This is a genomic window from Chryseobacterium sp. G0162 (assembly GCF_003815715.1).
Classification (GTDB): Bacteria; Bacteroidota; Bacteroidia; order Flavobacteriales; family Weeksellaceae; genus Chryseobacterium.
In genome coordinates this window covers 57,672-115,342 of sequence record NZ_CP033922.1, presented here as the reverse complement: position 1 = coordinate 115,342, position 57,671 = coordinate 57,672, and the positions used below count along the sequence as shown (strand labels likewise).

Annotated in this window: 52 protein-coding genes and 3 pseudogenes (2 of these 55 cut by a window edge); 40 read left to right on the top strand and 15 right to left on the bottom strand. The window is 35.3% G+C overall.

The window, feature by feature from the left end; translation table 11 throughout:
• The 8 genes from EG344_RS00530 to EG344_RS00500 form a co-directional block, all read left to right on the top strand.
• Nucleotides 1–381, top strand: the end of a protein-coding gene (locus tag EG344_RS00530) for a hypothetical protein (RefSeq protein WP_123907799.1). It extends 1,638 nt beyond the left edge of the window; 381 of the gene's 2,019 nt are visible here — the last part of the coding sequence; the start codon falls outside the window, past its left edge; the stop codon is at nt 379–381.
• A gap of 11 nt (nt 382–392) precedes the next feature.
• Complete coding sequence (locus tag EG344_RS00525; RefSeq protein WP_123907798.1) at nt 393–890, top strand: hypothetical protein; 498 nt, start codon at nt 393–395, stop codon at nt 888–890.
• Between the two features lie 2 nt (nt 891–892).
• Entirely contained in the window at nt 893–1,312 is a 420-nt protein-coding gene (locus EG344_RS00520) for a hypothetical protein (protein ID WP_123907797.1), read from the top strand.
• Complete coding sequence (locus tag EG344_RS00515; RefSeq protein ID WP_123907796.1) at nt 1,309–1,917, top strand: hypothetical protein; 609 nt, start codon at nt 1,309–1,311, stop codon at nt 1,915–1,917. The genes EG344_RS00520 and EG344_RS00515 overlap by 4 nt, the downstream gene beginning before the upstream one ends.
• Nucleotides 1,914–2,453 carry an N-acetylmuramoyl-L-alanine amidase gene (locus tag EG344_RS00510; RefSeq protein ID WP_123907795.1) on the top strand — a complete coding sequence of 180 codons (540 nt, stop codon included), beginning with the start codon at nt 1,914–1,916 and terminating at the stop codon, nt 2,451–2,453. The genes EG344_RS00515 and EG344_RS00510 overlap by 4 nt, the downstream gene beginning before the upstream one ends.
• A 289-nt stretch (nt 2,454–2,742) precedes the next feature.
• The gene (locus EG344_RS00505; protein ID WP_123907794.1) at nt 2,743–2,970 is read left to right on the top strand and encodes a hypothetical protein; all 228 of its coding nucleotides are present in this window, start codon (nt 2,743–2,745) and stop codon (nt 2,968–2,970) included.
• 321 nt (nt 2,971–3,291) lie between these two features.
• Complete coding sequence (locus EG344_RS23695; RefSeq protein WP_164464364.1) at nt 3,292–3,453, top strand: hypothetical protein; 162 nt, start codon at nt 3,292–3,294, stop codon at nt 3,451–3,453.
• Between the two features lie 160 nt (nt 3,454–3,613).
• On the top strand, nt 3,614–4,918 hold the full coding sequence (locus tag EG344_RS00500) for a T9SS type A sorting domain-containing protein (protein WP_123907793.1): 1,305 nt from the start codon (nt 3,614–3,616) through the stop codon (nt 4,916–4,918).
• A gap of 195 nt (nt 4,919–5,113) precedes the next feature.
• On the opposite strand, the gene EG344_RS00495 is transcribed toward EG344_RS00500, so the two are convergent.
• The gene (locus tag EG344_RS00495; protein ID WP_123907792.1) at nt 5,114–8,452 is read right to left on the bottom strand and encodes a DEAD/DEAH box helicase; all 3,339 of its coding nucleotides are present in this window, start codon (nt 8,450–8,452) and stop codon (nt 5,114–5,116) included.
• 212 nt (nt 8,453–8,664) lie between these two features.
• On the opposite strand from EG344_RS00495, the gene EG344_RS00490 reads away from it, so the two are divergent.
• The 3 genes from EG344_RS00490 (at nt 8,665) to EG344_RS00480 (ending at nt 11,593) form a co-directional block, all read left to right on the top strand.
• Complete coding sequence (locus tag EG344_RS00490) at nt 8,665–9,462, top strand: SDR family oxidoreductase (protein WP_123907791.1); 798 nt, start codon at nt 8,665–8,667, stop codon at nt 9,460–9,462.
• 51 nt (nt 9,463–9,513) lie between these two features.
• The gene (locus EG344_RS00485; protein ID WP_123907790.1) at nt 9,514–10,428 is read left to right on the top strand and encodes a helix-turn-helix domain-containing protein; all 915 of its coding nucleotides are present in this window, start codon (nt 9,514–9,516) and stop codon (nt 10,426–10,428) included.
• A 157-nt stretch (nt 10,429–10,585) separates the two neighbouring features.
• Complete coding sequence (locus EG344_RS00480; protein WP_123907789.1) at nt 10,586–11,593, top strand: T9SS type A sorting domain-containing protein; 1,008 nt, start codon at nt 10,586–10,588, stop codon at nt 11,591–11,593.
• A gap of 284 nt (nt 11,594–11,877) precedes the next feature.
• Here the strand turns inward: EG344_RS00480 and EG344_RS00475 are convergent, their stop codons facing one another.
• From EG344_RS00475 to EG344_RS00465, 3 genes are all read right to left on the bottom strand, one after another.
• On the bottom strand, nt 11,878–12,339 hold the full coding sequence (locus EG344_RS00475; RefSeq protein WP_123907788.1) for a hypothetical protein: 462 nt from the start codon (nt 12,337–12,339) through the stop codon (nt 11,878–11,880).
• A gap of 5 nt (nt 12,340–12,344) precedes the next feature.
• Nucleotides 12,345–12,692 (bottom strand): T6SS effector amidase Tae4 family protein, encoded by a 348-nt coding sequence (locus tag EG344_RS00470; protein ID WP_123907787.1) that lies wholly within the window; start codon nt 12,690–12,692, stop codon nt 12,345–12,347.
• A gap of 191 nt (nt 12,693–12,883) precedes the next feature.
• The gene (locus EG344_RS00465) at nt 12,884–13,729 is read right to left on the bottom strand and encodes a helix-turn-helix domain-containing protein (RefSeq protein ID WP_228412822.1); all 846 of its coding nucleotides are present in this window, start codon (nt 13,727–13,729) and stop codon (nt 12,884–12,886) included.
• Nucleotides 13,730–13,923: 194 nt separating this feature from the next.
• On the opposite strand from EG344_RS00465, the gene EG344_RS00460 reads away from it, so the two are divergent.
• The gene (locus EG344_RS00460; RefSeq protein WP_123907786.1) at nt 13,924–15,084 is read left to right on the top strand and encodes an MFS transporter; all 1,161 of its coding nucleotides are present in this window, start codon (nt 13,924–13,926) and stop codon (nt 15,082–15,084) included.
• Nucleotides 15,085–15,135: 51 nt separating this feature from the next.
• On the opposite strand, the gene EG344_RS00455 is transcribed toward EG344_RS00460, so the two are convergent.
• Together EG344_RS00455 and EG344_RS00450 are read right to left on the bottom strand one after the other, a co-directional pair.
• Complete coding sequence (locus tag EG344_RS00455) at nt 15,136–15,525, bottom strand: hypothetical protein (protein ID WP_123907785.1); 390 nt, start codon at nt 15,523–15,525, stop codon at nt 15,136–15,138.
• A 40-nt stretch (nt 15,526–15,565) separates the two neighbouring features.
• Nucleotides 15,566–16,945: an MFS transporter gene (locus tag EG344_RS00450; protein WP_123907784.1), complete on the bottom strand. Its 1,380-nt coding sequence runs from the start codon at nt 16,943–16,945 to the stop codon at nt 15,566–15,568.
• Nucleotides 16,946–17,019: 74 nt separating this feature from the next.
• Here EG344_RS00450 and EG344_RS00445 point away from each other — a divergent pair, with 74 nt between their 5' ends.
• The 4 genes from EG344_RS00445 (at nt 17,020) to EG344_RS00430 (ending at nt 20,390) form a co-directional block, all read left to right on the top strand.
• A complete protein-coding gene (locus tag EG344_RS00445) occupies nt 17,020–17,865 on the top strand; it encodes an AraC family transcriptional regulator (protein ID WP_123907783.1) in 846 nt (281 codons plus the stop codon).
• Nucleotides 17,866–18,000: 135 nt separating this feature from the next.
• Nucleotides 18,001–18,495: a MarR family winged helix-turn-helix transcriptional regulator gene (locus EG344_RS00440; RefSeq protein WP_123907782.1), complete on the top strand. Its 495-nt coding sequence runs from the start codon at nt 18,001–18,003 to the stop codon at nt 18,493–18,495.
• The gene (locus EG344_RS00435) at nt 18,492–19,256 is read left to right on the top strand and encodes a hypothetical protein (protein WP_123907781.1); all 765 of its coding nucleotides are present in this window, start codon (nt 18,492–18,494) and stop codon (nt 19,254–19,256) included. Before EG344_RS00440 ends, EG344_RS00435 begins: the two co-directional genes overlap by 4 nt.
• 177 nt (nt 19,257–19,433) lie before the next feature.
• Entirely contained in the window at nt 19,434–20,390 is a 957-nt protein-coding gene (locus EG344_RS00430) for a hypothetical protein (protein WP_123907780.1), read from the top strand.
• Between the two features lie 4 nt (nt 20,391–20,394).
• On the opposite strand, the gene EG344_RS00425 is transcribed toward EG344_RS00430, so the two are convergent.
• Nucleotides 20,395–20,976 carry an NAD(P)H-dependent oxidoreductase gene (locus EG344_RS00425; protein WP_123907779.1) on the bottom strand — a complete coding sequence of 194 codons (582 nt, stop codon included), beginning with the start codon at nt 20,974–20,976 and terminating at the stop codon, nt 20,395–20,397.
• Nucleotides 20,973–21,929, bottom strand: a complete 957-nt coding sequence (locus EG344_RS00420; protein WP_185145579.1) for an alpha/beta hydrolase — start codon at nt 21,927–21,929, stop codon at nt 20,973–20,975. The genes EG344_RS00425 and EG344_RS00420 overlap by 4 nt, the downstream gene beginning before the upstream one ends.
• Before the next feature lie 86 nt (nt 21,930–22,015).
• Here EG344_RS00420 and EG344_RS00415 point away from each other — a divergent pair, with 86 nt between their 5' ends.
• Nucleotides 22,016–22,846 carry an AraC family transcriptional regulator gene (locus EG344_RS00415; protein ID WP_185145578.1) on the top strand — a complete coding sequence of 277 codons (831 nt, stop codon included), beginning with the start codon at nt 22,016–22,018 and terminating at the stop codon, nt 22,844–22,846.
• 1 nt (nt 22,847) lies between these two features.
• On the opposite strand, the gene EG344_RS00410 is transcribed toward EG344_RS00415, so the two are convergent.
• Together EG344_RS00410 and EG344_RS00405 are read right to left on the bottom strand one after the other, a co-directional pair.
• Nucleotides 22,848–23,081: a hypothetical protein gene (locus tag EG344_RS00410; protein WP_123907777.1), complete on the bottom strand. Its 234-nt coding sequence runs from the start codon at nt 23,079–23,081 to the stop codon at nt 22,848–22,850.
• A gap of 162 nt (nt 23,082–23,243) precedes the next feature.
• Nucleotides 23,244–24,299: a hypothetical protein gene (locus EG344_RS00405; protein WP_123907776.1), complete on the bottom strand. Its 1,056-nt coding sequence runs from the start codon at nt 24,297–24,299 to the stop codon at nt 23,244–23,246.
• A 227-nt stretch (nt 24,300–24,526) separates the two neighbouring features.
• Between EG344_RS00405 and EG344_RS00400 the strand changes: the two genes are divergently transcribed.
• The 3 genes from EG344_RS00400 to EG344_RS00390 all read left to right on the top strand — a co-directional run bounded on the left by EG344_RS00400 (nt 24,527) and on the right by EG344_RS00390 (nt 27,602).
• Nucleotides 24,527–25,810 (top strand): cryptochrome/photolyase family protein, encoded by a 1,284-nt coding sequence (locus tag EG344_RS00400; protein ID WP_123907775.1) that lies wholly within the window; start codon nt 24,527–24,529, stop codon nt 25,808–25,810.
• Between the two features lie 18 nt (nt 25,811–25,828).
• Nucleotides 25,829–26,857, top strand: a complete 1,029-nt coding sequence (gene hemH / locus EG344_RS00395) for a ferrochelatase (protein WP_123907774.1) — start codon at nt 25,829–25,831, stop codon at nt 26,855–26,857.
• A 64-nt stretch (nt 26,858–26,921) separates the two neighbouring features.
• Nucleotides 26,922–27,602, top strand: coding sequence for a MarR family winged helix-turn-helix transcriptional regulator (locus EG344_RS00390; RefSeq protein ID WP_123907773.1), 681 nt, complete (start codon nt 26,922–26,924; stop codon nt 27,600–27,602).
• A 205-nt stretch (nt 27,603–27,807) separates the two neighbouring features.
• On the opposite strand, the gene EG344_RS00385 is transcribed toward EG344_RS00390, so the two are convergent.
• Both EG344_RS00385 and EG344_RS00380 read right to left on the bottom strand, forming a co-directional pair.
• Entirely contained in the window at nt 27,808–28,656 is an 849-nt protein-coding gene (locus tag EG344_RS00385) for a universal stress protein (RefSeq protein WP_123907772.1), read from the bottom strand.
• A 21-nt stretch (nt 28,657–28,677) separates the two neighbouring features.
• Nucleotides 28,678–29,127, bottom strand: coding sequence for a MarR family winged helix-turn-helix transcriptional regulator (locus EG344_RS00380; RefSeq protein ID WP_123907771.1), 450 nt, complete (start codon nt 29,125–29,127; stop codon nt 28,678–28,680).
• Nucleotides 29,128–31,261: 2,134 nt separating this feature from the next.
• On the opposite strand from EG344_RS00380, the gene EG344_RS00375 reads away from it, so the two are divergent.
• The 7 genes and pseudogenes from EG344_RS00375 (at nt 31,262) to EG344_RS00345 (ending at nt 42,508) form a co-directional block, all read left to right on the top strand.
• Entirely contained in the window at nt 31,262–32,803 is a 1,542-nt protein-coding gene (locus EG344_RS00375) for a T9SS type A sorting domain-containing protein (protein ID WP_123907770.1), read from the top strand.
• A gap of 10 nt (nt 32,804–32,813) precedes the next feature.
• Nucleotides 32,814–36,269: a hypothetical protein gene (locus EG344_RS00370; RefSeq protein ID WP_123907769.1), complete on the top strand. Its 3,456-nt coding sequence runs from the start codon at nt 32,814–32,816 to the stop codon at nt 36,267–36,269.
• 5 nt (nt 36,270–36,274) lie between these two features.
• The gene (locus tag EG344_RS00365; RefSeq protein WP_123907768.1) at nt 36,275–39,943 is read left to right on the top strand and encodes a DUF6443 domain-containing protein; all 3,669 of its coding nucleotides are present in this window, start codon (nt 36,275–36,277) and stop codon (nt 39,941–39,943) included.
• A gap of 1 nt (nt 39,944) precedes the next feature.
• Nucleotides 39,945–40,346 carry a hypothetical protein gene (locus tag EG344_RS00360; protein ID WP_123855690.1) on the top strand — a complete coding sequence of 134 codons (402 nt, stop codon included), beginning with the start codon at nt 39,945–39,947 and terminating at the stop codon, nt 40,344–40,346.
• Nucleotides 40,347–40,529: 183 nt separating this feature from the next.
• Nucleotides 40,530–40,898, top strand: coding sequence for a hypothetical protein (locus EG344_RS00355; RefSeq protein WP_123907767.1), 369 nt, complete (start codon nt 40,530–40,532; stop codon nt 40,896–40,898).
• A 192-nt stretch (nt 40,899–41,090) separates the two neighbouring features.
• Nucleotides 41,091–41,776 (top strand): annotated as a pseudogene (locus EG344_RS24460) (SDR family oxidoreductase).
• A 351-nt stretch (nt 41,777–42,127) separates the two neighbouring features.
• Nucleotides 42,128–42,508, top strand: coding sequence for a low affinity iron permease family protein (locus EG344_RS00345; protein WP_123907766.1), 381 nt, complete (start codon nt 42,128–42,130; stop codon nt 42,506–42,508).
• A 203-nt stretch (nt 42,509–42,711) separates the two neighbouring features.
• Here the strand turns inward: EG344_RS00345 and EG344_RS00340 are convergent, their stop codons facing one another.
• Nucleotides 42,712–43,308, bottom strand: a complete 597-nt coding sequence (locus EG344_RS00340; RefSeq protein ID WP_123907765.1) for a Crp/Fnr family transcriptional regulator — start codon at nt 43,306–43,308, stop codon at nt 42,712–42,714.
• Nucleotides 43,309–43,895: 587 nt separating this feature from the next.
• Nucleotides 43,896–44,492, bottom strand: a complete 597-nt coding sequence (locus EG344_RS00335; protein ID WP_123907764.1) for a Crp/Fnr family transcriptional regulator — start codon at nt 44,490–44,492, stop codon at nt 43,896–43,898.
• 371 nt (nt 44,493–44,863) lie between these two features.
• Here EG344_RS00335 and EG344_RS00330 point away from each other — a divergent pair, with 371 nt between their 5' ends.
• The 13 genes and pseudogenes from EG344_RS00330 (at nt 44,864) to EG344_RS00275 (ending at nt 56,708) form a co-directional block, all read left to right on the top strand.
• A complete protein-coding gene (locus EG344_RS00330) occupies nt 44,864–45,460 on the top strand; it encodes a Crp/Fnr family transcriptional regulator (RefSeq protein ID WP_123907763.1) in 597 nt (198 codons plus the stop codon).
• Between the two features lie 517 nt (nt 45,461–45,977).
• Nucleotides 45,978–48,122 (top strand): catalase, encoded by a 2,145-nt coding sequence (locus tag EG344_RS00325; protein ID WP_123907762.1) that lies wholly within the window; start codon nt 45,978–45,980, stop codon nt 48,120–48,122.
• Between the two features lie 54 nt (nt 48,123–48,176).
• A complete protein-coding gene (locus tag EG344_RS00320) occupies nt 48,177–48,788 on the top strand; it encodes a DUF4142 domain-containing protein (RefSeq protein ID WP_123907761.1) in 612 nt (203 codons plus the stop codon).
• A gap of 537 nt (nt 48,789–49,325) precedes the next feature.
• The gene (locus EG344_RS00315; RefSeq protein ID WP_228412821.1) at nt 49,326–50,540 is read left to right on the top strand and encodes an alcohol dehydrogenase catalytic domain-containing protein; all 1,215 of its coding nucleotides are present in this window, start codon (nt 49,326–49,328) and stop codon (nt 50,538–50,540) included.
• 56 nt (nt 50,541–50,596) lie between these two features.
• Nucleotides 50,597–51,097 carry a CinA family protein gene (locus EG344_RS00310; RefSeq protein WP_123907760.1) on the top strand — a complete coding sequence of 167 codons (501 nt, stop codon included), beginning with the start codon at nt 50,597–50,599 and terminating at the stop codon, nt 51,095–51,097.
• Nucleotides 51,098–51,102: 5 nt separating this feature from the next.
• On the top strand, nt 51,103–51,897 hold the full coding sequence (locus EG344_RS00305) for an SDR family NAD(P)-dependent oxidoreductase (protein ID WP_123907759.1): 795 nt from the start codon (nt 51,103–51,105) through the stop codon (nt 51,895–51,897).
• 11 nt (nt 51,898–51,908) lie between these two features.
• Entirely contained in the window at nt 51,909–52,643 is a 735-nt protein-coding gene (locus EG344_RS00300; RefSeq protein ID WP_123907758.1) for an SDR family oxidoreductase, read from the top strand.
• A 313-nt stretch (nt 52,644–52,956) separates the two neighbouring features.
• Nucleotides 52,957–53,226 (top strand): annotated as a pseudogene (locus EG344_RS24175) (DUF6766 family protein).
• A 94-nt stretch (nt 53,227–53,320) separates the two neighbouring features.
• A pseudogene (locus EG344_RS24415) lies at nt 53,321–53,614 on the top strand (DUF6766 family protein).
• The gene (locus EG344_RS00290; RefSeq protein WP_123907757.1) at nt 53,611–54,234 is read left to right on the top strand and encodes a hypothetical protein; all 624 of its coding nucleotides are present in this window, start codon (nt 53,611–53,613) and stop codon (nt 54,232–54,234) included. The pseudogene EG344_RS24415 and the gene EG344_RS00290 overlap by 4 nt, the downstream one beginning before the upstream one ends.
• A gap of 616 nt (nt 54,235–54,850) precedes the next feature.
• Nucleotides 54,851–55,618 (top strand): KGG domain-containing protein, encoded by a 768-nt coding sequence (locus tag EG344_RS00285; RefSeq protein ID WP_123907756.1) that lies wholly within the window; start codon nt 54,851–54,853, stop codon nt 55,616–55,618.
• 63 nt (nt 55,619–55,681) lie between these two features.
• Nucleotides 55,682–56,269 (top strand): ferritin-like domain-containing protein, encoded by a 588-nt coding sequence (locus tag EG344_RS00280; RefSeq protein WP_123907755.1) that lies wholly within the window; start codon nt 55,682–55,684, stop codon nt 56,267–56,269.
• A gap of 184 nt (nt 56,270–56,453) precedes the next feature.
• Nucleotides 56,454–56,708: a CinA family protein gene (locus EG344_RS00275; protein ID WP_123907754.1), complete on the top strand. Its 255-nt coding sequence runs from the start codon at nt 56,454–56,456 to the stop codon at nt 56,706–56,708.
• A gap of 565 nt (nt 56,709–57,273) precedes the next feature.
• On the opposite strand, the gene EG344_RS00270 is transcribed toward EG344_RS00275, so the two are convergent.
• Nucleotides 57,274–57,671, bottom strand: the 3' portion of a protein-coding gene (locus EG344_RS00270; protein ID WP_123907753.1) for a YihY/virulence factor BrkB family protein. 565 nt of this gene lie beyond the right edge of the window; only the last 398 of its 963 coding nucleotides appear in the window; its start codon lies beyond the right edge, outside the window — the gene reads right to left on this strand; it ends in the stop codon at nt 57,274–57,276.

The window sequence follows — 57,671 nt, the reverse complement described above, 5'->3', positions numbered from 1 at the left end:
AACGCAGCTTCTGATGTTAATGATTTCTATGGTTATTTAGGGCTTATTAACAACAGCTTACCTATTGCGCTGACTGATAATTCATTTTTAAGAGTTATTAATTCCAATTTCCGAAGTGGTGGTTATCAGGCCGTGATGGTTTACAATAATATCATTACCAATGCTAATAAAATAGAATTGGGCGGTACTTCCGTTCTCAATGCCAATATTATCATCATGAGGACAGGAAATATTTATACACAGTTTTTAACTGTTGGAAATACTATGATCGTACAATCAGCATCATCCACAACGGAAGCCGTTTCATTATCTCTTGCTGTGACCAATGGCACAACGAAGAAAACAATTAACGGTTCCATAGTACAAGCATTTACTTTCTAAATAATTTAATCATGAAAACAGAATTGATTTTAACCACAAATGATAAACAAATGATCGAAGCAATCAAAATGGTAAGTGATAATTGGCATGAATTGCCACTTCCTGACCATCCAGTTTTAACGCAATTTTCACGTAAACTTATAGTTTCGGGGTTCTCAAATCCTGATCTTGATCATCCGGAAGAGAGAATATATGTTTACGTTAAACAGGTTCTCACCCTTAAATCAACCAATGAGGTTTACAAAAGCATTGATATGAAGCCCTGGGAGATCTACGAATGGAACATGGAAGAGGTAATCAGGCCCGATGGTTCTGTAATGACCGGGATCCGGCAGACATTGGACGATGAAGGAAAAGTAATCGACGAAAAAGAAGAGATAGTAAAAGTACCATCAATTCAATACGTCCGTTTTCTGATCAAATCCAAAACGGTACATCTTACTGATGTTTTAGCACGTTTCATGGTTCAGTATCTTGAAAAATTTTCAAAAGAAATAAACGAGATCTAAACATGAAAACAGTATTAAAATTATTGCTTGAAATCCTTTTTATGATCATCGGAATACCGATTTTCTTAACACTTTTCATCGTGGGTATTTTTTACACTTTCGGAAAGCATGTAATAAAATGTGATTATTCTATTTCCAGGCAGTTCACGCCAATTTTAAGAAGCATCAATCTTGTTTTTGATGGCTTGGCTAATGCAGGAGCCGGCGAATTGTTGAACGATTCTTTTAAAATCAAAAACGATTTTGTCCGATATGGTAAATGGTATGAAACTATTTCCGCTATTACAGGCCTTGTAAAAATGTATGAGAAAGACACCTGGTTAAGGAGGTTTTTAAAGATTTTAGGTAAAAACCATTGTGAAGAATCTGTAACAGAAATGCAGGAATATTATTACAAGTATCTATTTACGAATAAGAAATGAAAAATTTATTAATACTTCTTTTACTCTTGCTGATCGGCGGCTGTACCGTTAGCAAGCATAAAACGAAAGATAAAAACGACACTTCAATCACTAATGAGGTTCAGAGTAACGAAAAAAGTTCCGTAAAGGAAAATTCAGTACAGCAGAATAATAAAAGCGATTCTACAGCATCAAATGCGAACTATAACATTGATAGAAGTAAAACCGCTACTCTTCAAAATTTCAGCCTTAAAAATAACGGTAAATGTGCAGATCCTGGTTCGACCAGGTATGTACAATTTACTGATGTTTTAGGTAATAAAACTTCTATACCGGTTAATGATAACTCAGATCTGAATTTCGGTAGTGAATCGGAAATAAAAAAGGAAGTCGAATCGCTGAAAACTGAAAATGTTAATCTAAAAAAAGAGATCGAAACACTGAAAAAGGATAAACAAGCCCTAACGGCAAAGCAAGCGGCCCAAAAATCCAATATCAGAGTAAAAGCAAGTAAAACGGACGTTGAAACGGAAAAGCATTCATTTTGGAGCTTTATTTTAGTTGGCGTTCTGTTTATTGTCGTATGGGAAACAATAAAAGGGATAATTAAAAAATATAGAAAATGATTTTTATTTCAGCAGGACATCACAACGCAGATCCGGGAGCCGTAGCAAACGGATTGCAAGAAAACAACCTAACTAAGGACGTGAGAAATCTAATTGTTCAGAATTTAGATCCTCAAAACACTAGTCAAGACAAAGATTTTGAAACCAATACCCAATACCAGCGTAGAATAAAGCCTGGCACTGGTTCTGTAGTATTCGACATCCATTTTAACGCTGGATCCGGCACTGCATCCGGGACCGAATGTTATGTAAATTCAGCAGATGCAAAAAATAAAGATTCTTTGTCATACAAGATGGCAGACGAAATATCTAAAACTGCATCCAAAATTTTAGGTATTCCGAATCGTGGGGTAAAAGCCGACAATCAAAGCCAACACAGCCGTATTGGCATTCTCAATCTTGGATCCGGGATATCTGTTTTATGGGAAGTTGCTTTTATCACTTCTACCAACGATATCCAGCAATTCAGCCAAAAGAAGGCAGTTTTAACGAAAGAAGTAGCAAGTATCTTGAAAAAGTACGATGCTTCGAAGTAAGCCGTTAAATCAGCTTTAAAAGCTAATTAAAACCAATTTAAAAGCCTTTCGATATGAAAGGCTTTTTGTGTGTTCGCGTGTTTTTTTTCTTTACATTTCGATTTCCGAAAATTTACGATTAGATTTGCCGATTATACAATAAAAATCGGTTAAAGGGTTTTTTAAAATATTATTTACATCATCAGGAAATATTAAGTATGAAACAGGAAAATGAAGGATTATAGGAAAAATAGATCATTATTGGAAAATAATTCCAACCCATCATACAACGTCTTATTCTGTTGATAAAATGATTTCTGATCATAAAACGGTTAAAGTTGTAACGGTAAGTAAGCATCATGAAAACTGGGAACAGATTTTTGAATGTCCTAACCTTGAAGAAATAAACCTGGATAATCCCAGCCAGGCACAGGTTCAAGCAATGAATGAATTTGGAGGCCTTAAAAGAGTAAGAATAAAACATTTTCGAGCTATCTCCGCTACAAAATATTCCTCAACTGAAAGCGCTGCATCTTGAGAAAATCTCCAGAAGGTTTCCAACTTTGAAGGATTACAAGGAATTAAAACTCTGAGATACCTTCACATTAGCGGAACTTTAGACTGGAAACAACCCATTGAAAATTTCACATTTTTAGAAGCACTTCCAGCACTTGAAATACTCAGTCTTATGTTTTTTCTTCTTAAGACTCCGTTCCCTGCTTTTAAACCTCTTGTAAGGCTGCAAAAGCTTTTGGAGATAAGAATACCCAGAGAAACATTAGATACAGCAGAATATGTCTTTTTAGAGATTGCTAAACCAATCGCAATAAAAGGGTTCGAAAATTAAACCTCATGGCCTTTGTATATTAATTATACTGATCAGGAATATGTAAGTTTATTGGGACAAGGAGAGGGAAGAATAAAGCTTAACCATCCTGAAATTCATGAGAAATTAGAGGCTTACCTGAAAAAATATGAAGACCATAAGGAAAATGCCAGAGAAATCATTCGGAATCTATAATGATTCAAAAGCATTGATAATTATATAATTAACTTTTATTTTATTGTTTATTTATCAATGTTTTTCTATTAAATATCTTTAAACTGATAAATATCATTACATTCTTATTTTTATTGATTCTAAATAAATATAAATTTGTCTCATAAAAATTAAGAATTCTATGAAAAAAATAACTACTCTTTCTGCTGTCGTTTTATTTGGGCTCGTAAGTGCTCAGTATTGCACTCCTACTTTTCAGTATGGTGCAGGAAGTAATATGATAAGCAATGTTACCTTTGGGAGTATCAACAATAATTCATCTACCAATTCATCCACAACACAAGAATATGAAGATTTTACTTCTTTTTCAACTGATCTGGTAGCTGGGAATGCATATCCGATATCAATAAAAGGTCCGTCAAGTACTTTTCCCAGTGATGTAATGGTTTATATTGATTTTAACGGAAATGGTAGCTTTGATGATGCGGGAGAGAGCTTTTATATTGGCAGACTGGAGGCAGCCAATCCGGCCAATGCTTTTACTATTGATAATACCATTACGATTCCGTCTACTGTGTCAGGGGGAAGTAAAAGAATGAGAGTGCTTAAAAATACAAATGTAATGGCGTATTCAGATCCGGGTGCTCAAAACTCTATCTCTTCTGCATGTGACTCCGGATTAAGAGCAGGCCAGACTGAAGATTATACAGTAAATATTCAGGGAAATAGCAACAGTTTTCCATTTCCATATTGTGGATCTGAAGGCATAACAAGCCTTACCGTAAGTGAAATAGGTAAGGTAGAATTTGCAGGAGTAGAAAATGAGAGCCCCGTTGATGGAAACTCAACCGTTATAGAAGATTTTACGGGAACCATTTTTAATGTCAGCCGTGGAAATGGATATCCCATAACCGTGACAGGAGGAACTCATGGACAAACAACAGTTTCTGCCTATGCTTATATCGATTTTAATCATAATAATCAATTTGATGCCGATGAAAAGTTTAATCTTGGATATCTGGACAATTCAAATCCAATTTCCGGTCATGAATCAGGAGTGACTTCAGAAACAATTACCATTCCAGCTAATGCGTTATTAGGAAATACACGTTTCAGACTGGTAAAAGCGTATGAGTCAAGCTCATGGATGGGAACGCTGGAAAATCTTCCATGTCCTTCAGGTTGGTTTATTGGCCAGGCAGAAGATTACACGATCAATGTACAACCGGAAAGCCTTTCCACAACAGAAGTTTCTAAGGATAAGTCTATTGAGGTGAAAGTATATCCAAATCCTACCTCCGGAAACGTATCCATCAGAATGAAAGAAAAGTTGGAAAAATATGAAGTTTATAACATATCAGGACAAAAACTTTCGGAAGGAAGCTCTGATACGGTGAATATGAACAGCTTTATTCCAGGAACTTATCTGATTAAAATACAGACAAAAGATAAAAAAGTAATTACTGAAAAGGTAATTAAAAAGTAAAACACATATCTAATCATATCCATATCAATTTTTGTTTTTTACCGGCAGATTATATCTGTCGGTTTTGTTTTGTAGATATTTCATCATATTGATAATGAGTTTTTTGTATTTTTGAAAATAGCTGCAGCTATTTCTTAACTATTCTTAGTGCCTTAAATATCTTAATGGTTCAGGTATTTTAATATTTTAAATATTCTATTTCTGTTCCAAAATATCCAGAAGATCCTGTTTTGAAAGCCCCTGAAATTTTGTTCCGTCTGTTTTAAGAAGGTTCTGAGCCAATAGCTTCTTCTTTTTCTGAAGGGTAAGGATTTTTTCTTCCACTGTATTGGAACAGATCATACGGACAGCAATGACGTTTTTAGTCTGTCCTATACGATAACTTCGGTCGATAGCCTGGTTTTCAGTTGCCGGATTCCACCATGGATCGATCAGGTAAATATAATCAGCTTGGGTAAGGTTAAGTCCCACACCACCAGCTTTTAGACTTATCAAAAACACCCTGATCTCTTCATTCTCCTGGAAGTTAGCTACTTTTTGGCCTCTGTCCTTAGTTTGGCCTGTAAGATATTCGAAAGGAATTCCGTGGTGCTCCAGTTCAGGCTTCAATAAATCCAGCATTCCTACAAACTGAGAGAAAACAAGGATTTTATGATCTTTCGATTTTCCAAGGATCTGTTCCATCAGAATTTCAATTTTAACGGCATTTTCTCCAGAGTATCCTTCTTTAATCAATACGGGAGAATTGCAGATCTGTCTGAGTCTTGTAAGACCTGTAAGAACGTGCATGCTGTTTTTATTGAGATCATCGTCATCATTGGCCGCAATAAATTCACGAAGCTCTTTTTCATAAGCATCATAAATCCTGCGTTGTTCGGTATTCATTTCACAATAAATTACAGTCTCTGTTTTCTCGGGAAGCTCTTTGGCTACTTGTTTCTTAGTTCTGCGGAGAATAAACGGCTTTATCTTCTGCTGAAGCTCCATAGCCCGTTTACTGTACTCAAATTTATCAATAGGAATGGCGTAAATATCTTTGAAATACTGTTTGCTGCCCAATAAGCCAGGGCATGCGAAAGAAAGCTGGCTGTAAAGATCGAAAGTGCTGTTTTCAACAGGAGTTCCGGTAAGTACAATTCTGTTCCTGGATTGAAGCAGGCGAGCTGCTTTATATCTTTCAGAATTAGGGTTCTTAATGGTCTGTGACTCATCAAGAAAAGTATAATTGAAATTAAAAGTTTTCAGAAAACGGATATCGGAAAGTAACATTCCGTAGCTGGTGAGAATAATCTCATAATCAGATAGGTGAGTGGTTGATTTTTGCCGATCCGGACCATAATGAACTAAAACTTTTATGGAAGGAGCAAACTTTCTGACTTCTTCCTGCCAGTTGAAAATCAGGGAAGTAGGAACTACTACCAGATTCGTGGTATGTCCTCGTTTTTCCCTTTGAGAAAGAATAAATGCAATGACTTGAAGGGTTTTTCCCAATCCCATATCATCGGCAAGACATCCACCGAAGTTGAAGTCATCAAGAAAATTAAGCCAGTTTAATCCTTCATGCTGATAATCTCTTAATTCAGCATTTAATTCCACAGGAATATTAACCTGAGGAATATTCTTACCGTGTGAAAACTGAGTGGAATAAGTCGTTATTTCATCCTGAATTTCAGTACTCAATATCTCTTTTTCAAAAAGAGAAGAGATTTCAGTAAAATTGATTTTCGGAATCTTTAGCAGCTCTTCATCAATTTCTCCAGCCTGAAAATAAGCGGCGATTTTGTCCATCCATTCTTCAGGAAGAATCCCGAGACTGCCATCATCCAGCTGGACGAATTTACTTTTATTACGGATGGTTCTGTGAAGCTGTTTTAAAGTGGCTTCTTTCTGTCCAAAACCTACTTTTAATTTTGCATTAAACCAATCCAGCCCACTCGTAATCTGAATATTAATCTTGGCACGATGGGGGTTAAGCTTATTGTTTTTCAGTTCATTAAAGCCTAAAATGATAATGCCTTCATTTCGCCATGCTTCAAATGCATTCAAGAACCAGTTATCATCAAGAAATTTATCTCTGTGCAGATAGAAATACTGATAACCATCCATCTGTTCTTCAAAATCAGGATGCTGCTGCATTACCAAAGAGGTAAAGCGGGCTTCCGAAGCATCATTTCGTTCTATTTTGAAAGGATTTCCATTCTGATCGGTATCAAAAATCTGCTTTCTGGAATATACAGGAACTTCTACCTGACCGTACTTCATGACAGGGGTAATTCCAATATAATTTTCCTGCTGACGAAGATAAATGACTCTTTCTATCTGGAATTTTTTTTCTTCAAGCTGTACTTTCGTTGCGCTTTGTATGTAGCTGTAATTGATATGAATATGTTCTTCTAAATTAGAGAGAATTTGCCGCATGAATTCCTCATATTTTGAAGAATGGATCAGCAAGATTTCGTTATTTGCCTTGAAAAACCTGATGATCCTAAGCATGTCAGGGTGGTCTATAAGGCTGAATGTGTTGCTGTTATATATAAAATATTCATTTCTGATTATCACATTTTTAAAAGGAACGGAAGAATCATTTAATAGCAGGCTTCCGGTAATTTCATAAAATGGATCTTTCTTAAATACAGAGAGTTGAACCTCTGTATTTAAAGTGTTAAGTGTAACAGGTGTAAGGGACTTTGCACAGACCGTTTCTGCGATTTCCCGATCATGATAGTATACCTCCAGATCGAGAGGATTTTTTACAATTAGTTTTAAGGCTTCCCATTCCGCAGCATTATACTCTTCATTGTAGTTGTTCTGAAAAGAAGAAATAGCAGTATAGAATTTTATGTCCAAAGGCTTTTCCGCTTTCCAAATCAATTGCATGGCATCTACGGCATTAACAGGATTTTTAATCTTACCGGTTTGGGTGATTTCAGCCTCCATGAGAGAAAATACCAAATGATTGTAGTAACGATGTTTACCGATGACCAATATTTGTTTTTTACCTGTTTCCTGTGCTGCCAGCTCATCCAGTTTAGAAGGGAGCTGGGGTAAAAGGTCTCGTTGGAACATTTGCTCATCCATAGGAAGCATTTCCTTGATTTTCGGAAGAATTTCAAGTTTCCCTTCTGTTAATTTCAGTTGAAAGTATTGGTCGAGATCCGGTTCATTTTCTAAACCATAGCCTTTGGCTTTAGATAGGAAGGTCTTTTTACGTAGAATTTCATCAAAGAAAATGCGGTATTTCTTTTCTTCCAGAATGCAATGGATGATTTCTGCCTGGTGAGCACAAAGCTGAGCTTTAGAATGATCACAAGTACAGCTACAAATCAACGAATTATTTATACGGCTTATAGTAACCATCGGAAAATCCTGAAGTGAAGAATCCTTTGTAAAGATTCCTGTATTATTTTCGATGGCAACAGGGTAAACTTTATGAAAGTCAGTGATTCCAATAAATGAACTTTCTGAGGTATGCTTTAGTAAATCATACACGGAAAGTGTACTGATATTGATGTTTTCAAGAATATATTCTGCCATAAAAATTACTCAAAGCAAACTTACAAAAAAACGATAAAATGAAAGGGCTCTTACAACTTTCAGACCTATAAAATATTTTTAATATAACAGTCTAACAATGTATCAGATTACTAAATTGAATATATTCATTTTGGCTACAGCTTGGTCCGTTTTGGCAACTCTTATCTTTTTTATGATGCTGAACTTTGTCCTGTAATTTTAAACAAGAAAAAATGAAAACAATTTTTATAACAGGGGCTTCTACAGGATTAGGTAAAGCAACTGCACAATTATTTCAACAGAAAGGATGGAAGGTAATTGCTACCATGAGAAACCCTGAAGCGGCTTCAGATCTTATTTCTCTGGATAATGTAACGGTACTTCCATTGGATGTTACTGATCCGGAACAAATACAGGCGGTTGTCAATCAATCATTGGAATTGGGGGATGTGGATGTTGTTTTTAACAATGCAGGGTATGGTCTTTTAGGACCTTTAGAAGCCTTGAGTGATGATCAGATTGTGAGGCAGCTGAATACAAATTTATTAGGTACGATTCGTGTTACTCAGGCGTTCACAAGTTATTTTAGAGAGAAAAAGAAAGGAATGTTTATTTCTACGACATCCATTGGAGGATTAATGGCTTTCCCTCTGAATTCAATTTATCATGCTACAAAATGGGCATTGGAGGGCTGGAGCGAAAGCATGGCTTTTGAATTGAATAGGTTCGGAATAGATATTAAAACGGTTTCGCCCGGAGGTATTAAAACTGATTTTGTAAGTCGCTCTCTGGATTCTGCAACGGGTCCTGCTTATGAAGAGATGATTAATTCTCTGTATTCTGTTATGGAAGGAATGATGGAAGCTGCTTCTACACCGGAACAAATTGCTGAAGTGGTGTATGAGGCTGCAACAGATGGCAAAAAGCAGTTAAGATATGTTGCAGGTGAGGATGCGAAGGCTTTTTATGCACAACGTCTGGAATTAGGTGCTGAAGCATTCAGAGAAGAATTAGGAAGACGGTTTAGTTAGTTATCTATGAGTTTTATAGGGCGCTTCATGAAAAAATGATAATTTTATAACATGGAAAAGAAAGAAAATTCTTTAATAAAAATTTCCTCAATATCGGAGTTACACAGTTTGTTGCAGCTTCCGGGACCGCTTCATCCATTAGTAAGTCTTATAGATAATGAAAAAATGAGCCTTGAAGAGGATTGGGCAGGAAGAAGTTTTATGTTTAATTTCTATAAAATTTCCTATAAATATTCTACAAGCGGGAAAATGGGATACGGACAAGGATATTATGATTTTAATGAAGGCGGAATGATGTTTACAGCTCCGGGGCAGATCCTTTCTCCTGAAGAGAATGCAGAATACTGTGGCTATACACTTTTGATACACCCGGATTTTATCAGAAACTATCCTTTAGCTCAAAATATAAAAAAACTTGGCTTTTTTTCTTATGATACAAATGAAGCCCTTCATTTGTCTGATCAGGAAAAGAAGATTATGCAAGGACTTTTGAACAGTATTAAAAATGAGCTGAATACTGCCATTGATGAAGTAAGTCAGGATGTGATTATTTCCTATACTGAAGTTCTCCTCAATTATAGCAATCGCTTTTATAAAAGACAGTTCATTACAAGAAAAGCTGTAAATAATGATTTGTTGAGCACAATGGAGAAAGTGCTGGAGGATTATTTTAATGATCAGAAAACATTGACAACCGGGCTTCCTACAGTGGATTTTTTGGCTTCGGAGCTCAATCTGTCACCTCATTATCTCAGCGATATGTTAAGAAATCTTACAGGACAGAATGCACAACAGCATATTCATGAAAAGTTGATTGAAAAAGCAAAGGAATATCTTACAGGTACTAATTTCTCAGTATCGGAAGTAGCGTATGCTTTAGGATTTGAACATCCACAATCTTTCAATAAATTATTTAAAAAGAAAACAGATCAAACCCCTTTAGGTTACAGACAGCTGTTTAATTAGATATACAATGCCCAGCCACTATGGCTGGGCATTCTTTTTAGTGCAATTGGTAGAAGGAATAAGGCTTTAGATAGATCATTAATTGTCATGAGAGTTTAGTTATTTATCTTTATGATGGGAAATATATAAGTATAACTAATCTTAAAATCAGCATAATATGAAAAAATTAAACTTTATCTTATTCCTAGTTGTCGGAATAGTATCCTATGCTCAGCCATCAATAACCAGAGCTGGAGTTGACCCTATTAACAGTACAATTAATTTAAAATCAGAAGATGTAAGCGGAACTTCTATTACTGCAGGTTCAGCGGGAGCAAATATTACCTGGGATTTTTCGATTTATACAGGAACTAATCCTGTTGCTTATACTACAAGAGTATGCCCTGGCCAATCTAATTGTTTCAGATTTCCAGGGGCAAACAGAATTACATCGCTGACCAATGTTGACAGCCACGACTTTGGTTCTATGACGGATACTGAGGCGACCATGCTGGGCTCTTATTCAGGGCCAGCGTTGGGAGATGTTACGGTTACCTATGTCAATCCTTTGATTGAGTATAAGTTTCCGGTTACTTATCTTCAACAGTTTGATGATACGTATGAATTTAACAGTGTTTCGACCGCCATTGGAAATACCAATGAAACGGGGCAGGTGAGTGTTAATGTAGATGGTTATGGTACTGTAATTACTCCAAGAGGAACTTATTCTAATGTGTTGAGAATAAAAAGAATGAGAACCGCCACACAGACTATTGCCAGTTCACCAACGCCTATTACAGCCACATATACCAACGAATCTTATCAATGGGTAAGTCAGACTGATGGTATGGTGTTTAGTTTTGCCATCAATACTTTTGTATTCAATGGGGTTACAAATGTATCAAAATCGGTATCTTATCTTGATACTGCAGTATTGTCAACTGTGGATCCGGATAGCCAAAAAAGAGAGATTTCTGTCTATCCAAACCCAAGTACAGATTTTATTACAATAACGTCAAAAGAGGACCTTAAAAAGATCACAGTGAGCTCTTTGGAAGGTAAAACTGTTATAACTAAGGGAAGTTCCGGAAATATTGATGTTTCAAAACTTCCAACAGGAATTTATATTCTTCAGGGAGAATTGAAGAATGGAACTGTTGTTTCAAAGAAAATTATTAAAAAGTAAATGAGTTGTTGATATGGAATCAGACGTAGAAGAACTTGAATTTTACGTCTGATCTTTTATTTATCAGAAGATTCCTTTTCTCTGATGAGTGTCTCAATTTTCTGTTTTGCGGCCTCCCATTCATCATCCAGGATACTGTAATAGGCTGCATTTCTTGTGGGCTCTAAATTACAAAATAATAAAACTGGTTTGGTCCACAATATAGTTCACTGTAGTTTAGAAAAGAATGGCCACGAATGCACGAATTTTTATTTGCAGGTATGTAATACTATAGGTAATAAAGCTTATCCTTTATAGGTTCTATGAGCAAAGTCCCAATATAATATTTCATCTGCTCCTTCTGTGATATTGTAAGGTGAAGATGTTGTAATATACTCTACACATATAATACTGTCCTTTTTGAATATAATGCCCTGAATACCTCCTTTACCCTGTATTATTATCGTTTTATCGACGTTTATTTTTGGATAGGTAAATGAAAGCACTTTTCCATGACTTCGGATAAATTTAGAAGGTGCATTGGCTATGATTTTTCCTGAAAGAAAATATTTTTTAGAGTTAGTATTTATTTCCGTCTTTCCATTCTTATCAATAAGCTCTATTAAGGTTCCGTTAATTACTGTGGTATCCGTAACGATACTTTCGTTTGTTTTCTCAGAACTGTTAGAATACTTTGGCACATCTTTCTTTTTAGAACAAGAAACACTCATCGTTAATACACTTGCAATTATTAAAAATTTTCCCATAGCTTTTATGTTAGTTGCCAGAACCATAATTCTTTCCAATCGCTAGAAAAATATACAGTTTCTCCTCCTTTTAATTCTGAACCATTCCAAATATCAATATGATCTGTTGCTCCCCAGCCATCTTTAAAAAAAATTATGCCTTTATTTTTCCAAAAATTAGTATGATTTAATTGAGGGTAATTTTTTCTTTCATACATTTTTCTGTGCCCGAAAATTTCAGGGGGGGCATGAATCCAGTTCGCTAGTTCTTGTGCTCTTAAAATGTGTCTAAAACCATCTGAATGAGACATCCAGCACTTTGCACCAGCAAAAGAAGATAAGTTGACACCAGATGTATTTAGAGCTATGCTCATGCGTATAGCATATTGATTTGGAAATTCACTTCTATCACATGGATAAACACCTTTGCCCGGATAGTTTTTCCAAAATGTTAAAGTATAATGTTGGATTCATATTTGCGTTTTACATAAATATATGAATTATATTTTTAAAGTGAATCAATTTTTTGATAATGTATTCTAGCCTTTTATTTTCAACCTCTGTTTTATTTTTTAATCCTGTAATTTTCCCTGTACGCATTGGCTGTAATACCTGTACAACGTCTGAAATAGCGGCAAAATAGGGAAGAGTCTACAAACTGTAACTGATTGCTGATTTCTTTAATGGAAAATGAGGTTGTTTTGAGAAGTTCTTCAGCCTGTTTTATCACCCTATAGCTTATCCATTGCTTGATAGGCTTCCCGGTTTCTTTTTTGATTAAACTGCTTAAATACTGTGGGGAAAGATGCAATTGATCAGAATAAAATAATACACTTCTTTCCAGATGTCCATGTTGATTCAGGAGTTCAAAAAAATGATGTATAATATCCTGGCTTCTGGTTTGTAAAAGACTGTTGTTTTTAATGACAGGCAAATAGAGTTTTGAAACCAGTTCCAGAAGGGCGTAGAGCAGATACTGTACAGATTCTAGGGTACTTTCTTCCTTGGTTTTAGAATGGTACTCCTGAATTAATTTTACAGTAGACCAAATGAGCTTTTTGGCCGGGGATTCAACTTTTATAGCCGGATTGAATTTGATTTCATCACTGGCCAGAAGAACGGTCAGGAAACTATAAGTACTGATGAAATCCAGAGAAATAAAAAATACGGATAATTCAAGATCATCACTGCCGGAAATATCTCCAAGGTCTGTATCAGGTAATAGCATGATGATAGAATAGGACGGTATGTGAAAAGGAAGTGTATTGGCTTGAAGATCCAATATGCCGTTTGAAACGAAACAAAGTAAAAGTTTATTGAGGTTTTTTGCTTTGGCATGAAATTCAGAGAGGCTGTTTACCGTGTATTTTTCAATATATAATCCTTCAAAATTGGGCTTGATCTCTATCATGATACAGTTGGATTTCTCCTTACAATGGTTAATAATTTTACCAGTGGGGTTTTCTGCGATCAAAGGTAAGTAGTTAATTTTTCTTTTTGAAAGGCTTGTTTAAAATGGAATATAAAATATCAAAAATGGAATGTATTTTATTCGCTAAGTGTTACTAACTTCGCAAACGGAAATTTTAATCAAACACTGTTTTAATGCACGATAGAGAATTATTCAATGCGAAAATGCCTACGGCCTGTTTTTTACTTTTCTTTGCTCATGGGCTTGTGTTCTCATCATGGGCCAGCCGGATTCCCATTATTAAAGATGCTCTTTCTATCAATGAAGCACAGCTTGGAACTCTTTTGCTTCTGATGCCGATAGGTCAGCTTTCTACAATGATGTTATCCGGAAAATTAATCAGCAGATATGGAAGCAGCAGGATTATTAAAAGTTGTTTTTTATTATATCCGGGCTTTCTTTTACTGATTGGTCTTTCTCCATCTTACTGGATTTTAGCTGCCGTTCTGTTTTTCTTTGGGGTTACAGGAAATCTTTGCAATATTGCGGTCAATACGCAGGCTATTGAAATAGAATCTATTACCAAAAGGACATTATTGTCCTCTTATCATGGAGCCTGGTGCTTTGCTGGGCTGATAGGAGCATTATTGGGAATGCTAGCCATTAATCTGCATGTAGAAACGTTTCATCATTTTGTTCTTACTTTCATCCTTGTCACACTGATCTGGATGTATAGCAGAAACAATCTTACCAATAGTATTCATAAAGCTGAACCACAAACACAGTCCATTTTTAAATCTGTAAATCCCACGTTGGTTGGGTTAGGAATTATTGGGTTTTTAAGTATGGCCATTGAAGGAGCAATGTTTGACTGGAGTGGAGTTTACTTTCAAACGATTGTGAAGGCACCGGAAAATCTTGTTATATTGGGATATACAAGTTTTATCTTAATGATGACTTTAGGAAGGTTTATTGGAAACAGGATCATTGAAAAATTGGGGAAAAGAATGGTATTACAGTTCTGTGGGATATTAATGAGTATCGGACTTTTCCTGAGTGTTTTCCTTCCAGAGTTATGGATTTGTATCATTGCATTCATGATTATCGGGCTTGGAGCTTCTTTAAGTGTACCATCGGTGTATAGTACCATCGGAAAGGTGAATACGGTAGCACCAAGTATTGCTTTATCATTTGTATCCAGTATTTCATTCTTAGGCTTTTTGATAGGACCTCCATTAATTGGATATATTGCAGAAGGTTTTGACCTCAGATATTCTTTCGGACTTTTTGCCTGCTTTGGAATTTTATTGAGTATTATGGCTGGGAAAATGAAGGTATTTAAAAATAACAAGTAATCATTATTAAAAATAAAACGGACTGTTAGGAAAAACAGTCCGTTTACTTTTTTACATCCAGGTTTCTACAAGGTTGAACCAGAATGCTTTTTCTTGGTTAAGCAAAAAAACGGCTGAAGCTTTTCGTATGTTTGCGATTCCTTCTGTTGTCTGAATTTCAGTGTATGTAGCCAGACCATGATGTTCAGAGCAGTGAATTTCTATATTTTCAATCTGTACACGACGATCCGGGAACTTTCCAAAAACGGTAGGAAGCCATTCTGAAAACATGGCTAAGGTTGCAGAATTTCCGTCACCATTAATCATTTTAAATTCGGGAGAGAACCCTGCAAGAATTTTGTTGAATAAAACATCCTGATTCTCTTCATTTCCCTGAAACCATTTTTCAATATTTTCACAGAAGTCTTTTAATTCTGCATTGATTTTTTCTTTGTTATTCATAAGATTTAAAATTTATAATATATTTTGTTGTTGATGAAAATTAAGCATGAATATATTTACGGAGTTTGCCGTTTATCAGTATCCCTATGATTTGAACAGCTCCGATCATAAAAATTGCTATTGCAAAAGCATTTGAAAATCCCAGTATATGAATCATATTAAAAAATAAGGTTCCAATAACAGCTCCTCCAACTACACTGCCTACCTGTATTCCTATGCTTATTAAACCTGAAGCCTGTCCGGCTTTTTCTTTGGTGGTAAAGGTAATAGCAGTTCGCATCATAACCGGCATAATAGTCCCGTGACCTAATCCCGCTATAAACAGGGTAATATGGGTAATAAAAGAAGGTTTTTGCTGAAAATAGAAGCACATTGCACTGAGAATAAACCCACTCATTAATAATCCCAAACCAATATAGATCATTGTATAAGTGGGAAGGTTTATTTTGGATACCATCAATGGTCCCAGGAAAAAGGCAACCCCGTAAGGAACTATAGCTAATCCCGTTTGTAGGGAACTCTGATGAAAAAATTCCTGGAGATAATAGGGATAGCAGATAAATAATCCTGAGGTAAAATTGTAAAAAAAGAGAATTACAAGGCTTAATGCAAAAGGTTGATGCTTTAAAAGCGTTGGATCTATAAGGACAGGCCGGTTATTTTTTAATAGATACATTTCATATCTGATAAAAGCAACTAATAAAGATATTCCTGATATCATAATGGCAAATATCCACCATACCCATTGATATTTCTGTCCAAAAATAAGAGGGCATATCAACATAAGCAGAGCAAGAATCAACAATAACGAACCTTTAAAATCAATTCCTGAATTATGTTCTTGGTGGCTGTTATCCATTGTAAAATGAACGCCTATAATACAAATGATGGTGATAGGGACATTCACAAGAAATACCAGTTCCCAGGAAAAGCTTCCCCAATGCATGCTGAGCAATAGACCTCCAAGTAATTGCCCGATGACAGAGGCCAGCCCAAATACTGAACTAAATAGACTTATTGCTTTAGGCTGTTCTTTACTACTAAAGAGGACTTTTATGGAGGCTAAAACCTGTGGGGCAAGTAATGAAGCTCCAACTCCCTGAAATAATCTTGCGATAATCAGCCATAGGACCGTAGGAGAAAAAGCGCACGCCAGAGAAGACAATAAAAAAGTATACAATCCCCATGTGAAAATCTTCTTGCGTCCATAAAGATCACCCAGTCGTCCACCACATACTACTAAGGCTCCATAAGTAAGTCCGTAAATAGCAATAACCATTTGAAGCTGGTGGTCACTGGCTTTAAAAGCATTTTTTATGGAAGGTAAAGCCATATTCACAATAAAATAATCCAGTGGGGAAAGGAAAGCTCCGGCAATCAGGAAATGGAGGGCCTGCCATCGTTTCGGATAAGTGTTCATATTTTTTTATGCAAAAATAACCTCCTTGTGTTCTGGTAAAATTGTACTTTTGGAGGAAAATATAGTGTGTACAGATGAAAGGACTCCATCTTGAAGGGATTAAAGTGAAAGAAACAAAGCTAAAAGGAGAAACTGTTTTTAAGACAACTTCTTTTCTTTCATTTGTTTATATTGTAAAGGGAAAAGGAAATCTGCTGTATGATGATCGTTATATTGATTTTACAGCAGGGAAGCTTTTTATTATTCCTCAACAGGAATCTTACCGTTTTGAAAGTGAAAATGCTGAGGTAATTGCCATAGAATGTCCTATTGAGTTTATTGATAAGATCCGCCTTGAAGCAGATCGCATTGAAAGTTGTGAAAACCTGTACAAGTTGCAATATATCAGCAATAACTATCATGCCCGTGCCGGGTGTGTATTCCGTAATACGAATGATGAAGATTTTGCGAAGACATTGATTAAGCAAATTGCGTTTGAATTCAGAAACAAGGCAGAGGATTATCTCATCATTCGTAACTGCATTTCAATTCTGCTTAATCTTATAGCCAGAAATATCATTCAAAGCGAAACTTCAGATTTGCAAGAGAATAGAAAAGCTTTTTCTATTATGAAGATCATTGCCTATATTCAAAAACATATAAAGGATAGGGAAAAGACCGGAATTCAAACGATTGCAGAGCATTTTGGGATTTCCGGAAATTATTTCGGGGAATATTTTAAACAACAGACTGGAATTTCCTATCAGGATTATTTACTGGATTATCGACTTAAACTGGTGGAAACTTATTTGAAATACAGCAGTATAAGACTGAGTGAGATTGCTTATGAGCTACAGTTTAGTGATGAGAGCCATCTTTCCAAGCTCTTTAAAAAGTATAGAGGTATTACTCCCGGTGAATATAGAAAGATGAATAAATAGAAGGCTCTCTTAAAAACAATTTCTTTGCTTTTGTAAGGTGTTGATTTATTAAATTTTAAATTTTTTGCAATATTAACATAGTGAACTATATAGTTGACTATATATTTTTATATATTTACATCAAAGATTTTTAAAATGGATTTTGACTTTATTAAAGAATTAGGATACAAAGCATTAGACAGTAGGTTAAAAAGAATCAGTGACCGGATGTCTCATGATGTCAGAAAGTTTTACAAAGAGTTTGGAATTGATGTGGAGCCTAACTGGTATCTTATTTTTATGTTGTTGCAAAAGAAAGGAGAGATTTCCATTACAGATATTGCAGAACCCTTGGGATATTCTCATCCTTCTGTAGTAGTTATTGTAAAGAAAATGACAGAAAAGGGGTATCTGATGATTAAAAAAGATAAAGAAGATAAACGTAAACAAATGATTTCATTATCTCCTAAAGCTCTGGAGATGCTGCCCAAATTGGAACACGTTTGGGACAGCTGTGAAAAGGCCATTTTAAAATTATTATCAGAAGATTTATCTATTCTTTCTTACCTCAACACTATAGATCATGGATTAAAAGATGAATCTTTCCACGATCGCTTCAAACGGGAATACTTAAAAACAATACAATCATGAAACTATTTTTTCTCATTACCGCATTACTTTTTTCTAACCTTGTGATTTCTGCCACCGAAACTAAAGTGATGATAAGAGCAAAAGCTAAGGATGCTAAATTTATCGGAAGTTCATTGGGGGGCGCTCATATCATTGTCCGAAATAAACTAAATCAACGAATTTTATCAGAAGGAAAAACGACCGGAAGCACTGGAAATACTGATCTGATAATGAAAACACCTAAAACGAGAGGCCATTCCATTACTGACGATCAAACAGGAGGGTTTGTAGCAACCATTGATATTGATGAACCTACATTTGTTACCATAGAAGTTATTTCCCCTTTAAATAACAGACAGGCACAGGCTGTGGTAAGTACTGAATTATGGCTGATTCCGGGAAAAAATATTTTAGGAGAAGGAATTATTCTTGAAATTCCCGGCTATATTATTGATATTTTAAAGCCAAGAACCCATCAATATATTGCATTAAATACCATTAAAGACAAACCTTTTGTGTTTCAGGCGAATATTGTAATGATGTGCGGATGCGTGATTGAAAAGGGCGGAGTCTGGAATTCTGATGAGATTGAAGTAAAAGGAATTCTTAAAAAAGACGGAAAATTTGTTAAGAATATTGACATGTCTTGGGTGTCTACGAATTTATTTGAAGGAAACCATACCCTCAATACTCCGGGAAATTATGAACTTACATTATATGCTTATCATGAGAAAACCGGTAATACCGGAGTAGATAAGGTAAATTATGTAGTTTTTGAATAAGATAACATCTTGTCGTGGTGTTATCTGTAAGATTTTTGTCTGATATATCTATATCAGACAAAAAATTATCTTATTTTTATCATAATAAGGAAATGATTATTCTTAATTTTAGCGATTGAACTCATTATCGTGAAAAATCTCATTGCAAAAGCTGTATATGAGATAAAGCAAAAAAATATGAAAAAATATATTGTATCAGGTTTACTATTTTCTTTATCAATGTATGGCGAGAAAAGAAATGAATCTGTTGTATCTCATCAAAATATTCTTACTATAACTCAGAAAGACAGGCATGTTGAGGAAGGACCTCGTTATGGAGCGTACATTCATAGCAAGAATTGTTCTTTTGAAGTTTTAATTAATGATATTCCTGTAATAAAATATAATGACGATTCAGGAAATAGTCTGGCAGGCTCTTATTTTCAGCTAAATGAAGGGATCTTTAAAAAAGGAAACCAAAAGATCACGATTAAAATGACTCCAGGATTTAACCCGGATCAGAAAGTATTAGAATCATTGCTGTCTCCTAATTCAGAAATACAGTTAAATATTGTAAAATCATTCAAAAACCAGACAGGGAATCCTGAAGAAAACGAAGTGAGAAAATATTCAACCTCAAAAAAGAAGCTTGGAAATAGCCCATCTTTTGAAGACTCATTTACTTTCTTTGCTGATATTCCTTATCATATAGAAACTCTTGAGAATGCGGAGGTTTTACTCACTGATGATAAAGATAAATTACAGGCTATTGAACAGGAAGTAGTTGCTCAATACAATAAGATAAGAGATATTTACAGGAATGGTTCCTGGAGTGCATTAGCTACTCTATATTATAACAGAGAAAAAAGAGTAGCTAAACAGTTATATCTATTACCTGATGAGATAAAACATAGATGGAATGATTATGTATTCAGAACCAATACTGATATTACATCTTTTGATATAAAGCCAATAGAAGATTACAAAATGACCTTTTATGCAGACGGCAAAATCGTATGCCTGCAGAAGATTGATAATGAAAAATCAGCGCTTTGGGGTCATTTTAAAAGAAAAGGAAAGGATAATGTAACAACAACTTACATTACCCTTTATCTCTATCGTCCTAAAGGAACGAAGGACCTGGAAGTCTATTAATATTTTATAAAGAATCCGTGGCGGCAAATCGTGTGATTGTGTCTAGCCATTCTTTTCTTTCATTCTCAGTTAGTTCATACAATGGGCCTATAAAATCATCTTGAATAGAAGAGATACCACAGTACTCCAGAATTCCTTTTTTTAGTTGAATAAGTCCGCTCGACTGATATTCTTCTTCATATGCTTTGAGAGATAAATCTCCTGCAGTTGTGATGATTCTTGCAGATTTTGCATTTAATAGTCCTTCACTGCTTCCTTTTTTGTTCGTTTTAAAAACAATTCCCGGAAGAAATGCTCTGTCAAAGAACCCCTTCATTACAGCGGGCATGCCTAACCACCAAACAGGGTGTATCCATACCTGATGCTCACTCCATTGAATATCTTCCAGAGCTTTTACAAGATCAGGTTCCAGTTCCATTCTTTGTTGGTAACCAAATTGCAGGTTAGGATTGAAATTAAGTTTTCCAATGGCAATATACCGTACCTCAGCACCGGAAGTTATAGCGGAATTGATATAAGACTCTGCAATGACAGAATTAAAGCTGTTTTGATTCGGATGCCCGTTAATAACGACAATTTTTTTCATGATTTTTGAGTTAAAAGATGCTTAAATAATTTGATCTGTTGTTTGTAGAAAGCTTCAGATAGCTGACAAGGAAAGAAATCAAAAGCATGTACAGCACCTCCAATTTCCAGGAGATCAGCTGAAATTCCTGCATTCTGTAATTTTTTTGCATATTTCTTACCTTCATCTTTCAATGGGTCCAGCTCGCATACAATGATGGTAGCATCAGGAAGATTTTTAAAATTCTTTTCCCGTAAAGGAACCGAGTATTGAGGCGGATATTCCGTTTTATGCTGTAGATAATGTTTCCACATCCATTCAGCAGCGTTTTTAGTTTGCATAGGAGCATTTGCTAACTCCTCCATTGATGAGGTTTTCAAAAGGTTGTCCGTTGGCGGATACAATAAATATTGATGTCTAATGTTCACTTCTTTCCTGTCTCTTGCCCAATGAGTTATTGAAGCGGCAATCGTAGCTCCGGCACTGCTTCCGCCAATCATTATTTCGTTTTTGTTTCCACCAATGTGATCAGCAGATTCAGATACCCATAATAAAGCATCATATCCATCTTCCATAGCCGCTGGGAATGGATGTTCGGGAGCTAGCCGATAGTCCACAGACACAATAATCATATCAATATCTAATGCCAATCGATAAAAGATAAAATCATATTGTTCCGGAGTCCCATAGATAAAAGCGCCGCCGTGGAAATAGAGGAGTACCGGTAAATTTTGCTTTCCCTTTGGTCTGTAAATTCTCAATCTGATGTCTCTTTGTGATTCCGAAGAAGGAATATGGATGTTCTCTACAGAAAGCGATAAAGGGATAGGCAATGATTCTTCCAGCATCATTATCTTCATTTCTTGTTCCCTGATCTTTGCCGGATGACTGGCCATTAAATATTCATAATCAATTTGATTAAATGGACTGTGAATAACGGCTTTCAAAAGTTCCGGATCTATTTTTTCTTGCATTATAGATAAATTTTATACCGCAAAAATAGACTGATAAAATGGGTGAAAACAGGTATATTTAAAGCTTATTTAGGTATCTTTGTCGTATGGCAAGAGAAAATATATACCAATCCCTTGAAGTTTTTTATGAGAAAATAGATCAATGCCCATTAAAAGACAGGCAATTCAATTTTTTTGAACTGGTGTATGTTATTTCCGGTATTGGGGATCATATTGTGAATGAAAATAAAATTGCCTTTTCTACCGGAGATCTGTTTTTAATTACTCCCAATGATTGCCATGGATTTGATCTCAATGGGATCTGTGAATTTATGGTAGTTCGTTTTGGTGAAAACTATATCAAAGAATATCAATGGAAAAGTATAGACCATATTGAGTGTCTTTTGTATTACGCATCTCACTTGTCTGGTTCATTACTCGTGAATAATGAGGATAAAAAAATGATGAGTATGCTCATTCAGAATCTACAGCAGGCAATACAACATGAATCTATATATAATGAAGACCTTACCCATCATTTGGTGAATGCTATTATTGTGATTGCGGCAAGGAATATAGCAGTGATCAAACCACAGAATATCTCATCGAGTGCCGATGTTCGTATTCTTCAGATTCTGGATTATATTCAGGAAAATATACGCCAGCCCAAACTTCTGAAAGTAGAGGTCATTGCCAATGAGTTTGGATTATCTTCAACCTATCTTGGCAGTTACTTCCGTAAACAGTGTAACGAGTCTATTCAACAGTATATTTCTTCCTACAAAATCCGGCTGATAGAGCATAGGCTGCGTTTCAGTGATAAAAGGGTTCACGAAATTGCAGATGAGTTCGGATTTGCAGATGAAAGTCACATCAATAAATTTTTCAAAAGACATAAAGGAAAAAGTCTTAAAGCATACCGGCTTGAAGTAGCTTAGATTAAAGCGCATTAAATACTTCCATAATCGCCTCAATAAGTCCTTTTTCTATCTTTGATTCTGATGAGGTATCCTGTACCATCGCCCGCATATTGCCCTCATCATCGCGTTCAAAAACAACCTCGTTACCATTCACATCTACATAGAATTTATAACCATAGGTGAATGTTGCCAGTTTTACATTGAAAAGCTCTTCTTTTCCTTTATAGGTTACAGGTAATTCAAATTCTTCCATGAGGTATTCAATATGTTTAATTGCGGGCAAAGTTCGGAAATCTTAGTGTAAGTTTTTAATATTTTGGAAGGTTCATGAATAAGTTTTTGTAACCCATTCATTATAAGTTATATTATTGGGTATTGTTGTATTTAAATTGTATGGATGACAATGTACCTGATATTATGAATTTAAAAGTACCCATCCTGTAGATTTGCAGCCATAGAAGTTATCCTCTACAAAAATAATTTTACCAAGATTATTAGCATTACAGGTATTGGTTCCTAATGTTGAATTTTCGGCATTTATTTTAATGGAACCTTTCACCTGTACCTTTGAATCACTGTTTGTTGTCTCAAAATTATTGATGCCTATCCCAACTTTTCCATTCTTTAATAGGGTAAATGCGTCATTGCCTGTTCCATTAATTCCATTTCCTATTACTAAAAGCCGGTTGCTGTTCTGATACGCTTCAGTAAACTGGTTGTCATATTTTTCTGCGATTGGAATATAGGATGTATTATAGGCACCGAAGGTGGTTTCATATCCACTGTAGGCTCTTGTTTTATTTCCGAAGGCTGTTGATAAAACACCAATTGCCTGTGTTTGTAATCCCCATGCTGTAGAATTACTTCCTGATGCTATATTTCCCATCTGACTGATGAGGTTGCCACCCCATGACATAGAGTTGCTTCCCGAAGTGGTATTAAAACCACCAAAAACAGCCGACCTTTCTCCCGAAGAAGTATTCATGATACCGGTAGCAAAACTGTTAATACCTGTTGCCCCTCTGTTGGAAGAAGTATAGGCATATGATAAATCAACCGCATTGTTTCCAAGTGCACCATAATTTGAACTGTTTATATTTTTTAACAACCGAAATGCAGAAGAGTACTCATCATTTTGTATAGATCCTTTTGTTTGTACCAATGCCGAAGATAAAGGCATCCAGGAACTTTGATTCCAATAATAATATCCAGGATAATAAACATATTTCATCTTCTCAGACGCTGTATTTTTACTGCCATCTTTAATATATACCAACATGGTGTTGTGTTCTTCTGTTACAGGCATAGTATAGGCTTCCAAAGACGTGATACTGGGAATAATAAGACCTTTGACAGGAGTGTTGGCTGGGCTTTCAATATGAAGGCTTGCTTTTGGGTGATCTGTATTGATTCCCACCTGAGCAAATAGTAGGGTAGAAAGATGGAGGGTTGTAAATAAGAAAAATTTCATAAAAGGAACACATAGATTCGTTTATGCAAAGGTATATTTGTCAACTATTCTATACAAGAGTCAACCTTATGTATTGTGTATTTTATCCTCTTATTAATTTTAGAATGTGATATTCTTTCCTTTGATTTTAATCATATTTAGTTTATTAATATTCCTTACATCGTTTTTAATAGTATATTTGTGTTTTAATTTTAATAACCAATATTTATATTTTTAAAAGATAGGTCATGAATAGAGTGAATATTTTTTGGTTCAGAAGAGACCTTAGACTGGAAGATAATATGGGGCTTCACCATGCCCTTAATGCTGGATTAAAGGTTATTCCAATTTTTATTTTTGATACAGAGATATTGAATCTGCTTCAGAACAAGTATGACAGAAGGGTAGATTATATTCATCAGGCTTTACAAAAGATTCATAAAGAGTTGAAAAAACATAACAGTGGACTTCATGTTTTCTATGGTACTCCAATAGATATTTTTAAAAAATTAACAGAAGATTTTACTATTGATACAATATTTTGTAACAGGGATTATGAACCACAAGCCATGCAGCGGGATCGAAAGGTAGCTGATATGTTATCAAAATATCATATACAATTTAGAGATTTTAAAGATCAGGTCATATTTGAAAAAAATAATATTCTGAAAAGTGATTTTTCACCGTATACTGTTTTTACTCCATATTCAAAGAAATGGAGAGAAAATTTGAAAGATATAGAAACCGTTACAACAAATTGGGAACATTTTGCAAATGATGAAGGGTTTTCAGAAATTATTTCATTGAAAGAAATTGGGTTTGAGAAAACGGATCTTGAGTTGATAGAACCTAAATTGGATAAAGATATCATAGATTCCTATGGTGATTATAGAGATTTTCCTGCCATGGATCGTACTACTCATCTTGGGATTGCCCTTCGATTTGGAACCATCTCTATCAGAAAATGTGTGCAATATGCTGTTAAACATAATGAAGTCTGGCTGAATGAACTGATCTGGAGAGAATTTTTTATGCAGATTTTATACCATTACCCAAGTGTTGTACACCATTGTTTTAAAAAGAAATATGAGAATATTTCCTGGAGGAATGATGAAAAAGAATTTAAAGCATGGTGTGAAGGCAAAACAGGATATCCAATTGTGGATGCCGGAATGAGAGAACTTAATGAAACCGGATTTATGCACAACAGGGTAAGAATGATTACGGCAAGTTTTCTTACTAAGCATCTGCTCATTGATTGGCGGTGGGGAGAAGCCTATTTTGCTGAAAAATTATTAGACTATGATCTGGCAGCTAATAACGGTAACTGGCAGTGGGCAGCTGGATGTGGATGCGATGCGGCACCTTATTTCAGAATATTCAATCCCTATGAGCAGACGAAAAAGTTTGATAAAAACACTCAGTATATTAGGAAGTGGCTTCCTGAAGATTATATCGAAGAACCTATTGTAGATCATACAAAAGCCAGAGAACGAGCATTGACAGTTTATAAAGAAGCACTGGCAGAATAACAAATAAAATAAAGAAAATTGGGCAAAAAAGGAATTTTATTAATCAATCTTGGCTCTCCAAGATCAACGGCGGTAGAAGATGTAAAAGAATATCTGGATGAATTCCTGATGGATGAAAAAGTAATTGATTATCGATGGATTTTCCGGGCACTTTTGGTTCGTGGAATTATTTTAAAAACCAGACCTGCAAAATCAGCGGAAGCTTATAAAACGGTATGGACAGATGAGGGATCACCCCTCATTGTTATAACGAAAAAGATCCAGCAAAAGCTACAAAAGGTAGTTGATATACCGGTTGAAATCGGAATGAGATATGCAGAACCCAGTATTGAAACGGGGATCAGGAATCTTGTTGAAAAAGGAATTACGGAAATCGTACTCTTTCCCCTTTATCCGCAGTACGCAATGAGTACTACAGAAACTGTCATTGAAAAAGCCGAAGAAATCAGAAAAAAGAAATTTCCTAATGTAAGAATCAATTATATCCAGCCTTTTTATAACCGGGATCTGTATACTGATTGTCTGACGGAAAGTATCCGCGAGAAGCTGCCTGAAAATTTCGATGCCTTATTATTTTCTTATCATGGGGTTCCCGAACGGCATATTTACAAAACAGACCGTACAAAGACATGTAATATGAATGATTGTTGCCATAAAGACGCTCATCCCAGCCACTCGTTTTGCTATCGCCACCAGTGTTTTAATACCACTGAAAGGGTGATCAAAAAGCTTGGATTACCAAAAGATAAAGTAATTGTTTCTTTTCAGTCCAGGTTAGGAAAAGATAAGTGGATAGAACCTTATACAGATCATACATTAGAAACGATACCCGGTCAGGGCATTAAAAACCTCGCTATTGTTTGTCCCGCCTTTGTTTCAGACTGTCTTGAAACATTGGAAGAAATTTCAGTTGAAGGAAAAGAATCATTTCTGGAAGCAGGTGGTGAAAACTTCACCTATATTCCTTGCCTGAATGATGAAGACCGTTGGATTGAAGTTATTAGAAAGTTGTGTGAAGAGCAGCTTAATCAATTCTATTTAGTATAGTTTTGAGTATATATTGTAATTATTTTTTAGGAAATTAGGTATTTTTGTAGACTATTTGAAACGAATGAATTATACGCTTATTAAAGACTTCATAGACCTGTTGCAGGATTTTGAAACGGAAGTCGATGCTTATCCTGATTTGTACCCGGGAACTATTCAGGGCTTTAAAGCATGGATTTCTGATAAGGAGAATGCCGGGAAGGAAGATCATTCTGAAGAACCTTACTGGGAAGGGAAGGAGAATGGGAGAACACCGGAAAGTGCCATAAGTACATTGCTTGTTCATCTTAACCGATATGCGAAAACCTACTCAAAGTCCGCCATATCAGATTCTGAATTTTCAACTCAGGAAGACTTTATTTATTTAATCAATTTAAAAGCTTTCGGAGAGATGCCCAAAATGGCTCTGATCAAGAAAAATATTCAGGATAAACCGGTAGGGATGCTCATTATTGCAAGGCTGTTACGTCAGGGATTTATTGAACAGACAGATTCTGATTTGGACAAGCGCAGTAAATTAATCCGTATTTCCGAAAGAGGACTGATGATTTTGGAAAAACAAATGGAGAAAATCCGTCAGGCTACTCATATTGTTGCAGGAAATCTTAGTCACAAGGAAAAGATGAATCTGATACATCTTCTTAATAAACTGGATCGGTTTCATTATCCTATTTTTTCTCGAAATATTGATTCAGATCAGCTTATCAATACAGTGTATGATGAGTATTCATTTAAAGAAGCATGACCTCAGAAGTTTCTCTCTTAATTTAATTTTAAAAAGTAATATTCTGAGACCTGCTCGAAGGTATTCTATAGACTTCTTTATATAGTTTAAGAATTACTAAATTTGAAAAAGAGGTCGATAAAATAAAAAGAAAAGAATCCGTGTTCACTATTTGTGAGACGGACTCCATTTTTTACATTTACTATGTTAATATTAAATCAAAGTTTTATTTCAAAATCAAAACAGGTAAATGGGTATTTTGATAAAGCCCTTCAGAAATACTTCTGTTCGCCATATAATAAAGGAAGCTATGTCTGCCCGGTAAAGCAATAATAAGATCAGTATTGTTGGAAGTGGTAAAAGTCAAAATCCCATTGATCACATTTTCATCATAAGAATAATAAATACTGCTGGGAATTTCCGTTAAATGCTGACGAATATAGTCTTCCAGTTCTTTCTTTTTATCAGCATTGATGTCAGTTTTTTCTTTAGTATTGATATTCAGGAATGATAAACGCACATCCTGTTTCTGAATTATTGATTTGTGCTGAAACAGTCTTTCAAGTTTTTTAATTCCATTGACATCACAAGGAATCACAATATTATTAATACTGCTGTATTGATAGCTATTAGGAACAATCAAGGTTTTAACCGGGCTTGTTCTTGCAATACTGATAATATTATCGGAAACAAAACTTTCATGGGAAGAAGTGGAATCATCACTTCCCAAAATAATCATTTCGATTGTCGGCTGATTTTTCAATACCTCATTGATGCTTCTTGTCAGTGCCCAATCACTTAAAAGTCTGGAGACTTTTACCTCTGATGAAATCTCTGCAGCGATCTTACTTAACTGGTCAAATCGTAGTTCTGTTCTTTCTAAAAGGCTGTTAACACTTTCTTCATTGACAAATGAATGGCCTTCTGCAATATGCAGGTAATCAAATTCAGATTCTCCGGCAATCTTTAAAAGAATAATGTTTTGGTAATTATAATTTTTTGCCCACTCAGCGGCGACTTTTACAGCATTTTCTGTAGTTGGTGTAAAGTCAATAGGTACAAGGATTGTTCTCATGTTATCTATTTTTAATCCTGATTATTCTAAATTAGCAGTCATTTTTTTTACTAAAAGAAGAGCTTTGTTGATTTCGTCTTCATGAAGGTCTCCTGCTGCTCTTTTATACAGCTCCAGTGCCCATGGATACACTTTTTCTACAAGCTTTTTCCCTTTTGAAGTAAGAAAGATCTGCTTGTTTCTTCGGTCGTTTTTATAAGCAACCCGTTCTACCAGTTCTCTTTTTACAAGGGCATTAATAAGATAGGTGATGCTTGATTTATCTTTACTTACTTTGTTGGCTATTTCTTGTTGATTGATTCCATCATTACGGGATAGAAGTCCAAGAATTTCAACCAGTTCAACGGAAAGATCCGGATCATACTCGTTAACGCAAGCCTGAATTTTTTGCCGTAAGCGACTTTTCATTTCAGTCATTGCCCAGCCTAGTTCTAAGGCTATTTCGGACAGGTTATTTTGTTTCTCAGACATATCTTTTTTTAATAAGGTGAAATCTTAGTTTCCAGATTGATGCTCCCTAACAAATGTACGGAAAATTAGTTTTAATTTCAACTAATTAAGTATAAAATAGTAATAAGCAGCTTTTTATAATTTGGAAAGGTAACTGTAAATTAATAGCTGCATTTTTCCAATGTCCAGGCATATAATGCTGCCCGGCTCCTATATAGCAACTGAGAAGTGCTTTCTCAAAATATTGATAGGTAAATAATTTATTCCTGCATGGTAGCCCCAGCGGATGATTTCTCGAATTTTTTTAAAGAAGATTTATTGCGAATAGAAAGTGTATATGAATATTTTAATTCTAGAGATAAGCCGTTTTGATTTCAAAATTTATATAAATGTCTCGTCCTGAAATAAGTTGACAATTAATCAAATTATCATGAAAAATCAAGAATTAAAAAGTAAAAAATGAACACAAGGAGACTACAGCATTGTCTTTAAATTGAAGGTAGGTTCTTAGGTTGAAAATGGCAGTTATATCTATCAACAGGTCCAAAAGAAATATGGCATAAAAGAATTTCTCTCCAAAGATACCCTCTGATTATTCCGTTTACTTTTGTTTTTTGAAAAATATTCCTAGGTGCAAGAAAGACCATAATATTTTGGAAATATAATTAGAAAATAACTAAATTTTTAAATTAAGCAGGTACAAGAAAATTTAGCCTCCGCCTTACTCGGAGCACAAATAAATATGAAGAATGTTCTTATCCTTTTTGATAATAGAATAGAGCATTTGATTTAAGCTTACTTCAAAGCTGGGAGACTTTGCGGTGCAAAAGAGATTAAAAAAACGATATTTAAGAATGAAATCTTCAAATATCGGTCTTGTGACCAAGACGAATGTATCTTCAAACACTTTTATCAATAGATTTGGTTTGATCGACCCAAATTAAACAAGAATTGTTTAACCGTAATTTGGCAATTAATTTCGTGAAGTTTTAAAATTTTTTTCAATATAATTTTTTCGGATACACAACAATCAAAATAAATATGGTTGTCTTCGAATGTCTTTCATTGTTGAATGAAGATTTTAATTAATGCCAAGATATTTTTATTGACCGCCCCGTATTTGCTATGCATATAATTTTTTAACTGTAAAAAATTACATAAAGCGGCGGGTAATTCGCAAGAATCCAAAATATTGAATATTTACCTCAAGACTTTGAAACAAGATGTTTACTATACACTCTACGAGATATTGAAAAAGGAGAATGGTTAGTTTAAAATTTAAACTGCTTGGAACGGATATAGAACAAAGAATACTAATTCTTATCTTTAAAGAGCTTAATTATAGAGTTGAAATATTGGTTGGTCAAAATTTGCGCACAGAATATTTGAAGCGTTACAAAACATCATTAAACCGTATACAGGAATTCATTTTCGAATATTTCAGAGGAATCGGCAGTTGTATCCTTGAATTGTTTCATCTTAAGCAAGGAATGGCCAACTCGGTCTATCAAAACCTCCATAATGGCAATTCTATTATGTATATCTTCAAGGATATTTAATAAAGCTTCGCGATACTCAGATTCAAAATGTTCAAAATTTTGTCAGATCAAGGAATATCAGAAATATGTACTATTCTCATTTCCGGTTAATTCGGTTTGTATGGTTTTTAGACTTTATTAGCTCACCTTATTAGCTTTGATTAATATAGAAAATTTTTACCTTATTGTCCGTAGTAGAATACCACTATTATCTATTTAAGATTTGCTGAAGATTGCTTGATGTTGCTACTTGTAATTATAATGCATCAACTATCTTGATAATATTCAAATTATCTCTTAGCTAATTTACAGCTAATAATTATTTAGTGCTTAGCTGAATTATTCTATAACTTAATAATAAATATAAATTGAATTAAAAGGTTAACAATAAAAACTATCAACATATTTCTTTTTTTTATAGATTAGCGGTCGAAAATTATTAACCTGTGAAAGAATACTTGAAATTTATATTTGATCTTCATTAAGATAACGAATCGGAAGATTTATTGTCAGAATCAAAAATCACTATTTTCATAATACGACGCCTTTTGTCGTTATCCCGATTTACTTTTACAAAAAATTATTGTCGTTGATTCTATCGACTCAACAAGCTAACTATGAAAAAACATTTATTATGGATGTCATTATTATGGATGACATTTCAATTGCAAGGACAGGAAGTCCTATGGCAAAAAGATATTAAATCGTCCACTCAGGATTTTCTAAACCAGGTTACAACAACCATAGATCAACAGTACTTAATCTCTGGCAGTTCCATTCAATCTTCTAAGCTTGTGGCAGGAAACAGGCAGAACAACGGCTATGATTTCCATTTGGTCAAATTAAACCAGCAGGGAGAAGAGGTATGGGGAAAATATTTTGCAGGAAACAATCATGACTATCTATCAGCTATTGTGGCGACTCAGGAAGGCGGATTTTTAATGGCTGGAACATCCTATTCGGGGAAAGGTTTGGACAAAAAAGACATCTCAAGGGGAGGTTCGGATATGTGGCTTATAAGATTGAATGAATTCGGAGATGAATTATGGCAGCGGACAGTTGGGTCTTCTTCAGATGAAGAAGCCAGGGCAGTTGTTCAAACTATAGACCTGGGATTCTTTGTAGCCGGAAATGTTCAAAATTCGCCCAAAGGATATGGTTCTAAAGATATTTTAATTATTAAGCTTGATAAAGACGGAAAAGAGCAGTCACAAGTTATTCTAGGAGGTAAGGGTTTGGACGAAGTAGAAAAGATGATCCCTACCAGAGATGGTGGTGCCTTACTGGGAATCTATTCCCGAAGTCCGGTAGGAGGAACAAAAAAAACCGAAAATTATGGTGAAGGTGACTACTGGGTCATTAAGATGGACAAAAGTGGAAAAGTAGAATGGGAAAAGAATTTCGGAGGAAAAGATGATGACCATATCAGAACCCTGGCCTTAACTTTAAATGGATTTGTCATTGGTGGAGAATCCAGATCCGAAAGAACAGGCAATAAAACGGTTGGTCTGGAAGAAGGCACAGACCTCTGGCTAATTGCTTTGAATGAAAGAGGAGAGGAGCAATGGCAGAAATCCTTCAGTTTTAAAAACCGTGATGTACTGATGGGAATGAGCGTCATTCATTCAGCAGACGATAAATCGTCGAAAGGAATTTTATTAGGTGGTTATACTCAAGCTGAAGGGAGAATAGAAACCGATGATGAGACCTTCTGGATGTTATATTTAGATGGCAACGGCAATGAACAGTGGCGAAAACATGTCAAAGGAGAATCCAGAAAGAAAGAAGAAAGACTTTCAGATCTGAAACTCAACAAGGACGGTTCCATTGTTCTTGCCGGAACCAGTGCAGAGGAACTGGGAAAAGAGAATTGGAAGATTGTCAAGTTGAGGGATAAGCAGGTGAATGACCTGATTGAAAAATATGACATTAAAATTTACCCAAATCCGGTCACAGATTATGCTTATGTAGAAATCGGCTTTGATTTTAAAGATGCTGATATTCTACTGTATGACATGAGCGGAAGACAACTTCAAAACTTGAAAACAAAGAACCGAGTGACTAAAATCAATACCCAGGCTTTGGTCCAGGGAGCATATCTATTAACAATTAAAACAGATGCCAACAAAACAGCGAATGCTAAGCTGATAAAAAAATAAAACTAATTTCATGAAAAAAAGTACCATAGCTATAATTCTATTATTAGCTACTTTAAATAATGCCTTTGGACAAACATCAGTTGATCAGTATGATCCCGGCGTTAAAAGTGTTCCAACTTCTCCCGAAGTCGCATTGTTAGGCAGGTTTGGAGATGTTCCAGTAGGATATTACACAGGAACTGCGGAAGTTTCAATACCTCTTTACACTCTAAAGGTAGATCATATCGAAATTCCATTAACACTAAGCTATCACACTTCAGGTATTAAAGTTGCAGATGAAGCAACCTGGGCTGGTTTAGGCTGGAATTTCATGCCGGAAGGAACTATTGTACAGGAAATAAGGGGATTTGAAGATTTCATAACAGGAGGTGACGGATTTGCCAGTACATCTGGCTATAATGTTTTCAAAAGCAACTTCCAGACTTTATATTCGGAAACGCCTTTGTACAGACTGCAAAATGGATTTAACGACTATAATCCCTTAGGAATGACAGGTGCACATCCTCTTACTGATGATTCTTTTGATATTATAAACAGGCTAAAAGAGAGAAAGGGTCAACCGGATATTTTCACCTACAATTTTTATGGTTATACGGGTCGATTCTTCTATAATCCGGAAAATAGCAGTGAAATTCTATTTTTAGAAAGTAATGCCGATATTAAATTTTCAAGAAATACCAATGGTTGGATTGCGATTACCAATAAAGGGGATAAATTCTATTTTTATGACGTTGAACAATCAAAGACTGACCAGACATCATATACCGATTTAGGATATACGTTTAAAGTTTCAAAGATTGAACTCACCAGCGGTAAGACTATCAATTTCACTTATCAGGATGAAAGTACTTATCAGCAATACCCTACACAAGTTGTTCATTTAACAAATTTTACAACGAGCCCTAGTTTAAACGTTAGTTCTAATGCCGTTATTAATGATAAAAAAACCTTGATCGGGATAGAAACTGAAGATACTAAAATACAGTTTAATTTAGATAACAGAGAAGATATTCGTCCACACTTCACCGGAACGCCGATTAAAAAGCTGAGTTCTATTGATATTCTACCAAAATATGGCAATAAAAAAATCAAAAGTTTTGTGTTTAGTCAGAATTATTTTCCATTTAATTCCGTTAACAATACACCAGAAGAAGGCTACATTAACAAAAGGCTTCGTTTAAATTCTGTTCAGGAAATCACCTACAATCAGTCAGGGGGGCAAGTTTATACTCCTGCATATACTTTCCAATATAATACTGCGCGTATTATGCCAGGAAAAATGGCAGGTGGAGATTTTTATGGTTATAATAATGGTTCGACCAGTACAGGACTGCTTCCCAATCTTACTTATTTTGATTATTATAAGCAAAGTCCTTATCGAAACGTTGGATTGACACCTTCGTCTTATGCCAGTACTATGAGGTACACTGATCCTAGCTATGTAAACACAAATATTCTTGAGAAAATTTTATATCCTACGGGAGCACGTACAGAATTTGGATATGAATCCAATACTTTTACCAATCAATTTATTCCGACTTACGCACAATTGGATGATGGTAAGCGAAGCCAAACCATAAACCATAGAGGAGAAGAACCTGGCGGGATTACCTATAATAAAGGAGTTCCGTTTAAATTAACAGGTGCCAATAAGACAATCAAATTTTACAATACAATATATGATGGTTATATGGGACCTTTATTTCCGGAAACTTACTATGGCTGGAATGAGATGATAAAATGTAAAATAGAACTTCGTAAAAGAAAAACTGTTAATGGCCAACAGGTTGAAACTCTTATTAAAGATTGGGGAGTTACTATGCCTGGTGTTTTCGATCAAACCCATCAACTAACCTGGAACGAAGAATTTACGGTGTCTGATGATTCAGATCCTACTACTGAATATTACATTTATGTACAAAATGGTATTAATTACCGTAGTACTGATCTTTCACATAGAGCTATCGTTTCATGTAATTTGGAATATAAAGTTGATCCTCAGATAGACACTTCCTTGTCTTATGGAAATGGACTACGGGTAAAGTCTATAAAGAATTATGAAGCGGATAAGCTGCTATCTCATAAAGAATACAGTTATAGTGGAGGGAAATTAATTTATAAATTTCAACCCCTTAATGTTATAAGCGGTGCGACGCATAAATCCCAGCTTTCTACTATCACAGGAGGATGTCCTAGTGAGAGCATCTCTATTTTTAATGATTTATCCCTAAATTCAAGTGACTTCGGAATAGGAGGAAATAAGCCTTTTGGTTACAGTGAGGTGACAGAGAAAGATATCAGTATTAATGACGGAACAGCAAAAGGATCCACAAAATATTATTTTGAGAACAAGGAAGGTGTTTATTTCAAAGGGTTGCCGAAAGTAGATGTACCATCTAACGGAGAAAATACATTGATAGAAAGATTTGATCAAAACCAAAATAAAGTTTCTTCCACATTAAACGTCTATGATAATTTACCAAATACTTATGGAATTTATCCATCATTCAGTCTTGTAAAGACATCCACAGGTCCCTATGATCCTGATGCTAATTATTATCCTTTTGCTTTATCCGGCTGTCCCACAATTGGATTATCTTACACCGGTCACACGTCTTCAAATCCTCTGCCGGTAAAAAAATATCAATTCTATTTTACCCCCCTTATTACCGGAAAAAGAAGGCTGAAAATGACTACGGAAAGCTCTTATTTTGGAAATTCATCTTTATATAAAAAGACAGAATTATCTTATACGGCTGCTGGTGATCTGGATATAAGTAAGCAAACAACATCTGATGGTAAGATTATCAGTACCAATTATGACTATGCAAATGATTTGGGTAACACTCGTTTGATCAATAAGAACATGACTGGAATTCCGTTGTCTTCAAAAGTTACTTCCGATAATAAAACATTAAGTTTTACACAAACCAAATATGATAGTCAGGACCACTATCTACCAACCTCTGCCCAGTCATATGATATTACAGCTGGTACTTGGAGTAATGATGTTAAATATGATAAATATGATGAAAAAGGGAATCTGCTGCAATATACCACAAAAGGCGGAGTCCCGGTTTCTTTGGTATGGGGTTATAGTAAAATATATCCTATTGTGAAAGTTGAGGGTATCACATATGACCAACTTCAAGGGAGTGCTCCTTCACAGTTTGCTGATATTCTTTTAGCCTCTGAAAAAGATGCTAATCCTGCTTTGTATAATTTACAACCGGAAGAAGCAGAGGCTCAGCTTGTGAGCAAACTTGATGCATTTCGTACGTATTTCAGACTGGCAAGCTACTACATCAGCACTTACACGTATGATCCTTTGGTGGGAGTTAGAAGTATAACTCCTCCTTCAGGAATCAGGGAAAATTATATTTATGATTCTGTTGGCAGACTTGAAAAAGTGATCGATGCCAATGGAAATGTGTTGAAAGAAATGAAATACAACTATAAAAACTAATACTGATGAAAAAAAATATAATTCCCATCGGAGTCTTTTTAATGAGTGGGGTTTTAAAAAGTCAGGTGCAACTTCCCAGTGGTCTGACGGGAATAAGTACAGAAAACTATATATATACAAGAACCTATCTTGAACCCAAGACCCAGAGTGATGCTAGCGCAAAACAAATTCAAAGTGTCCAATTTTTTGACGGCCTTGGAAGAGCGAAACAGATTGTCAATATTAAAGCATCTCCGCTAGGCAGGGATGTTGTCACTCCTATTCTTTATGATGTTTTTGGAAGACAGACCCGCGATTACCTGCCTGTTCCACAAGCTGGAACTCAGAGTGGAAATATATATTCACAAAATTCTGTCCTCAATAACTTTCCTGTAGGCGATCCACAAAATCTGTACAACAATGAAAAGCCTTTTTCAGAGAAAGAACTGGAAAATTCGCCGTTGGATCGAATTAAAGCGCAAATACAGACAGGAACAGCCTGGAGTGCTAAGCCTGTCAAATTTAAATATGAAACCAATATTGATGGAGAGGTAAAAAAATATATAACGATAACAACCTGGTCTAGCGGAACGAACAATTTTACCATAAGCCAGTCAGGATCCTATGGTACCAGTCAGTTAGCTAAGAATACAATTACTGATGAGGATGGCAATGAAACTGTTGAATTTAAAAATGGGCAGGGCCAGACTATTTTGGTGAGAAAAGTAATTAGTGCAACAGAAAATGCTGACACTTATTATGTATATAATGAATACAATCAGCTTGCATGTGTTATCCCACCAAAGGCGACCCTGGCTGGTGATGTCAATACCGTACTTAACAGTTTATGTTATTTGTATAGATATGATGGTAAAAACAGAGTTGTCCAAAAGAAACTTCCGGGCAAAGGATATGAATTTATAGTGTATGATAGAGCTGACCGTGTGCTTATGACACAGGATGCTGTTTTGGGAGTATCTAAGCAATGGGTTTTTACGAAATATGATATTTATGGAAGAGTTGCTTATACTGGAATATATACGAGTAATGAAATTTCAGGGACAGCAGGTCGCGCTGCAGAGCAGGCTTTGGCCGATGCCATTGGCAAAAATTATGTAAACAGAACCACTGGTGGCGGATTTACAGATATTAGTGGATTGGAGATAAATTATGATAATAATACATCTACAAGCTACCCAAGTAATAATATCAGGGTTTTAAGTGTCAACTATTATGATACATATCCATCAGGTACACCCGCTTTTTCAAATTCTTTTACCCAGCCTGTTTTATCGGATGATATCTTGCAGTTAAGATCAACAAAAGGACTTTTAACGGCTTTCTATGTCAAAAATATTGAGGATAGTAACTGGACAAAAAATTATACCTATTATGACAATAAAGGTAGGGAAATTGGTTCTCATTCCACCAATCATTTGGGTGGGTATACTAAAAAGGAATCACTGTTAGATTTTGTTGGAATGCCTTTAAATACACAAACTATCCAACTGAGAAAGAATGGAGAAATCGAAGTGAGTGTCAAGGAGCGTTTTGTATATGATTCGCAGAACCGTCCAATTAAGCATTATCATCAGGTTGATAATTTACCCGAAGAATTACTGACAGATAACACCTTTAATGAGCTTTCTCAACTATCTAATAAAAAGGTTGGAAACGGGCTTCAAAGTATAGACTATACCTATAATATCAGGGGTTGGCTGACGGCTATCAACAAAGATCAGATGGCCTCTGCAGATATGGGAGGGAAACTTTTTGCATATAAAATCAAATACATTGAAAAAGACGGAATCAGTAATCCTGATCCTGCTTTGTTTTCTGGCAGGACTGTAGTGGGAAAATTCAATGGAAACATTGTCGAAGTAGACTGGAGAGCAGTTGAAAATATTGGAGTCAATCCTTCGCTAACCCCTAAGCGGTATGGTTATGTCTATGATAAGCTTAACAGACTGACAGCAGGTTTTTATCAGAATCCCAATAATCCTTATAGTAAGGAACATACAGAGTCTATTGATTACGATGTTAACGGTAATATTACCAAACTGTATAGAACATCAGTTATGGAATCCGGGGCAACAGCAACAGTTATTGACCGTTTACGCTATATGTACAATGATGGAGATAATAAGCTAACGAGTATCATTGACGATCAGCAGAATTATTCAGGCTATGAAGGTGGCGGAAATTCTATTTCTTACACCTTGAACGGAAGCATGGAGAACATGCTGGACAAAGGAATCAACTCAATTAGGTATAATCACCTTGACCTTCCGGATAATCTTAGCTTAAGCAGACCCTTTGCAAATGAGGAAGTTAAAATTAATACACTATACAATGCTAACGGTTTAAAAGTAAGAAAAGAAAATAATACGATTATCATGGGGGTAGCAGGTCCTACTACTACAAAGTATACCACCGATTACCTGGATGGATTTCAGTATTTAAAAAAGGAGTTTATCACCCCTGGTGGCGGTGGCTCAGTTGATTCTTTTTCGGAAACAGCTTATGCTATGGAACGCGAAGCCTATCGACTACTTCCTACTGATCCTATAGATCCTGATGATCCAGGTAAAACTATACCTGGCACGGGTCCCGTATTTAGAGTAAAAAATGAGAATCTGCAATTCTTTCCAACTGCTGAAGGATATTATGATTATGAAAAAGATCAGTATATTTACCAGTACAAAGACCACTTAGGAAATGTAAGGGTAAGTTTCGCTAGGAACAGCACAGGCGCTCTTGAAATAACCGATTCAAATGATTATTACCCGTTCGGAATGAACCATCTGAAAACTGGAAATTCATATTTTGGCAAAGGTAGTTATAAGAACTACAAATTTAACAATAAAGAGCTTCAGGAAACGGGTATGTATGATTATGGGGCAAGAATGTATATGGCTGACATAGGTAGATGGGGTGCTGTTGACACACTAGCAGAACAAATGCGTCGTCATAGCCCTTATAATTATGCTTTTAATAATCCAATGAGATTCATTGACCCGGATGGAATGGCAAATTTTGATGTTGTACTTAAAGGAAGTAGAACACAAGAAGCTTTAGATCAGTTACAAGCTTCTGTTGAAGGTCAACTTAACTTATCTAAGGACTCAAACGGTAAAATTAGTGCAACTGCTGTACAGGGAGCCACTTTGTCTGAAGCAGCAACAAAATTGCTAAATGCTACAACTGATCATAGTTTTGTAGCAGAAATACTAACTGATAATGACATGCGTATCGATGAAGATAATAGCAAATATATCGGGGGAGCATCTAGAGGGTCTACAACATATCCTACTACTGGAATAACTACTGCTACGAATGTAGTGAATACTGAAATGTTAGGAAATTTGGATAAAGCGTATTATGGGTCAGTAACTGGATATGGTATACTTCATGAGACATTAGAAGCCATTGTTATGGCACAATGTTTTCCGAATGCTCCAGCTGCAACATCAGAATTCAATAATAGTCAAGGTTATGATTATGCACATGCAGAAGCTAATAGGCTTGATCCTAGAAATGTTGATCCCAATCCTAATTGGAGGTCAATACAATCTCCCAATTATACCGTTGGATCGGGTAAATACATTGAATATACAGATTCTTATAAAATACAAAATGTAAAAACTAATGAGACCAAAAATATTGGAAGTTACAAAACATTAAAACGTAAATAAAATGAAAAACATTAGCTTTATCATAATGTTGTGCCAACTATTGTTTATGACTGGTTGCAAAGTAAAGGGACAATCGTCCACTTCTACTACTAATGAATTTATCTTGGGAAAGGTTTTAAAAATAGATTCAACACAATCATTTTATATCATTAATATTGAGTACAATAAAAATAAAAAAGGAATATTTCTTTCACAAAAAAATAATTGTGAATTCCCCAAAAAAAGTAAGTTGATTAAAATTAATAATAGTTATACTTTTGAGTTATCACGATTGAAACAAAATAACTATAATGAAAAACAATTAGTTTACGAAGTTGAAGGTAAAGAAACCTGGAATAGTTCATCGGGAATTGATTATTTTGAATATTCTAGTAATACTTGTGGACTTTACACATGGAGATGAATAAAAATATTATCTTTTTGCTTATATAATATTCAAAAGCACTACAACTGTAGTACTTTTGAATAATTTATGATGAATTATAAAGCAATTTAGTTATACAAAATCTTCTAATTTTGCAATTATTAAAAGAAAATGTATTCACAATTGAGCGGTATAGACTGAAAATCGTTTTAATTAAATATTATGAAGATTCCCATTTTTTTATTTTTAGTGTTTGCCCAAATACTTCATGGACAGGACAGGCTTTCATTTGTAAAAGATCCGAAGATTAAAATGCAAATGCAGAACAGTATAGAATATTTAAATAGAAGTCCTATAATAGCCGATTCTATTAAGAAAATGACCGTCTTTATAACTTTGGATTTTGATGAGATAGAAGGAATAGGCATCGAAGGGTTTGACATAAATTATTCCACTCATATCCAAATGTTATTTTCTAAAATAAATAATAATGGACAATTGATTACTTCTGCTGCGAATAAGGTATTATATTACAATTATTCGAAAAATATAGTCTTTGTTTTTTTTAAAGTTTTAAGTACTTTGATGTGAATACAATGACAAAAATTTCTAAAATATCCTAAACCACCTTTTAAAAGGCAGTTTCAACCGTTCCCAGGATTAGCAGGTAAGATGGATCCAGTTCCTGATCATGGTGAAAAAAGTTATATAGGCTCCGGAAGGTCGAAAGGAAGAAAAGCTTTGATTACCGGTCGAGATTCCGGTACCGGATGAGCAGCTGCTATAGCATATGCTAGGGAAGGAGCTGATGTAGCAATAAATTATCTTCCTGAAGAAGAAGCTGACGCTCAAGAGGTAATCGATCTCATAAAAAAAGCAGGTTGCAAAGATATTGCTATTCCGGGAGATATAAGAGATGAACGTTTCTGTAAAACATTAGTATCTAAGGCGGTTGAGGAATTGAACGGTATTGATATTCTGGTAAATAATGCTGGTCACCAGAAAACGCATGAATCTATAATGGATATAAGTACTGAAGAATTTGACAGGACTATGAAAACCAATCTTTATGCACAGTTTTGGATCATAAAAGCTGCATTACCACATCTGGAAGCAGGATCATGTATCATTAGTCTTTCATCAGTACAGGCTTATGATCCTTCTGAGGATCTATATGATTACGCACAAACAAAGGCAGCGACACAAGCTATATCAAATCATTAGCCAAGCAATTGGGATCAAAAGGAATACGTGGTAATGGTGTCGCTCTAGGGCCTGTGTGGATTGCCCTTGAGATTAGTGGAGGGCAAACACAAGAGAAAATTGAAAAATTTGGTGAAGAAACGACATTAGGCAGACCGGGACAGCCTGCTGAGCTTGCTTCGATCTTTGTTCAGCTTGCTGATAACAGTGCCAGCTTTACAACTGGACATATATATGGTGCAGCAGGTCGTAATGGGCAACCATAAAAAAATGTATTTACTCAATAGAAGGTCTTACAGGAGCATCTTCTATTGATCTAAATATATAATTACTTTAATTATTTTTAGAGAATTTTCTTTTTCAACACTATAGTCATACAAATCTGTATGTCATTGAAGAAATGCACCTTTTGTTGTACATTCGACACAAATCTCCGATAAAAAGTAGATATCGAAGTGATCCTGATCATATTAAATTGAACTGATTTTTTCGAAATTAGCAACTCATATAAAAAGCTTTGATTGGGCAGTAAGAATTTTATTTATCTAACTACATAACTCGTAAGGTTCGGTCACTACTTCAATATTAGTAATAATTTTTATCTATAGTTTATTAAAATGAAAAAGAATTTTTTTGACAGATTTGCAGATTGGGCTGCCTGTTTTGCAGGAAGTCCGGGTGCTTTTATCGGGGCAAGTATTTTGGTTATTATCTGGGCAGCTACAGGACCGGTATTTAAATTTTCTGAAGTATGGCAAATGGTTATTAACACAGGAACCACCATCGTTACATTTCTCATGGTTTTTCTAATCCAAAAAGCACAGAATAAAGATTCTAAAGCCATACAGATAAAGCTTAATGAATTGATTTCCGCTCATGACAAAGCCAACAATCGAATTGTCGATATTGAAGATTTGACAGAAGATGAACTGGATGAGCTTCACAAGCTATATGAGAAGTTTGGTAAGTTCCCTAAAAATCATGAAAATAGAAAGTAGTTGGAATTTAAAAAGTGGTTGTAATTTAAGTAGATCGGATTAATTTTAAATGAAGAACCTCAAAAGTGATTATCTTTTTGTGAAGAAATGAATAATGTATTAGATATTATAACGAAGGAATGCTCAAAAGAACATTCCTTTTTATCTATAGGATTAAAGTGTAATATAATTATCCCTCATTTTATGATGGGTCATGCATAAAATCAATACATAATTTTTCGGTTTGTAATTAGGACGATTTTTTCTTGCTCCATCTTTTTTATAGCTCTGATAGTCGTTTCAACGCATAATCCTGTTAAAGAAGCTAATTGTTGACGCGTGATGGGAACTTCATATGTAAATGGAGTTTTATTTTCGTGTTCATGCTTCATGAGCTCCAATACTTCCTTAATCCTTTCAACTGCACTTGGGGAAGATATTTTCTGCATGAGAATAAATTTACGGTACAGGTGCTTTGATAATGATTTGCAGAGCTCTAGATAATGGCTTGGATGCTGGTCTAGATAACGTGTGAAAGTACTTGCACATAATTTAATAATGGTACAATTCGAAAGGGCTACTGCATTTACCGGATATGTCTGTTCTAGGTATAACATATAATCTCCTAAGGGATCTTTTGAACTTAGTATATTTTGAATAAATTCTTTACCTGAACTATTGTAGTTATTTAGTTTAACATCACCATTAACAATCTGAAAATAAAATTTGGGACTTCCGCCTTCTTGGAATATATAATCTCCTGGATAATAATGTTGTTCTACACCTCCGATGGAGCGTAGAAGCTCTTCTTTAAAAAACATACTTTTAATTTTTGTGGTTAGTGATAAGAATGGATGTAAATTCCCAATATAGGATCATCAGCGTAATACGAGTATCGTAATTTTGCTGTATGTTACAGTATATTTTTTAAAGTAACAGTCTAACTTAGGATTGATAGAAAAAATCATGAAGTGGATTACGCCTTTTATAAAATATTTATCAGACGATTTTCCAATACCAAAACTGCTAAAGCTCCATAATTAGTTAGGAGATAATATAATTCATCAGCAATTAATATGCATCAAATATACTGCAAATACTATTTAAATGATATGTTTTGAATCATACTTTATATTATTTTTAATCATAAAGCTAGTTAATTGTAAAATATAAATATAAAATGGTTGGACTTCTAAAATTATTTTCAACTTTATCCTTTGAATACGTTTATTAAATTATAATTTTTTATCTAATATTGTGATTATTATGTTATTAGTTACTTCTATATAATTACCAGTAACTTAAAGTAGACACGGTGATAATCACCTTGTAAATAAATAAAAGAAATTAGGATAGTATATTTATTCAATAGATTCCTCTACCCAATATGGATTACCATAAGTAGGCTTTAATAAAATATTTTACTATTAATCAATTTCAATACATGATCACTTTCCATTTTCTTAATAGTTCTAATCACGGTTTCAATTCGTAAACCTGTAATGGATGCCATTTGCTTTCTGGTTAAATAAACCTCAAATGAATATTTTTCTTTGTTATTGCTGTAACTTTTAAAGTAGTCAAGAATTCCCAAAAGCCTTACCTCTGGTCTCAATGATAAATTATGTTGCATCATGACAAATTTTTGGTACAATCGTTCAGATATAAACTTATTGATATCTAAAGATACATTCGGGTGATCGGCAAGTAATCTAAAGAAGTTGTCTTTTGCAATAGTAATGATTTCACAGGGATTTAACGTTATAGCATTGACAGGATATTTTTCGGTGATAAAAAGGAGCAACTCACAAACGCTCTGTCCTGAAAATAAAATACTTTGAATAATCTCTTTCCCGTCTTCATCGTAATGATTTAATTTAACTCTACCCTCTATTATTTGGTAATAGCGTTTAGGAGTATCACCTTCCTGAAATATTGTTTCATGGGCTTTAAACAGTGTTGTTTCTGCACCGTATAATTGCAAAAGATTTTGATCGATAATCATAGTAGTAATATTTAGTTTTAGAATTAAAGTTAATAGAATATCCAAGATTAAATATTCCAGATTACACTAAATCTTTAGCAAGAGAAAGCACAATCTTATCTAAAGATAATACAAAAACCAGCAATCAAAAATCTGTTGATTGTATTGGTTACCTAAATTTTTAAATACATATAGGTAAAATTGTTCCTATGACTGATTGACATTTTGTACACAAAATTCGTACGTATGATTTAGGTCATACATGTGAAGTGTCCTTTACCATTACCTTTGAATGCTAGTTAATTGCACACTTATCAGTGATATATGTCACTTTTTTTTAATTCTGCAATTTAATTAGTACAAGTTTAATACCCCGTAATAATTTTTTCAATATGCTGGTTGATGAAGATTTACTCTTTCATTATGGAGGACAATTAGTGAAATTCAACAAAAATGATATGATATTTAGAGAATCGGAAATACCAAAATTTTATTATCAGATAAAATATGGTAATGTAAAAATCAACAATTATCATCAGGAAGGAAAAGAATTTATCCATAGTTTACCTTCATCCGGGCACTGTCTTGGAGAAACTTTTATATTTTCCGTAAGACCTTATCCCGTCAATGCAGTAGCAATGAATGATGTAGCAGTAATTAAAGTTGGAATAGACAGATTCTTTGATCTGATTCACAATGATAAAAGCATATTATTTAAACTTTATCAATATACCTCTGAAAGAATGCACTACCGTTATGTGATGTTAAATAATTTATCATCCACAAACACCTTCAGTAAAATAATCTGTGTGATGGACTGTTTGAAGCAATATCATAACGTGACAGAACAATACGGTTATCAAATTCCCTACACCCGTCTTGAAATTGCCTCACTTACAGGATTGAGAATAGAAACTGTGATAAGAGTATTAAAAAAGATGGAACGTGAAAATATTGTAAAAAATATTGGTGGAAAAATATTTTATTAATTATTTCAATCATGCCTATTAATCCTATTAAAATTCGATGCTATCTGATGATTGGAATAAATTTAACCAGATCAAAGAGTTTAAAAAGCATATTCTTTATAATTGGAATAGATAAGTGGCAATAAATACTTCAACATTTATATTTTTTTATAGTAATTACTACGATAAATTATTGCTATATGACTCAAGTCATAAGGTAAATTTTTATAGAGTTGTAATTTTGAAATACACCATAAAAATAGATATAATATGAACATGATTTACATAAATACTGACACAGATTAGCCTGTGCGGCTTGCTTATTTATAATATGTTATAGAATGTTGAGGTAATTCACTCTATTTTCTAATACGCGCAACTCAGTTAGTTGATTCTCTTTTTTTACAAAAGAAACTTTATTCAGAATATACTAACAAGTTGGATAATTATCCTAAAACAATCTGCTGTATCGAATTTGCAGATACTGTAATTTAAATACTACGTTACTTCACCTACATCAAATCGTAAAACAAGAAATATGGAAAATGAAAATTTAGGATCAAACTCGAAACGTGATCAACTTCAAGATCATACAACGGATAACAGTAATGAAAAACTGACGACCAATCAGGGATTAAAGATCAATAACAATCAGGACTCTCTGAAAGCTGGTGAAAGAGGACCTTCTCTTCTTGAAGATTTTATTCTCAGAGAAAAAATTACTCATTTCGATCACGAACGAATTCCGGAAAGAGTAGTTCATGCAAGAGGTTCCGGTGCTCACGGTGTTTTTAAATTAAATAAAAGTCTGGCAAAATATACGAAAGCTAAATTTTTAAATAATACAGATGAAGAGACTCCTGTATTTGTACGTTTTTCTACCGTTGCCGGAAGTAGAGGAAGTACCGATCTGGCTCGTGATGTAAGAGGATTTGCTGTAAAATTTTATACGGAAGAAGGCGTTTATGACCTGGTAGGTAATAATATGCCTGTATTTTTTATTCAGGACGCTATAAAATTTCCGGATCTGGTCCATGCAGTAAAACCTGAACCTGATAACGAGATTCCGCAAGCTGCTTCGGCTCACAACACTTTTTGGGATTTCATTTCATTAATGCCAGAGAGTACCCACATGATCATGTGGTTGATGAGTGACCGTGCGATTCCGAGAAGCTTCCGGATGATGGAAGGTTTTGGTGTGCATTCATTTAAATTTATCAATGAAGAGGGTGATGTACACTTTGTGAAATTTCATTTTAAACCCAAATTAGGAGTCCATTCGGTGGCGTGGCCCGAAGCACAGAAGATTTCAGGAAATGATCCTGATTTTCATCGACGTGACCTTTGGGAAGCCATTGAGAACGGAGCTTTCCCTGAGTGGGATTTGGGGGTGCAGGTAGTTCCTGAAAAAGATGAACACAAATTTGATTTTGATCTCCTTGATCCTACAAAAATTATCCCGGAAGAGCTTGTTCCTGTGGAACTTGTAGGGACTCTAACATTAAACCGAAATCCCGATAATTTCTTTGCAGAAACAGAGCAAGTAGCATTTCATCCCGGTCATATTGTTCCCGGCATAGATTTTACCAATGATCCTCTTTTACAGGGAAGACTTTTCTCGTACACCGATACTCAGCTTACCAGATTAGGCTCTCCGAATTTTCATGAAATTCCGATCAACAGGTCCATTACAACCATTCACAATAATCAGCGTGACGGACACATGCGTCAGCAGATCGTTAAAGGAAAAGTAAGTTACGAACCCAATTCAATGGGTGGGGGGTGTCCGTTTCAGGCTATGATGAAAGAAGGAGGTTTTGTCTCCCAGGAGGAGCGGGTAGAAGGACATAAAGTAAGGGCAAGAAGCTCCAGCTTTGTAGACCATTATTCTCAAGCAAAATTATTTTATAACAGTCAGTCTGATTTTGAAAAAACGCATCTGCAAAATGCATTGGTTTTTGAGCTTTCAAAAGTAACGCTTCCTTCCATCAGAGAACGAATGGTTGGTCAGTTAGCTTTTGTAAACAAACATTTGGCTCAGGAAGTTGCATCCAGATTAGGTGTTGAGGTTAAAATTCTCGATCAGCCCAATCAAAGTATTCCTGCGGATGCCGATCCAGCAAGTCTTCAAAGTGCAGAAACTAAACCTACCCTAAAATTTTCAGAAGCGCTGAGTATGGCTAATACCGTTAAAGATACCATTGAGAGCCGAGTAATTGGCTTAATGATGACTGATGGGTTTGATGCTGCTTCTACCGATCATTTAATAGAAAAATTAGAAGGGCAGGGCGCGGTTGTACAATATATTGCTGATTCCGTAGCGCCGGTAAAATCTTCGGACGGACAGACGTACATTCCGGATCATTCATTATCTACAACTTCAAGTGTTTGCTTTGATGCCCTGTATATCTGTGGCGGTGCAAAATCTGCAGAAGGTTTTGTAAAGCCTGGAAATAAAAATATGACGGTTGATTTTATTAATGAGGCATTCCGTCACTGTAAAGCTGTCTACTTTGGATCTGATACTGAAGTAATCAAAAAGCTTACAGATGTGGCATCGATCAAACATGATGATCCTGGAGTAATTTCTGCTAAAGATGCTAATTCTGATGATTTATTTGTTGAGGCGATAGCTAATCACAGGGTTTGGCAGTTTGAAAAAGAAAGAAACGGATTAGTATAAAAAATGAGTAGGAACTACTTGACATTCATATCAACACCAACAAATTAAAATATTATGAAAAAGACAATTCTAATCATTGCAGCCATTGCTGCAATAACGGCATGTAACAAAAAAGAAACCACTACTGTTGATCATACAGCTGATCACAGCGAAATATCTGCTCCTGTTGATTCGGGTGCAATGCCTGGAGATTCTCTTTCAACTTCCCAAACCTCTTCTGAAGCAACATCATTAAATGATCAGGATCGAAAATTTGCTAATGCAGCAGCAAAAGGAGGAATGATGGAAGTGATGGCGGGAGAATGGGCATCCCAAAATGCGACCAACCCAACAGTTAAAAAACTGGGTGAAATGATGGTAAAGGATCACTCCAAAGCCAACGAAGAATTAAAGCAGTGGGCCTCTAAAACCGCTTACACTCTGCCTACCGGCTTAGATGCAGACCAACAGAAGATATACGATGATCTGAAGGCAAAAAAAGGAGCTGATTTTGATCGTATGTATACCGATATGATGGTTAAGGATCATGAAAAAACAATAGCTGATTTCAAGAAAGAAGCTGCTGAAGGTTCCGAATCCTCTCTGAAAAATTTTGCCACTAAAACGCTTCCCACTTTAGATCATCATTTAATGGAATCTAAAAAAGCAAAAGATGCTGTAAAATAATGTCGAATAAACATCCGGTAATCTGCCTTGAAAGGGTTATCGGATATTATTCCAAGGACTTTATATTATTTCTGAAAATCTGATGCTGACGGTTCGATGGTTTAAATTATTTATTTATAACCCAGAAAATTAATGTTCATAAAGACAGTGTGTAATCATTAATGCCGTCTGCATTTTATTGCTAGAATAATCTACTTGGCTTCAAAACTTATCATCATGAGAAATTCCAAATTACCCAATGCTACAGCAGTGCTAGTGCTCGGAATTTCTTCTGTAGCCTTATGCTGTTCGATAAAAATAAAGGAGGTTACTCCAATTTCGACAATTTAAAAACAAGAATAATGCTAAGCATTCTTGGGATAAGTTTAAGTTCCCTTTGCCTGATTTATTTATTGTTGGTACACTATCTTTAGTTGTTCAGGGAGGGGGATATCCTCTACCATTGCTGAGGTATAAAAACTTTAGCCAGATCTTGCGTCAGCCATTTTAATCAAATTACAATTTGAAGTGGCCAACACATCAGATTTTTAGAGTCTGATGACCACATGGATAACGAATAAACACCAAACCATAAAATATAACAATATAGAAGCAGAGGTTTTTCATTCACCGGGTAACATTACCTGCGATACCGTCGATGATCCAAAGATTGAAGATCAAAATGATATCATTCTTCGTGTAACTTCCACCGCAATCTGTGGTAGTGACCTTCACATGTATTCGGGAGGAATTCCTCAGCCGCGTCCTATGGTAATGGGACATGAGTTTATGGGAATTGTGGAGGAATTAGGAAAAAACATCAATCATCTACAAGCGGGTTACAGAGTTATTGTACTATTTCCGATTGCATGCGGAGGGTGTTATTTCTGCCAGCATGATTTACCATCAGGTTGTGAAAACTCCAATATAGAAAATTATGGTCCCGAAGGAGGCTTGGTTACTGAAAAAGGAGGGGGAATGTTTGGTTATACCGATCTGTATGGTGGGTATAATGGCGGGCAGGCACAATATGTAAGAGTTCCTTATGCTAATTTCGGGCCTAGAAATGTTTCTGATTCATTGACTGATGAACAGGTGCTTTTTCTTACCGATATTTTTCCTACAGGCTATACCGGCGTAATGTGGGCGGATCTTAAAGGTGGAGAAACGGTAGCTATTTTCGGTGCAGGGCCTGTGGGATCAATGGCCGTAAAAAGTGCTATTCTTCATCATGCAAAAAAAGTAATTGTTATTGATACCCTTCAATATAGACTGGACCAGATAAAAAATCTTACAGGATGCGAAACCATTCTTTGGGAAGATGCTAAACAGACTGTTGACGAAATCAGAAGCATGACCAATGGCAGAGGTGCCGATTTATGCATAGATGCTGTAGGTTTTGAACCGGACAGAAATCTGATGGATAGAGCAAAGGCAGTTGTCAATTTTGAAAAAGGTTCTATCAAAGTGCTGGATGCGTGTATGAATGGAGTAAGACGTGGAGGTTTTGTTTCCATATTAGGAGTCTATCCCATGAATTATGACAATTTTAGGGTAGGTCAGCTTTTTGATAAAGGCATTACGCTTAAAGCGGGGCAATCTCCGGTTCATGCAATCATTGATAAATTAATGAAATATGTAGAAACCGGGCAGGTAAAACTCGATGATATCATAACGCACCGCCTTTCCCTTGATGAGGTGGCAAAAGAATATGAATTATTTGATAAAAAGCAGGACGGATGTGTAAAAGTCGTGCTTGATCCCTGGAGATAAGTAAATCTCCATAGTATTAGGAGAGACGTATTCTTAATAAATTAAAATGTATTCTCATGGAATTTAAAAAGTCTTTGTTGGATTATATCGGCTGGGCGCTGAAATCTGCCCATGAATCAGTTTCTGTAGCAGAAAGTGTTACTGCTGGCTGCTTGCAGTTTTCATTTTCGCAGATGAAAGATGCCTCTGAATTTTTTAAAGGCGGCATAACTGCCTATACTCTTGAGGAAAAAGTAAAACTTTTGAAAGTTGATGAGCAGGAAGCGATAAAGTGTGATTGTGTTTCTAAGGAAGTTGCCGATGAAATGGCGTTGAATGTTAGTGCATTATTCAATACAGACTGGGGAATATCTGTTACGGGATATGCAACTTCTGTGAAAGAATCGGATCAAAAAATTTTCGCGCATTTTTCATTTGCCTACAAAAATGAAATCATTTTATCCAAAAAACTGGAACTGCACCATAAAACAAAGACTTCAACAGCCCAGCTGTATTACGCAGAATTTATTCTCGGATGCTTTAAATGTGAACTTAATCAAATAATTATTTTAAAATAAACGATATGGAAATCAAAAATCAATATGTACTGATCACCGTTGCAACCAGTGGAATCGGATATGAACTGGCGAAATTATTCGCAAAAAATGGCTACCATCTGGTTATTGTATCGCGCAGTCATGATCAACTGCTTGAAAAAGCCAATGAATTTAAAAAATATGGTGTTAAGGTGGTAACCCAGGCAAAAAATCTCTTTAAAGAAGATGATGTTTTTTCTATGTATGCCGAACTTAGACTCAACGATATTAGTCCGGAAATATTGGTGAATGACGCAGGACAGGGCTTCTATGGAAAATTTGAAGATACAGATATACATCGGGAATTGGATATTGTCAGGCTCAATATAAATGCAGTTCTGATTTTAACCAAACTTTTCCTAAAGGATCGTATCGGTAAAGGATCAGGAAAAATACTAAATCTGGCTTCAATCGCAAGTAAAGCACCCGGTCCATGGCAATCAGTTTATCACGGAAGTAAAGCTTTTATCTTATCATGGTCTGAGGCGATTCGTGAAGAATTAAAAGATACCGGAATTACGGTTACTGCACTTCTTCCAGGACCGACCGATACGGATTTTTTCAACAAAGCACAGATGAACAGAAGTAAGATTATGGAAGATAAAGAGAGTTTCAGCACTCCGGAAGAAGTGGCTAAGGATGGCTATGATGCTCTGATGAATGGAGAGGATAAAATAATCTCGGGGTTGAAAAATAAATTAACGGTAGCCATGTCTAATCTGGCAAGCGATAGCATGGCAGCATATCGTATGAGAAAAATGCAGGAACCACAAGATGTATAAATTTTAATAGTATGGAGAGGTTGCAATTGCAGAATAAATCAGTGCTCATTACAGGAGCAGACAACGGAATAGGTAAAGCAATTGCCTTATTATTTGCCAAAGAAGGTGCGGATATTTCTTTTATCTATTATAAAGACGACAAAGATGCAGAAAAAACAAAATTGGAAATTGAAGCTCTAGGCAGGCGTGCTATATGTTTTGGCGGAGATATCAATGATATAGATTTTTGTAAAGTAACCGTCTCAAAAACAGTTGCTGAGTTTGGGAAAATTGATATTCTAGTAAATAATGCAGGAACACAAATTCCTGCAGATAATATTATTGACCTTACAGAAGCAAGCATCAGAAAGACATTTAATTCCAATATCATTGGAATGATTTTACTTACCAAGGAAGTTTTTCCCAATTTAAAAAAAGGGAGTTCCATTGTTAATACGACCTCCGCAGTCGCTTATATTGGGCATGAAGAATTATTAGATTATTCAGCTACAAAAGGGGCAATTGTTTCTTTTACGAGATCGCTGGCATTACAGGCGAAACCTAAAGGGATTCGGGTCAATGCAGTAGCACCTGGACCGGTAGCGACACCACTTACTGAGAAAACTTTTGGTGAAGAAGAAGACGATCAAAGCAAACCTCCATTGGAAAGAAATGCCAATACGGATGAGATTGCTTCAAGTTATCTGTTTTTAGCTACCGATGCTTCAGCACAGATGACGGGGCAGGTTCTCCATCCGAACGGTTGATTAATAGTCAACGGATAGATAAATGTTGAAATCCGTAAAGTTGGTACCTTACCAAAATTAATGGAAGCAAGAAAACAATTTGATTATGCCTCACAAGTCAATTTTTTGATGATCCCAATTGTATTACATTCATACGTAAGAGCGATAAAAAAGTAAAGGTTGCCTGGTCATTATTTCAAATTATGGAAAAGCGTGTAGAGAAATTTTAATAGTTAATGCAAGATCAGTAAGCAATTGGGTTAAAAAATAAATATTCACCGATGCAAATCCTATTTTAAGAGAATAAAAATCAATCCAATAAAATCAAGTATCAATGATTAAACATAATTTCTTTTACCGAAACAGTTTAAGTATTATTCTTTTTATATTGATGTTTGTCTGCCTGTACGGGCAGGTCATGACGGGTTGGAAAACTGAAAACAAAGAATTGGCTGAAGAAGGACAGCATCTTTTAAGTATCGGAGAATATCTACACAGCGGCCATTTTGTTCAGGCCACTTTTGAAAACTAGGAAAGTGAATTTTTACAAATGATGCTGTATGTTGTTCTGACTGTTTTTCTCAGACAGAAGGGGGTCAAGTGAATCAAAGTCTTTGGATGAAAAAGAAGATGTTGATAAATAACCTCGACCTCATTCCAATGCACCATGGCCGGTTAAACAGGGTGGTCTATGGCTTATTCTCTATAAACATTCACTATCAATTTCTTTTGGTATTCTTTTTCTTATCAGTTTTACCTGTCATTTTTATGGAAGCTATGAAGAATACAGTGGTGAGCAGATTGCTAAAGAACTGCCTGTGATGCCAATTCAGGAATATTTGTATGATGCCCGTTTTTGGTTTGAGTAGTTTCAAAACTGGCAGAGTGAGTTTTTAGCAGTTGCTTCGCTGGTTATCCTTTCAATTTGGCTCAGAGAAAAAGGTTCTCCGGAATCAAAGCCAGTTGATATGCCACAAAAAAAAACGAAATGAAGCCAAAATTGATCACAGGGGTACCCCTCCAGGAAAAAGGAAGTTTTCACGATACGGAAAGTATTCGTTTAGCTAAAGATTTTGAAGATATAGTTGATTTGTATAAGACTTTAAAAGATCGCCTTTTGTCGGTAAATTACTGGAATTATTATGCTAGTGGAGTTGGTGCGGATTTTAAACTGCACGATAAAAATGGGAATTTAAAAAAGAAACTACCTGAAAAAGGAGATTTCATTAGGATAGATATTCCGGGGCTGGGCAATTTTGAGGCAAGAGGGTTTGATTGGGTCGCGATAACAGATATGTATGAAAATTTATCTGCCAATAATGAAATTTTGGAGCAGCTGATTATTGAGTGTAAACCATCGGGGATACCGGATAAAATAAATACGCACACCGCACACTTTTACACGGGCGATACAAGCTCTACCTTTATTATAGCACGAGGGAAAGATTTTATAAAAGCAGGTATTTACGGACGTAACGAGACACCCAATATGGATGCTCAAATCGCAGATAAAGCAAGGAATTTAGCTATTGCCCTTGGAGGGATGGTGGGAATTTCAAATATTCAATGGAAAATTTTGACAGATGGGTTAGTTGAGTTTCGATCCTGGTGATATATAGATTTTGAAATCATATTAATTCTTCTAAAGAAAGTAATAATTACTATCTAAAAAAATGTTAGAGGGATTCTATTCTTTCTTATCATATAAATAACTTAAGAGTAAAATTTAATAAAATTTATGAATCGATTATGATCATTGTCATAGGATTTGCCTTCCTGAGCTTGTAGCTTTGATATACCAAATTAAAATATGTTATATGAAAGCAATAATCTCTTTAGCTCTTCTTCTAGGGCTTTTTGACAATCAGTTGTAAAAAAGAAGTACAAACAGCACCACCAGTTACTGTTGATACATCTGCTATAGATTCAATGAATATAAATTCCACCCGGCCAGACACAACAGATACTACATCAAGAAATCTAAATGATAGTGTTGCCACTATTAAGATGAAGGATTCAGCTGGCGTGAGCTCTAAATAGGGGTACGTATAATTTAACGTATTACAGAATAATAGAATAACTAAAAGTATTATTCAATTATGTTTCACACTGTTTCTACTGTGTGCGGGTATTGTATTATCTAAACATTAAAAATAAACCGACTGTAGTCTGATACTAGTCAAGGACTGCGGTACATCACTAAATATTAATTCCAAAAAGTAAAATTTATGAACACTAGAAATTCAAACAACAGAAGTTCAGGCAGAAATTCATCAGATGATGACCAGTCAATGCTTGAAGAAGCGTACCAATTAGGTTATGAGCATGGTTATAACGACGGAAGTGAAGATGAGGAGTACGATGATGATTTCTCAGATTTTGAAGACTATTTCGATGAGGAAGGAGGGTATGATGATGAGGATTATGATGACGATGACTATGATGACGACGACTATGACTATGATGATGACGACGATAATAGAGGCAGAGGTTCAAGAGGCGGAAGCAGAGGAAATAGAGGTGGTAGTCAAAACAGGGATAGTCAGGGAAGGTTTACTTCTGGTGGAAGAGGAAGTTCTGGAAGCAGCTCTCGTGGAGGATCCCGTTCTGGCTCCGGATCTAGGTCAGGAGGAAGCGGAAGATCTTCAGGATCTGGCTCAGGATCAAGATCAAATTCAGGATCAGTAAGATCAGGATCAAATAGTGGAGGAAGCTCAAGAAACTCCAATTCAAGATCGGGTGGAAATAGTGGCTCAGGAAGAGGGCGTAGCTCAAGCTCCGGTTCAGGAAGCGGCCGTGGCTCTAATCCTAACTCCGGTTCAGGAGGTAATAACAGAGGTTCAAATTCAGGAGGCGGAACATCAAAAAGAGGTTTTGCTTCAATGAGTAAATCTGAACGTACAAGAATAGCCAGAATGGGAGGCCAGGCTTCTCATGGCGGTGGAAGATCTTCAGGATCCGGCAGATCAGGATTCGGAGGCAGACGTAATTCATAATTCTTTTTAGGCTGTCTCTTTGAAAAAGGGGCAGCCTTTTAACCCTTTAAATCCCATTATCTTATGGCAACTAAAACAACAGGAAACACGACAACCGGCACTGCTGATAAAAAAATGGCAGTAGACAATGCTACAGTAAAAGAAAGTGAGATGAAAAATGCTCCGCTGCATAAATTTTTTGTAGATGCATTAAAAGACATTTATTACGCTGAGCATAAATTAGTAGATGCATTGCAGACTATGCATGACGCAGCAACAACAGAAGAGCTTAAAGATGCTTTTGAGGATCATCAGTTACAGACTAAAAAGCATATAAGCCGCTTGGAGAAAGTTTTTAAACTCATTAATGAGAATCCGGAGCAGAAAAAATGTGAAGCAATGGATGGATTGATTAAGGAAGGCGAAGAAATCATTAAATCTACGGAAGAAGGCACGATGACAAGAGATGCAGCTCTGATAATCGCGGCGCAGAAGGTAGAACATTATGAGATTGCAAGCTATGGAGGCCTAACGCAACTTGCTATTACTATGGGACACGATAAGGCTGCTGAGCTGTTAGAAAAAACACTGCAGGAGGAAGAAGATACAGATTACAACCTTACGGAAATTGCAGAAACTAACATTAATTTTGATGCTCAGCAAGAAGATTAAACATATAAAATTTAAACAAGCCATACACTATCAGCTGTATGGCTTGTTTTCAATAATATAGAGCAGCGTCTTCATTTAAAGAATAAACATTACCCTAAGTTCGTTAATAAATTAATGAAATGCAGATCAATTTTAATTACGTAAAATTTATATTATAAAGTAAAATTTATATTATAAAAGTGTCATGGAATTTAACAAGATCCTTTTGGAACAAATCAATGAAGAATTTATGAGTTGTGATCAAACCATTTCTCTTGCAGAAAGTGTTACCGCTGGTGCGATGCAGCTTGCATTTTCGGAAATGACTAATTCAAAATTATTTTATAAAGGCGGTATCACGGTACATAGTCCTGATAAAATAGTGAAGCTATTGAAGGTAGAGACTTCTGAGATCAAAAATTCTAATTGTGTATCCAGCCTTTTTGCTGACAAGTTATGACTCTATGCATCCACAATGTTTGAAAGTGATTGGAGTATTGCTACATCCGGATACTGTACACCGGAAAGGCATTCGGTATTTGAAATTTATGTATATTACTCGATTCTGTATAAAAGACAGATTGTCTTTTCAGATAAAATAGAGTTCAATAATTTATAAAAATAAACTTAACCCTCTTTCTGTAAAGTTATATTACACAGAAGAGATTTTACGAAAATTTCTAAGCCAGTTGAAACTGACCCTTATCCTAAACAGTAAAGAGACTAACGACAGATCAACATTGTAATAAGTATAAAATCCAGACCTGACTTTTAGCTTACACACTTTGCAAGACAGTCTCCAATTCTAAAGAATGTAGTCTTAGAAAATTCAATCCACATCAATTTATCTTAAAATTGTATTTTAAATGGACCTTCAAAATATCATAACCTCCAAGTTTTAGATTTTGTTTTGACAGTTTTCTCTGTTTGCGGGGCAAAGTATCTCGTCAGAGAAATATGACGCTAAACGTTAACTTTAAAAAAAAGCGAAAATAATTTATGGTTTTTACTTTAAGTTTTCGAAACTAAATCGTCGAATCTTTCACCGTTTTATCGGGAGCTTTTTCAGCAGTTACTATGTTTTTCGAATCTTCTTTAGATACTATTTGCGGGCTCCATTTTGCATGTTTTGAAGGTTTAAGTTGATGCCCCATTTTTTTAGCGTAGACCTTAGTGAATTCTGCACCAAAGAAAATAATCTGGCAGGTGTAATTAATCCACAACAGCAGTAAAATAACAGTCCCGGCAGTACCAAATGCAGAACTTGGATTGAACGTTTCAAAATAAAAAGTGAGGATATACTTTCCAAGTGTAAACAGTGCAGCAGTTACTGCAGCTCCAACCCACACGGATTTCCATTGTAACTCAACATCCGGCAGAATTTTGAACATGGCTGCGAAAAGAAATAGTGTAACCAGAAAGC

What these genes read in the sequence shown, in the direction of transcription:
- EG344_RS00430 (WP_123907780.1), top strand. Translation starts at nt 19,434, where the DNA reads ATGAAAAAATATATTGTATCAGGTTTACTATTTTCTTTATCAATGTAT.
- EG344_RS00355 (WP_123907767.1), top strand. Translation starts at nt 40,530, where the DNA reads ATGAAGATTCCCATTTTTTTATTTTTAGTGTTTGCCCAAATACTTCAT.
- EG344_RS00505 (WP_123907794.1), top strand. Translation starts at nt 2,743, where the DNA reads ATGATTTCTGATCATAAAACGGTTAAAGTTGTAACGGTAAGTAAGCAT.
- EG344_RS00310 (WP_123907760.1), top strand. Translation starts at nt 50,597, where the DNA reads ATGGAATTTAAAAAGTCTTTGTTGGATTATATCGGCTGGGCGCTGAAA.
- EG344_RS00475 (WP_123907788.1), bottom strand. Translation starts at nt 12,339, where the DNA reads ATGGGAAAATTTTTAATAATTGCAAGTGTATTAACGATGAGTGTTTCT.
- EG344_RS00335 (WP_123907764.1), bottom strand. Translation starts at nt 44,492, where the DNA reads ATGATTATCGATCAAAATCTTTTGCAATTATACGGTGCAGAAACAACA.
- EG344_RS00525 (WP_123907798.1), top strand. Translation starts at nt 393, where the DNA reads ATGAAAACAGAATTGATTTTAACCACAAATGATAAACAAATGATCGAA.
- EG344_RS00515 (WP_123907796.1), top strand. Translation starts at nt 1,309, where the DNA reads ATGAAAAATTTATTAATACTTCTTTTACTCTTGCTGATCGGCGGCTGT.
- EG344_RS00420 (WP_185145579.1), bottom strand. Translation starts at nt 21,929, where the DNA reads ATGCAAGAAAAAATAGATCCGGAACTTTTGAAAGCCGTTATTCACAGT.
- EG344_RS00375 (WP_123907770.1), top strand. Translation starts at nt 31,262, where the DNA reads ATGAAAAAACATTTATTATGGATGTCATTATTATGGATGACATTTCAA.
- EG344_RS00320 (WP_123907761.1), top strand. Translation starts at nt 48,177, where the DNA reads ATGAAAAAGACAATTCTAATCATTGCAGCCATTGCTGCAATAACGGCA.
- EG344_RS00325 (WP_123907762.1), top strand. Translation starts at nt 45,978, where the DNA reads ATGGAAAATGAAAATTTAGGATCAAACTCGAAACGTGATCAACTTCAA.
- EG344_RS00305 (WP_123907759.1), top strand. Translation starts at nt 51,103, where the DNA reads ATGGAAATCAAAAATCAATATGTACTGATCACCGTTGCAACCAGTGGA.
- EG344_RS00425 (WP_123907779.1), bottom strand. Translation starts at nt 20,976, where the DNA reads ATGAAAAAAATTGTCGTTATTAACGGGCATCCGAATCAAAACAGCTTT.
- EG344_RS00330 (WP_123907763.1), top strand. Translation starts at nt 44,864, where the DNA reads ATGCTGGTTGATGAAGATTTACTCTTTCATTATGGAGGACAATTAGTG.
- EG344_RS00300 (WP_123907758.1), top strand. Translation starts at nt 51,909, where the DNA reads ATGGAGAGGTTGCAATTGCAGAATAAATCAGTGCTCATTACAGGAGCA.
- EG344_RS00275 (WP_123907754.1), top strand. Translation starts at nt 56,454, where the DNA reads ATGGAATTTAACAAGATCCTTTTGGAACAAATCAATGAAGAATTTATG.
- EG344_RS00315 (WP_228412821.1), top strand. Translation starts at nt 49,326, where the DNA reads ATGACCACATGGATAACGAATAAACACCAAACCATAAAATATAACAAT.
- EG344_RS00385 (WP_123907772.1), bottom strand. Translation starts at nt 28,656, where the DNA reads ATGAGAACAATCCTTGTACCTATTGACTTTACACCAACTACAGAAAAT.
- EG344_RS00510 (WP_123907795.1), top strand. Translation starts at nt 1,914, where the DNA reads ATGATTTTTATTTCAGCAGGACATCACAACGCAGATCCGGGAGCCGTA.
- EG344_RS00440 (WP_123907782.1), top strand. Translation starts at nt 18,001, where the DNA reads ATGGATTTTGACTTTATTAAAGAATTAGGATACAAAGCATTAGACAGT.
- EG344_RS00465 (WP_228412822.1), bottom strand. Translation starts at nt 13,729, where the DNA reads ATGATAGAGATCAAGCCCAATTTTGAAGGATTATATATTGAAAAATAC.
- EG344_RS00365 (WP_123907768.1), top strand. Translation starts at nt 36,275, where the DNA reads ATGAAAAAAAATATAATTCCCATCGGAGTCTTTTTAATGAGTGGGGTT.
- EG344_RS00450 (WP_123907784.1), bottom strand. Translation starts at nt 16,945, where the DNA reads ATGAACACTTATCCGAAACGATGGCAGGCCCTCCATTTCCTGATTGCC.
- EG344_RS00415 (WP_185145578.1), top strand. Translation starts at nt 22,016, where the DNA reads ATGGCAAGAGAAAATATATACCAATCCCTTGAAGTTTTTTATGAGAAA.
- EG344_RS00500 (WP_123907793.1), top strand. Translation starts at nt 3,614, where the DNA reads ATGAAAAAAATAACTACTCTTTCTGCTGTCGTTTTATTTGGGCTCGTA.
- EG344_RS00370 (WP_123907769.1), top strand. Translation starts at nt 32,814, where the DNA reads ATGAAAAAAAGTACCATAGCTATAATTCTATTATTAGCTACTTTAAAT.
- EG344_RS00455 (WP_123907785.1), bottom strand. Translation starts at nt 15,525, where the DNA reads ATGAATAACAAAGAAAAAATCAATGCAGAATTAAAAGACTTCTGTGAA.
- EG344_RS00410 (WP_123907777.1), bottom strand. Translation starts at nt 23,081, where the DNA reads ATGGAAGAATTTGAATTACCTGTAACCTATAAAGGAAAAGAAGAGCTT.
- EG344_RS00490 (WP_123907791.1), top strand. Translation starts at nt 8,665, where the DNA reads ATGAAAACAATTTTTATAACAGGGGCTTCTACAGGATTAGGTAAAGCA.
- EG344_RS00390 (WP_123907773.1), top strand. Translation starts at nt 26,922, where the DNA reads ATGAATTATACGCTTATTAAAGACTTCATAGACCTGTTGCAGGATTTT.
- EG344_RS00345 (WP_123907766.1), top strand. Translation starts at nt 42,128, where the DNA reads ATGAAAAAGAATTTTTTTGACAGATTTGCAGATTGGGCTGCCTGTTTT.
- EG344_RS00435 (WP_123907781.1), top strand. Translation starts at nt 18,492, where the DNA reads ATGAAACTATTTTTTCTCATTACCGCATTACTTTTTTCTAACCTTGTG.
- EG344_RS00520 (WP_123907797.1), top strand. Translation starts at nt 893, where the DNA reads ATGAAAACAGTATTAAAATTATTGCTTGAAATCCTTTTTATGATCATC.
- EG344_RS00285 (WP_123907756.1), top strand. Translation starts at nt 54,851, where the DNA reads ATGAACACTAGAAATTCAAACAACAGAAGTTCAGGCAGAAATTCATCA.
- EG344_RS00380 (WP_123907771.1), bottom strand. Translation starts at nt 29,127, where the DNA reads ATGTCTGAGAAACAAAATAACCTGTCCGAAATAGCCTTAGAACTAGGC.
- EG344_RS00495 (WP_123907792.1), bottom strand. Translation starts at nt 8,452, where the DNA reads ATGGCAGAATATATTCTTGAAAACATCAATATCAGTACACTTTCCGTG.
- EG344_RS00480 (WP_123907789.1), top strand. Translation starts at nt 10,586, where the DNA reads ATGAAAAAATTAAACTTTATCTTATTCCTAGTTGTCGGAATAGTATCC.
- EG344_RS00445 (WP_123907783.1), top strand. Translation starts at nt 17,020, where the DNA reads ATGAAAGGACTCCATCTTGAAGGGATTAAAGTGAAAGAAACAAAGCTA.
- EG344_RS00290 (WP_123907757.1), top strand. Translation starts at nt 53,611, where the DNA reads ATGAAGCCAAAATTGATCACAGGGGTACCCCTCCAGGAAAAAGGAAGT.
- EG344_RS00400 (WP_123907775.1), top strand. Translation starts at nt 24,527, where the DNA reads ATGAATAGAGTGAATATTTTTTGGTTCAGAAGAGACCTTAGACTGGAA.
- EG344_RS00340 (WP_123907765.1), bottom strand. Translation starts at nt 43,308, where the DNA reads ATGTTTTTTAAAGAAGAGCTTCTACGCTCCATCGGAGGTGTAGAACAA.
- EG344_RS00470 (WP_123907787.1), bottom strand. Translation starts at nt 12,692, where the DNA reads ATGAGCATAGCTCTAAATACATCTGGTGTCAACTTATCTTCTTTTGCT.
- EG344_RS00460 (WP_123907786.1), top strand. Translation starts at nt 13,924, where the DNA reads ATGCACGATAGAGAATTATTCAATGCGAAAATGCCTACGGCCTGTTTT.
- EG344_RS00360 (WP_123855690.1), top strand. Translation starts at nt 39,945, where the DNA reads ATGAAAAACATTAGCTTTATCATAATGTTGTGCCAACTATTGTTTATG.
- EG344_RS00405 (WP_123907776.1), bottom strand. Translation starts at nt 24,299, where the DNA reads ATGAAATTTTTCTTATTTACAACCCTCCATCTTTCTACCCTACTATTT.
- EG344_RS00280 (WP_123907755.1), top strand. Translation starts at nt 55,682, where the DNA reads ATGGCAACTAAAACAACAGGAAACACGACAACCGGCACTGCTGATAAA.
- EG344_RS00485 (WP_123907790.1), top strand. Translation starts at nt 9,514, where the DNA reads ATGGAAAAGAAAGAAAATTCTTTAATAAAAATTTCCTCAATATCGGAG.